This is a genomic window from Pseudomonas sp. SDO5271_S396 (assembly GCF_054071795.1).
The window spans coordinates 1-55,247 of the sequence record NZ_JBSVWB010000030.1 but is presented as its reverse complement, the minus strand read 5'-3'; the positions used below and the strand labels follow the sequence as shown (position 1 = coordinate 55,247).

63 protein-coding genes and 4 tRNA genes (1 of these 67 running past the window's edge) are annotated in these 55,247 nt (G+C 57.4%); 7 read left to right on the top strand and 60 right to left on the bottom strand.

Annotated features, from left to right (window positions below; genetic code table 11):
* Both ACW9IN_RS19745 and ACW9IN_RS19740 read right to left on the bottom strand, forming a co-directional pair.
* Positions 1-61: the 5' end (the start) of a hypothetical protein gene (locus ACW9IN_RS19745; protein ID WP_457367445.1), read on the bottom strand. It extends 1,136 nt beyond the left edge of the window; 61 of the gene's 1,197 nt are visible here — the first part of the coding sequence; it begins with the start codon at positions 59-61; the stop codon falls past the left edge of the window.
* Positions 58-321 carry a hypothetical protein gene (locus ACW9IN_RS19740; protein WP_457367444.1) on the bottom strand — a complete coding sequence of 88 codons (264 nt, stop codon included), beginning with the start codon at positions 319-321 and terminating at the stop codon, positions 58-60. Before ACW9IN_RS19740 ends, ACW9IN_RS19745 begins: the two co-directional genes overlap by 4 nt.
* Positions 322-736: 415 nt before the next feature.
* On the opposite strand from ACW9IN_RS19740, the gene ACW9IN_RS19735 reads away from it, so the two are divergent.
* A complete protein-coding gene (locus tag ACW9IN_RS19735; protein ID WP_457367443.1) occupies positions 737-1,708 on the top strand; it encodes a LysR substrate-binding domain-containing protein in 972 nt (323 codons plus the stop codon).
* A 2-nt stretch (positions 1,709-1,710) separates the two neighbouring features.
* Here ACW9IN_RS19735 and ACW9IN_RS19730 read toward each other — a convergent pair whose 3' ends face one another.
* From ACW9IN_RS19730 to ACW9IN_RS19720, 3 genes are all read right to left on the bottom strand, one after another.
* Positions 1,711-2,346 carry a DUF6671 family protein gene (locus ACW9IN_RS19730; protein ID WP_457367442.1) on the bottom strand — a complete coding sequence of 212 codons (636 nt, stop codon included), beginning with the start codon at positions 2,344-2,346 and terminating at the stop codon, positions 1,711-1,713.
* A 371-nt stretch (positions 2,347-2,717) separates the two neighbouring features.
* A complete protein-coding gene (locus ACW9IN_RS19725; protein WP_457367441.1) occupies positions 2,718-3,602 on the bottom strand; it encodes a sugar nucleotide-binding protein in 885 nt (294 codons plus the stop codon).
* Positions 3,603-3,814: 212 nt separating this feature from the next.
* A complete protein-coding gene (locus ACW9IN_RS19720; RefSeq protein ID WP_457367440.1) occupies positions 3,815-5,920 on the bottom strand; it encodes a mechanosensitive ion channel family protein in 2,106 nt (701 codons plus the stop codon).
* Between the two features lie 216 nt (positions 5,921-6,136).
* Between ACW9IN_RS19720 and ACW9IN_RS19715 the strand changes: the two genes are divergently transcribed.
* Genes ACW9IN_RS19715 through ACW9IN_RS19705 form a run of 3 tightly spaced genes read left to right on the top strand, consistent with a single transcriptional unit; the run spans position 6,137 to position 9,112 of the window.
* The gene (locus ACW9IN_RS19715) at positions 6,137-6,916 is read left to right on the top strand and encodes an endonuclease/exonuclease/phosphatase family protein (RefSeq protein ID WP_457367439.1); all 780 of its coding nucleotides are present in this window, start codon (positions 6,137-6,139) and stop codon (positions 6,914-6,916) included.
* Entirely contained in the window at positions 6,913-8,175 is a 1,263-nt protein-coding gene (clsB, locus tag ACW9IN_RS19710; protein WP_457367438.1) for a cardiolipin synthase ClsB, read from the top strand. The genes ACW9IN_RS19715 and clsB overlap by 4 nt, the downstream gene beginning before the upstream one ends.
* The gene (locus ACW9IN_RS19705; RefSeq protein ID WP_457367437.1) at positions 8,165-9,112 is read left to right on the top strand and encodes a lysylphosphatidylglycerol synthase domain-containing protein; all 948 of its coding nucleotides are present in this window, start codon (positions 8,165-8,167) and stop codon (positions 9,110-9,112) included. The genes clsB and ACW9IN_RS19705 overlap by 11 nt, the downstream gene beginning before the upstream one ends.
* Before the next feature lie 51 nt (positions 9,113-9,163).
* On the opposite strand, the gene ACW9IN_RS19700 is transcribed toward ACW9IN_RS19705, so the two are convergent.
* From ACW9IN_RS19700 to ACW9IN_RS19690, 3 genes are all read right to left on the bottom strand, one after another.
* Positions 9,164-9,919: an alpha/beta hydrolase family protein gene (locus ACW9IN_RS19700; RefSeq protein ID WP_457367436.1), complete on the bottom strand. Its 756-nt coding sequence runs from the start codon at positions 9,917-9,919 to the stop codon at positions 9,164-9,166.
* On the bottom strand, positions 9,909-11,018 hold the full coding sequence (locus ACW9IN_RS19695; RefSeq protein WP_457367435.1) for a DUF3182 family protein: 1,110 nt from the start codon (positions 11,016-11,018) through the stop codon (positions 9,909-9,911). Before ACW9IN_RS19695 ends, ACW9IN_RS19700 begins: the two co-directional genes overlap by 11 nt.
* Before the next feature lie 171 nt (positions 11,019-11,189).
* Positions 11,190-12,149, bottom strand: coding sequence for a GlxA family transcriptional regulator (locus ACW9IN_RS19690; RefSeq protein ID WP_457367434.1), 960 nt, complete (start codon positions 12,147-12,149; stop codon positions 11,190-11,192).
* Between the two features lie 96 nt (positions 12,150-12,245).
* On the opposite strand from ACW9IN_RS19690, the gene ACW9IN_RS19685 reads away from it, so the two are divergent.
* Positions 12,246-12,809, top strand: a complete 564-nt coding sequence (locus ACW9IN_RS19685; protein ID WP_457367433.1) for a cysteine hydrolase family protein — start codon at positions 12,246-12,248, stop codon at positions 12,807-12,809.
* A 21-nt stretch (positions 12,810-12,830) separates the two neighbouring features.
* Here the strand turns inward: ACW9IN_RS19685 and tam are convergent, their stop codons facing one another.
* Positions 12,831-13,592 carry a trans-aconitate 2-methyltransferase gene (gene tam / locus ACW9IN_RS19680; protein WP_457367432.1) on the bottom strand — a complete coding sequence of 254 codons (762 nt, stop codon included), beginning with the start codon at positions 13,590-13,592 and terminating at the stop codon, positions 12,831-12,833.
* A gap of 100 nt (positions 13,593-13,692) precedes the next feature.
* Here tam and ACW9IN_RS19675 point away from each other — a divergent pair, with 100 nt between their 5' ends.
* Positions 13,693-14,598, top strand: a complete 906-nt coding sequence (locus ACW9IN_RS19675) for a LysR family transcriptional regulator (RefSeq protein WP_457367431.1) — start codon at positions 13,693-13,695, stop codon at positions 14,596-14,598.
* A 58-nt stretch (positions 14,599-14,656) separates the two neighbouring features.
* On the opposite strand, the gene ACW9IN_RS19670 is transcribed toward ACW9IN_RS19675, so the two are convergent.
* Positions 14,657-15,160 (bottom strand): single-stranded DNA-binding protein, encoded by a 504-nt coding sequence (locus ACW9IN_RS19670; protein ID WP_457367430.1) that lies wholly within the window; start codon positions 15,158-15,160, stop codon positions 14,657-14,659.
* A 9-nt stretch (positions 15,161-15,169) separates the two neighbouring features.
* Positions 15,170-16,564, bottom strand: coding sequence for an MFS transporter (locus ACW9IN_RS19665; RefSeq protein ID WP_457367429.1), 1,395 nt, complete (start codon positions 16,562-16,564; stop codon positions 15,170-15,172).
* 178 nt (positions 16,565-16,742) lie between these two features.
* Between ACW9IN_RS19665 and uvrA the strand changes: the two genes are divergently transcribed.
* Complete coding sequence (gene uvrA, locus ACW9IN_RS19660; RefSeq protein ID WP_457367428.1) at positions 16,743-19,577, top strand: excinuclease ABC subunit UvrA; 2,835 nt, start codon at positions 16,743-16,745, stop codon at positions 19,575-19,577.
* 66 nt (positions 19,578-19,643) lie between these two features.
* Here uvrA and bfr read toward each other — a convergent pair whose 3' ends face one another.
* From bfr to birA, 49 genes are all read right to left on the bottom strand, one after another.
* Positions 19,644-20,108, bottom strand: a complete 465-nt coding sequence (gene bfr, locus ACW9IN_RS19655; protein ID WP_457367427.1) for a bacterioferritin — start codon at positions 20,106-20,108, stop codon at positions 19,644-19,646.
* 155 nt (positions 20,109-20,263) lie between these two features.
* Positions 20,264-21,712: a catalase gene (locus ACW9IN_RS19650; protein ID WP_457367426.1), complete on the bottom strand. Its 1,449-nt coding sequence runs from the start codon at positions 21,710-21,712 to the stop codon at positions 20,264-20,266.
* A 223-nt stretch (positions 21,713-21,935) separates the two neighbouring features.
* Positions 21,936-22,322, bottom strand: a complete 387-nt coding sequence (gene rplQ / locus ACW9IN_RS19645) for a 50S ribosomal protein L17 (protein ID WP_003176402.1) — start codon at positions 22,320-22,322, stop codon at positions 21,936-21,938.
* Between the two features lie 42 nt (positions 22,323-22,364).
* Positions 22,365-23,366, bottom strand: a complete 1,002-nt coding sequence (locus ACW9IN_RS19640; protein WP_003176403.1) for a DNA-directed RNA polymerase subunit alpha — start codon at positions 23,364-23,366, stop codon at positions 22,365-22,367.
* A 26-nt stretch (positions 23,367-23,392) separates the two neighbouring features.
* The gene (rpsD, locus tag ACW9IN_RS19635) at positions 23,393-24,013 is read right to left on the bottom strand and encodes a 30S ribosomal protein S4 (protein ID WP_457367425.1); all 621 of its coding nucleotides are present in this window, start codon (positions 24,011-24,013) and stop codon (positions 23,393-23,395) included.
* 18 nt (positions 24,014-24,031) lie between these two features.
* Entirely contained in the window at positions 24,032-24,421 is a 390-nt protein-coding gene (gene rpsK, locus ACW9IN_RS19630; protein WP_002555466.1) for a 30S ribosomal protein S11, read from the bottom strand.
* Positions 24,422-24,451: 30 nt separating this feature from the next.
* Positions 24,452-24,808 carry a 30S ribosomal protein S13 gene (gene rpsM, locus ACW9IN_RS19625; RefSeq protein ID WP_003194635.1) on the bottom strand — a complete coding sequence of 119 codons (357 nt, stop codon included), beginning with the start codon at positions 24,806-24,808 and terminating at the stop codon, positions 24,452-24,454.
* A 128-nt stretch (positions 24,809-24,936) separates the two neighbouring features.
* Entirely contained in the window at positions 24,937-25,053 is a 117-nt protein-coding gene (gene rpmJ, locus ACW9IN_RS19620) for a 50S ribosomal protein L36 (RefSeq protein ID WP_002555468.1), read from the bottom strand.
* A gap of 27 nt (positions 25,054-25,080) precedes the next feature.
* Entirely contained in the window at positions 25,081-26,409 is a 1,329-nt protein-coding gene (secY, locus tag ACW9IN_RS19615) for a preprotein translocase subunit SecY (RefSeq protein ID WP_071485371.1), read from the bottom strand.
* Positions 26,410-26,847, bottom strand: a complete 438-nt coding sequence (gene rplO / locus ACW9IN_RS19610; protein ID WP_003176407.1) for a 50S ribosomal protein L15 — start codon at positions 26,845-26,847, stop codon at positions 26,410-26,412. It lies immediately after the preceding gene.
* 3 nt (positions 26,848-26,850) lie between these two features.
* Positions 26,851-27,027 (bottom strand): 50S ribosomal protein L30, encoded by a 177-nt coding sequence (gene rpmD, locus ACW9IN_RS19605; protein ID WP_003176408.1) that lies wholly within the window; start codon positions 27,025-27,027, stop codon positions 26,851-26,853.
* Positions 27,028-27,029: 2 nt separating this feature from the next.
* Complete coding sequence (gene rpsE, locus ACW9IN_RS19600) at positions 27,030-27,530, bottom strand: 30S ribosomal protein S5 (protein ID WP_010566852.1); 501 nt, start codon at positions 27,528-27,530, stop codon at positions 27,030-27,032.
* 3 nt (positions 27,531-27,533) lie between these two features.
* A complete protein-coding gene (rplR, locus tag ACW9IN_RS19595; protein WP_003186037.1) occupies positions 27,534-27,884 on the bottom strand; it encodes a 50S ribosomal protein L18 in 351 nt (116 codons plus the stop codon).
* A gap of 10 nt (positions 27,885-27,894) precedes the next feature.
* Complete coding sequence (rplF, locus tag ACW9IN_RS19590; protein ID WP_024077677.1) at positions 27,895-28,428, bottom strand: 50S ribosomal protein L6; 534 nt, start codon at positions 28,426-28,428, stop codon at positions 27,895-27,897.
* A gap of 12 nt (positions 28,429-28,440) precedes the next feature.
* Positions 28,441-28,833 carry a 30S ribosomal protein S8 gene (gene rpsH / locus ACW9IN_RS19585; RefSeq protein ID WP_457367424.1) on the bottom strand — a complete coding sequence of 131 codons (393 nt, stop codon included), beginning with the start codon at positions 28,831-28,833 and terminating at the stop codon, positions 28,441-28,443.
* A 208-nt stretch (positions 28,834-29,041) separates the two neighbouring features.
* The gene (gene rpsN / locus ACW9IN_RS19580) at positions 29,042-29,347 is read right to left on the bottom strand and encodes a 30S ribosomal protein S14 (protein WP_457367423.1); all 306 of its coding nucleotides are present in this window, start codon (positions 29,345-29,347) and stop codon (positions 29,042-29,044) included.
* Positions 29,348-29,360: 13 nt separating this feature from the next.
* Positions 29,361-29,900: a 50S ribosomal protein L5 gene (gene rplE, locus ACW9IN_RS19575; protein WP_003194642.1), complete on the bottom strand. Its 540-nt coding sequence runs from the start codon at positions 29,898-29,900 to the stop codon at positions 29,361-29,363.
* 22 nt (positions 29,901-29,922) lie between these two features.
* Positions 29,923-30,237 carry a 50S ribosomal protein L24 gene (gene rplX, locus ACW9IN_RS19570; protein ID WP_003186046.1) on the bottom strand — a complete coding sequence of 105 codons (315 nt, stop codon included), beginning with the start codon at positions 30,235-30,237 and terminating at the stop codon, positions 29,923-29,925.
* 11 nt (positions 30,238-30,248) lie between these two features.
* Positions 30,249-30,617 (bottom strand): 50S ribosomal protein L14, encoded by a 369-nt coding sequence (gene rplN, locus ACW9IN_RS19565; protein ID WP_011063774.1) that lies wholly within the window; start codon positions 30,615-30,617, stop codon positions 30,249-30,251.
* 23 nt (positions 30,618-30,640) lie between these two features.
* On the bottom strand, positions 30,641-30,907 hold the full coding sequence (gene rpsQ / locus ACW9IN_RS19560; RefSeq protein ID WP_003176419.1) for a 30S ribosomal protein S17: 267 nt from the start codon (positions 30,905-30,907) through the stop codon (positions 30,641-30,643).
* A gap of 2 nt (positions 30,908-30,909) precedes the next feature.
* Positions 30,910-31,101 (bottom strand): 50S ribosomal protein L29, encoded by a 192-nt coding sequence (rpmC, locus tag ACW9IN_RS19555; protein WP_002555481.1) that lies wholly within the window; start codon positions 31,099-31,101, stop codon positions 30,910-30,912.
* A complete protein-coding gene (gene rplP / locus ACW9IN_RS19550) occupies positions 31,101-31,514 on the bottom strand; it encodes a 50S ribosomal protein L16 (RefSeq protein ID WP_003176421.1) in 414 nt (137 codons plus the stop codon). Before rplP ends, rpmC begins: the two co-directional genes overlap by 1 nt.
* A gap of 12 nt (positions 31,515-31,526) precedes the next feature.
* Positions 31,527-32,213: a 30S ribosomal protein S3 gene (gene rpsC, locus ACW9IN_RS19545; RefSeq protein ID WP_027982006.1), complete on the bottom strand. Its 687-nt coding sequence runs from the start codon at positions 32,211-32,213 to the stop codon at positions 31,527-31,529.
* A 13-nt stretch (positions 32,214-32,226) separates the two neighbouring features.
* A complete protein-coding gene (gene rplV / locus ACW9IN_RS19540) occupies positions 32,227-32,559 on the bottom strand; it encodes a 50S ribosomal protein L22 (protein WP_003103908.1) in 333 nt (110 codons plus the stop codon).
* 11 nt (positions 32,560-32,570) lie between these two features.
* Positions 32,571-32,846, bottom strand: coding sequence for a 30S ribosomal protein S19 (rpsS, locus tag ACW9IN_RS19535; RefSeq protein ID WP_085585806.1), 276 nt, complete (start codon positions 32,844-32,846; stop codon positions 32,571-32,573).
* Between the two features lie 16 nt (positions 32,847-32,862).
* The gene (gene rplB, locus ACW9IN_RS19530) at positions 32,863-33,687 is read right to left on the bottom strand and encodes a 50S ribosomal protein L2 (protein ID WP_007924198.1); all 825 of its coding nucleotides are present in this window, start codon (positions 33,685-33,687) and stop codon (positions 32,863-32,865) included.
* 14 nt (positions 33,688-33,701) lie between these two features.
* Positions 33,702-34,001: a 50S ribosomal protein L23 gene (gene rplW, locus ACW9IN_RS19525; RefSeq protein ID WP_457367422.1), complete on the bottom strand. Its 300-nt coding sequence runs from the start codon at positions 33,999-34,001 to the stop codon at positions 33,702-33,704.
* Positions 33,998-34,600: a 50S ribosomal protein L4 gene (gene rplD / locus ACW9IN_RS19520; protein WP_457367421.1), complete on the bottom strand. Its 603-nt coding sequence runs from the start codon at positions 34,598-34,600 to the stop codon at positions 33,998-34,000. The genes rplW and rplD overlap by 4 nt, the downstream gene beginning before the upstream one ends.
* Positions 34,601-34,612: 12 nt before the next feature.
* Entirely contained in the window at positions 34,613-35,248 is a 636-nt protein-coding gene (gene rplC / locus ACW9IN_RS19515; protein WP_457367420.1) for a 50S ribosomal protein L3, read from the bottom strand.
* Between the two features lie 80 nt (positions 35,249-35,328).
* A complete protein-coding gene (gene rpsJ / locus ACW9IN_RS19510; RefSeq protein WP_003186070.1) occupies positions 35,329-35,640 on the bottom strand; it encodes a 30S ribosomal protein S10 in 312 nt (103 codons plus the stop codon).
* A 155-nt stretch (positions 35,641-35,795) separates the two neighbouring features.
* Entirely contained in the window at positions 35,796-36,989 is a 1,194-nt protein-coding gene (tuf, locus tag ACW9IN_RS19505) for an elongation factor Tu (RefSeq protein WP_401057898.1), read from the bottom strand.
* Between the two features lie 27 nt (positions 36,990-37,016).
* Positions 37,017-39,164 (bottom strand): elongation factor G, encoded by a 2,148-nt coding sequence (gene fusA, locus ACW9IN_RS19500; protein WP_457367419.1) that lies wholly within the window; start codon positions 39,162-39,164, stop codon positions 37,017-37,019.
* 30 nt (positions 39,165-39,194) lie between these two features.
* Positions 39,195-39,668 carry a 30S ribosomal protein S7 gene (gene rpsG, locus ACW9IN_RS19495; protein ID WP_007916467.1) on the bottom strand — a complete coding sequence of 158 codons (474 nt, stop codon included), beginning with the start codon at positions 39,666-39,668 and terminating at the stop codon, positions 39,195-39,197.
* Positions 39,669-39,777: 109 nt separating this feature from the next.
* Complete coding sequence (rpsL, locus tag ACW9IN_RS19490) at positions 39,778-40,149, bottom strand: 30S ribosomal protein S12 (RefSeq protein WP_003186084.1); 372 nt, start codon at positions 40,147-40,149, stop codon at positions 39,778-39,780.
* 217 nt (positions 40,150-40,366) lie between these two features.
* Positions 40,367-44,566 (bottom strand): DNA-directed RNA polymerase subunit beta', encoded by a 4,200-nt coding sequence (gene rpoC / locus ACW9IN_RS19485; RefSeq protein ID WP_457367418.1) that lies wholly within the window; start codon positions 44,564-44,566, stop codon positions 40,367-40,369.
* Between the two features lie 65 nt (positions 44,567-44,631).
* Positions 44,632-48,705: a DNA-directed RNA polymerase subunit beta gene (gene rpoB / locus ACW9IN_RS19480; RefSeq protein WP_457367417.1), complete on the bottom strand. Its 4,074-nt coding sequence runs from the start codon at positions 48,703-48,705 to the stop codon at positions 44,632-44,634.
* Positions 48,706-48,925: 220 nt separating this feature from the next.
* Positions 48,926-49,291 (bottom strand): 50S ribosomal protein L7/L12, encoded by a 366-nt coding sequence (gene rplL / locus ACW9IN_RS19475; RefSeq protein WP_007957596.1) that lies wholly within the window; start codon positions 49,289-49,291, stop codon positions 48,926-48,928.
* Between the two features lie 78 nt (positions 49,292-49,369).
* On the bottom strand, positions 49,370-49,870 hold the full coding sequence (rplJ, locus tag ACW9IN_RS19470) for a 50S ribosomal protein L10 (protein ID WP_457367416.1): 501 nt from the start codon (positions 49,868-49,870) through the stop codon (positions 49,370-49,372).
* A 200-nt stretch (positions 49,871-50,070) separates the two neighbouring features.
* Positions 50,071-50,766, bottom strand: coding sequence for a 50S ribosomal protein L1 (gene rplA, locus ACW9IN_RS19465; RefSeq protein ID WP_457367415.1), 696 nt, complete (start codon positions 50,764-50,766; stop codon positions 50,071-50,073).
* Complete coding sequence (gene rplK / locus ACW9IN_RS19460; RefSeq protein WP_003176435.1) at positions 50,766-51,197, bottom strand: 50S ribosomal protein L11; 432 nt, start codon at positions 51,195-51,197, stop codon at positions 50,766-50,768. Before rplK ends, rplA begins: the two co-directional genes overlap by 1 nt.
* 117 nt (positions 51,198-51,314) lie before the next feature.
* Positions 51,315-51,848: a transcription termination/antitermination protein NusG gene (gene nusG, locus ACW9IN_RS19455; protein WP_003176436.1), complete on the bottom strand. Its 534-nt coding sequence runs from the start codon at positions 51,846-51,848 to the stop codon at positions 51,315-51,317.
* Between the two features lie 9 nt (positions 51,849-51,857).
* Positions 51,858-52,226: a preprotein translocase subunit SecE gene (secE, locus tag ACW9IN_RS19450; RefSeq protein WP_025857211.1), complete on the bottom strand. Its 369-nt coding sequence runs from the start codon at positions 52,224-52,226 to the stop codon at positions 51,858-51,860.
* A gap of 45 nt (positions 52,227-52,271) precedes the next feature.
* A tRNA-Trp gene (locus tag ACW9IN_RS19445) sits at positions 52,272-52,347 on the bottom strand.
* Between the two features lie 160 nt (positions 52,348-52,507).
* A tRNA-Thr gene (locus ACW9IN_RS19440) sits at positions 52,508-52,583 on the bottom strand.
* A 26-nt stretch (positions 52,584-52,609) separates the two neighbouring features.
* Positions 52,610-52,683: transfer RNA gene (locus ACW9IN_RS19435), tRNA-Gly, on the bottom strand.
* A 23-nt stretch (positions 52,684-52,706) separates the two neighbouring features.
* Positions 52,707-52,791, bottom strand: a tRNA-Tyr gene (locus tag ACW9IN_RS19430).
* A 143-nt stretch (positions 52,792-52,934) separates the two neighbouring features.
* On the bottom strand, positions 52,935-53,378 hold the full coding sequence (locus tag ACW9IN_RS19425) for a hypothetical protein (RefSeq protein ID WP_457367414.1): 444 nt from the start codon (positions 53,376-53,378) through the stop codon (positions 52,935-52,937).
* Between the two features lie 7 nt (positions 53,379-53,385).
* Positions 53,386-54,135, bottom strand: coding sequence for a pantothenate kinase (locus ACW9IN_RS19420; protein WP_457367413.1), 750 nt, complete (start codon positions 54,133-54,135; stop codon positions 53,386-53,388).
* Positions 54,125-55,084, bottom strand: coding sequence for a bifunctional biotin--[acetyl-CoA-carboxylase] ligase/biotin operon repressor BirA (birA, locus tag ACW9IN_RS19415; protein WP_457367412.1), 960 nt, complete (start codon positions 55,082-55,084; stop codon positions 54,125-54,127). Before birA ends, ACW9IN_RS19420 begins: the two co-directional genes overlap by 11 nt.
* Positions 55,085-55,247: the final 163 nt, after the last annotated feature.

Genomic DNA, 55,247 nt, shown 5'->3' with positions numbered 1-55,247 from the left:
GGATGCCGATACTGATGCCCAGTTGTACCGAGGGGCTCGTCAAGTGGCTGGGTACTTTCATGCCTTGCACTCCTGCATCTGCCGCGAATAGGTTGACTCCGTCACCGACACAAAGGCATGGCTCATGGCCTTGATGGTCAACGCGCAGGGAATGCCCACGCTAGACACTTCTCCGGCGCTCAATACCAAGTTGTCCAGTTGGTCTTCGCGGGTGATTTGAAGTTGCCCAATGATGGTTTTAAGGGTGTAACCCGCAGGACAATTCAGACTTATAACTTCGCCCTGGCTCATCAAAAATCTGGAACTGCATTGAAAGTTCACATCGTCACTCCTGTGCGTAAACACGACGGGGAAACAATAGTGAGCGGCGAGCGCAGGCGGCTCAAACAATCTTTCGGCAGGTGTTGCATGCAGCCACGGAATACGTAGATAACCGACAGGAGGCTCAGAGTTCACAGCAATTCACATTACTTTTCACGCTGGAAGTTTTAGAGTAACGCGGTGAAAACTTTAGCTCCCGCGCCCTCTTGCTTTCTATGAAGTGAAACTTTCCAAGCCTATGATTTGTGGTAAAACGGCCGGCGTTGTCGCGACCGTAAAACGACTTAAAACACTATTATTGGATCCACTTTAGTTGCACTTCTGACCAGGCACGGTCTGTCGGCGGAACTTGCGCGCCGGCAGAAAACGCTATTGGACTCAACAACCAACTTGAGCTGTGAAGGGATGACGTCAGATGTCTAGACCGCTACCACCGTTGGACTTGTTGATTGGATTCGAGGCTGCCGCACGGCAACTGAGTTTTTCCAAGGCTGGCAATGAGGTTTTCGTGACTCAGTCGGCCATCAGCCGACAGGTCAAGAAACTCGAAGAGTTTGTCGGCAGCGCGCTGTTCGAGCGCAGGCACCGTTCGCTGGAACTGACGGACACGGGCCGTGAGCTGTTCGAGGTGGTCAGTGACACCCTTGCGCGCCTGTCCAAGACCGTGGACAACCTGCGCCGGGAACCCGCTCACCTGAGCCTCAAGATCTCCACCACCACCTCGTTCGCCTCCTTGTGGCTGGTGCCGCGCCTGGCACGCTTTCGGGACCTGCACCCGGAAATCGCCATTCACCTGGAGGCCGATAACCGGGTGGTGGACCTCAAGCAAGGCCTCGTCGACCTCGCCATTCGTTACTGCACCCCCGATCAGGTCAACCCGCAAACCGATGTCTGCCTGTCGAGCGAAGAGATATTTCCGGTGTGCAGCCCCCAGTTGCTGCGTCGCAGCGGTCGGGCGATCCGTTGCATCGAAGACTTGCAGCACCACACCCTGCTGCACTTGAGCGACCCGCAGAACGCCTGGCCCTGGTTGCAGTGGCCCCACTGGCTGGCGGCCTCCAAACCCGCCGTGCCGGTGGGCGACGTCGGGCTGCGCTTCAGCCACTTCGACCAGATGATTCACGCCGCCAGCATGGGACACGGCGTGGCGTTGGGCAGCTCGCCTCTGGTCAATCATTTGCTGGACGAAGGCTCGCTGGTCGCCCCGCTGGGAACACGCCTGAAAAGCCCGCGCGCGTTCTATATCTGCCAGGCCTCGCGCGACAACGAAGCCGTGGACTTGCTGGTGCAGTGGATGCTCAGCTCGGTTGCCGAGCGCCCAACGCGGCCGAGCGCCCTACCCTGTCAGCTGGTGACGAATCTGCACACTTTTGCACCCGCGGTGTAAGGCTAGGCCACCGCGAACCGATATCCCTCTTTCGCCAGGCGCGCGCTCAGGCGCTCGCCGACCTGGGCGATGGAGGTCATGCGCGACGGGTTCATGTGGGCGCGCAGGTCGGTCTCCAGGTGAACCCAGCCATCGGCGGTGTGCCGGGCGCAGGTTTCGAAGGCTTCGGCCAAGGCTTGCTCGTCACCGATGCCCTTGAATACCCACTCCGGCATGACCACGCTCTCACCCGGATCGTTGGGCACCACCAGCACCTTGGTCTGCGGCCAGCCGATCAATGACAACAGGCGGCGGACCTCAGGCGCTGCAACGTCTGGCGGTACGCGGCCCTTGTCAAAACGAGTGGGTGTATCGGTCACGTATTCCACGCATTCAAAGCCGCTTTCACGGTCGACAAAGGCCAGCAGTTCCGCATTCCGGGCACCCGGGAACAAGGTTTGCGAAGGCCGGTAGGTGCCTTCGCTGGAGACTGCCCGAGCGACACCGGTGGCGTCGCAGGCACGACGGGCTTTTTCAAGGGCGGCATCAAAGGCGGTACCGGGCCGGCGAATATCACCGGAAAAAGTACCGAGGGCATCGGTGTCATAACCGATGGGCAGCAATACTTGAAAACCCAGGGCGGCTAATACCGGACCCAACACCACTTCTTTACCGTGCATAGTGGCAATTAAAATCTCGGGGCCCGTTTCACCGCCGGCAACTCGCTGAGTCAATACAGCAGGTGAGGGTGTTGTGCGTACAGCAGTCGATGATGACAGATGAGTATTTGTAAGTGCCATTGCAGTGTCCGCCAATAAACAGGTTTATGTAGGCCGAAAATCTATTGAGCGCAGACGTTAAGTGCAAATGACATTTAAGAGGCGTTGGCATGTCGTGGTGGAATACCAGCGAAGTACTTGTCGGTAAAAGGACCGTTAGTGGCTCATGGCAGGAATAGGCAAGTACTCGATATTAATTAAAATGTTGTGCCAGGCATAAAAAAGGCGCCTGTTGCAGGCGCCCTGTTTATTCAACCGTGTCGATAGAACCGGTCGAGCAACGCCGGCAAACCGGCCCGCCAGGCCCGCGGCTTGATGCCGAAGGTATGCAGGATTTTCTTGCAGGCGAGCACCGCATGCTGCGGCTCATCACTGGCATCCGGGCGGGCCGCATGGGCCTGGGCGGTAGGCGACTCGATGGCGAGCGGGTGGTAACTGCGGGCTTCGCTGAGGATCGCCTGGCCCAGCGCCAGCGGCGTGGTCGCTTCATGGCCGGCGTAGTGATAGGTGCCCCACAACGGCGCGGCGCAGTCGAGTTGCTTGAGCACCGAAATGATCACCCGCGCGGCGTCGTCCACCGGCGTCGGATTGCCGCGTCGATCATCGGCCATCAGCAATTCGTCGGGACGTTCGGCCCGGGCCAGGAAACGCCCGAGGGTGCCGTCGACGCTGTCATCCAGCAACCAGCCAAACCGCAGCAGCACGTGTTGCGGGCACGTGGCACGTACGCTCTGTTCGATGCGCCACAACGCCTGGCCACGCAGGCCCAGGGGCACAGGCTCGTCCTTTTCGCTGTAGGCGGTGGCGCGGGCGCCATCGAACACACGGTAGCTGGACGGTTGCAGCAGGATGATGTTGTGGTGCTGGCACAGTTCGGCCAGACGCTCGATGGCGAACTCTTGCCCGGCCAAGCGGGTTTCGTTGACCGCCTCTGCCTGGAACCAGTCGAAATAGTAGGCGAGGTTGATCAACGCATCGGGACGGGTGTCGTCGAGCAATTGGGTGAGGCTTGCGGCATCCCAGCCGTCTTGGGGCGGTTTGGGGGCGAGGAAACCGATGTCTTCCTCTGCACCGAGGCGAATCAGCGCCTGCCCGAGGGCATTCCCGCCGCCCAGTAACATAAGGCGCATTCGCATAGATTGAGCAGGCCCGGTCTGTTTGGAACGATGGCTATTGTCGGCAGGCGTAGGTGCACTGCCGTGGTATTTGCCAGAATCGTTGCATTTTGCGGGTTTGTCGCGCAACCGTCACGGATAAAGTGTGTGGTTGCAACTTGTTGTAGCCGGCGCAATGACAGAGGTGATAGTGAGGGCTTGCTCGCGAAGGCGTCGGCCTGGCCACCCAGGCGTCATTGAGTACGCGGCTGCTCGGTCAGTACCACCGGCGCCGGCACCTCTTCATCCGGCTCATCCACGTGCTGCGCACGCTTTGGCAGCAAAACCTGCTGTGGATAAGTTTGCGCGAAGTGCACCTCGGCACAGTTATCCACAAGCTTTTTCAGGCGCTGGTTGAACGCCCGGCTCACCGCGTATTGCCCGCCCGACACCGTGCGGAACTGCGCCGTCAGCACTACGCCGTTGAGGTCCATCTTATCGACGCCAAACACTTCCAGCGGGCCTTGCAGGTTGTACTTGAGAAACACGTCGTCGCGGATCGACTGGCCAGCCTCGCGAATCAGCTCCACCGCCTTGTCCACGTCGGTGTCGTAGGTGAACTGCACCGAAAAGAATGCGTAGGCGAATTGACGTGACTGGTTGGTGACGGCCTTGATCTGGCCGAACGGCACCGAATGCACGAACCCTTTGCCATCGCGCAGGCGCAGAGTACGAATGGTCAGGCCTTCGACGGTACCCGCATGGCCGGAATCAAGCACCACCCAGTCGCCGATGGACAGGGTGTCTTCGATGATGATGAACAAGCCCGTGATCACATCCTGCACCAACTGTTGCGAGCCGAAACCGATGGCCAGTCCCACCACCCCGGCACCCGCCAGCAGCGGCGCGACGTTGATGCCCAGGTTGGCCATGGTGGTGATCGCGCAGATCACCACCAGGATGATTTTCACCGCGTTGCGCAGCAGCGGCAGGATGGTTTTCACCCGCGTGCTGGGCTGGCGGCTGGAGCGTTTGTTCACCGGCGGCTTGAGCGCTTCCTGGATCGCAGTGTCGAGCACCACCCAGAACAGCCAGGTCATCAGCAGGATCAGGCCGATGCTGCTGAGGGAGTCGCTGATCGCCCGCCCGACCGAATTGCGCTGGGCAAATTCGAACAGGGAAACACCCCAGATGCGCCCGAGGATTTCGATGAACGCGATGGCCATGGCAATGCGCAGGATCGCGTGCAACAAACTGAGAAAACGTTCCTTGTAAGCGCTGCTGCGCTGGATCGCCACCTGGCTGCGGGACTTGAACAGGTGTTGCAGCACGGTGCTGAGGAACACCGTGCCGATCAGCAGGATGGTGGTGAACAGCGCACAACGCAGCGCCTTCTGGTTATCGTCGCCGGCGCCGATCAGGTTGATCGCCGAGACCAGCACCATCAACAGAATCGGCCAGTACCAGAGCCCGGAAAACACCCGCAAAGATTGCTGCAACGCCGGGTGCTTGAGGCGCTGGGTCAGTGGCCGGTTGCGAATCAGATGGGCGACAGGCCGACGCAGGCGCACCACCAGCACGCCAAAGATCACCGCCGCAAACAGGCCGGTGAACACTGCGATGCTGCTGGTGATATTGCCGCCCAACTGGCGGGCGATCTGCGGACTGGTCAAGGCGTCGCTGAGGGCCGCGAGAAAGCCGATGAGGAACAGCGGTTTGGGGCAGTAACCGCGAATAATCTGTACGGCGGGACGCTTGTGTCCGACGTTGAACATCACGATCACGCACAGCAGCATCGAGGTGGAGAAGATGCCGCTGCTGGTGGCATAGGCAAAACACAGCGCCAGCGCCCGCCCTACCGATGTCTGGAGAAAGTGGCTGACATACAGGGTCAAGGGCAGGCAGATCAGCGCAGGAATCGTATAGGGGACTACGTACCCAAGCACCGCTTGCAGACGTTCGCGCTGCCCGACAAACGCGCGCCGGCTCAAACGCTGCACGATAAAGCGTGCGAACAGCGTCAGTACGCCGAACGCGCCGATCCACACCCCGGACAGCAACAGGAAATCCCCGGCCACGCTCCAGGGCGAACGCTCGGCGGTCTGGTCGACCAGGCGCCCCACTTCATCGGCGGCGCGGTCGGCACGCAGGCGCCAGGCATCCACGAGGTTCTGGTTGAGGTCGAGCTTGTCCTGCACATCATCGATGCTGGAACTGATGGCCCCGAGCAGTCCGCCCTCCACCAGCAATTCCGGCTTGGCCGGCGCCTCGGAGGGTGGCGCTACGGCCGCCGCGTGAAGGGCGCCGCTGCCGCAGAACAACAGCACACCGAGCAGTAATGCAGCCTTTGAATTCAGCAAAACACGGGCTCCTGACAGAAAGGTCTGTAAGGAACTGACGGGCTTTCACTCCGATCGTTCCCACGCTCTGCGTAAGGAATGCCGCTCTGGACGCTCCGCGTCCGCCGTTGGTGGGTGAGTGGCAGTGTGCCGCCTGTAGGCCCGTAGAAACTTTCAACCAAAAATTGCAGTCAGCCATAAACGCGGGCCAATCCCCCGATCTTTCCAGGAGCAACCATGGCTGCAATTCCCGACTGGGTACCGATGACCCCCAGCGCCGCCATCACGCGCTTCAAGGTGCTGACGGTCAATATCCACAAGGGCTTCACCGCCCTGAATCGACGCTTCATCCTGCCCGAGCTACGCGAAGCGGTGAGCAGTGTGGGCGCGGACATGGTGTTCCTGCAGGAAATCCACGGTACCCACGAGCGCCACCCCCAGCGCTACAGCGATTGGCCGAACATGCCGCAGTACGAGTTCCTTGCCGACAGCATCTGGCCGCAGTTCGCCTACGGGCGCAACGCGGTCTACCCCCATGGCGATCACGGCAATGCGCTGCTGTCGAAATTCCAGATCGTGCGTTACGACAACCTCGATATTTCCCAGAGCGGCCATGAAAGCCGCGGGCTGCTGCACTGCGTGTTGCGCCTGCCCGGCAGCGGGCAAGAGGTGCATGCGATCTGCATCCACCTTGGCCTGCGCGAGGTGCATCGCCAGCAGCAATTGCGCCTGCTGGAGCGGCGAATTGGCGAGATTCCGGCGGACGCCCCCCTGGTGGTCGCCGGCGATTTCAACGACTGGCGCCAGCGTGCCGACCTGACCCGGAGCGGCCTCGAGGAAGTGTTCATCCAGACCCAGGGCAAACCGGCGCGCACCTTTCCCGCGCGCTTGCCACTGCTGGCGCTGGACCGCATTTATGTGCGCAACCTTAAAGTGCACAACCCTCGGGTGCTGACCACGCGGCCCTGGTCCCACCTGTCCGATCATGTGCCGCTGTCGGTGGAGGTGGAGCTATGAACGTCGCGGTCGAACATATTTCCACCGATCAGCCGCCGGACGCCGCCAAGGCTCGCGACCTCGATTATGGTTGGCAGAGCGGCAACCAGATCGAGCTGCTGGAAAACGGCGAGGCTTACTTTCCCAGGGTGTTCGATGCCCTGCGCGCGGCGCAACGGGAGATTCTGCTGGAGACCTTTATCCTCTTCGAAGACAAGGTCGGCCATGAACTGCAAGGCATTCTGATCGAAGCGGCGCAGCGCGGTGTGAAGGTGCTGCTCAATCTGGATGGTTTCGGGTGCGGCGAACTGAGCCCGACGTTTCTGGGGGAACTGGTGGAGGCTGGCGTGACGGTGCAGATGTTCGACCCTGCCGCCAAGACCCTGGGCTTTCGCACCAACTGGTTTCGCCGCCTGCACCGCAAGATCGTGGTGGTGGACGCCAGCGTGGGGTTTATCGGCGGGATCAACTTTTCGGCTGACCATCTGGGGGATTTCGGCCCCGAAGCCAAACAGGATTACGCCGTCCAGGTGACAGGCCCGGCGGTGGCCGACCTGCATCATTTCACCCTCGCCCAGAGTGGCCGCCAGGTGCGCACGCGACGCGGTTGGCGGCGGCGCGAGCAACGCCCGGCGCCGTGGCCCACCGAACGGGGCGACGGTCTGGTGCGGCTGATTTACCGCGACAACGTCCAGCACCGTGACGACATCGAAGAAGCGTATATCCAGGCTTTGAGCAAGGCCCGCACACGGGTGGTGATCGCCAACGCCTACTTCTTCCCGGGCTACCGTCTGCTGCGGGAAATCCGCAACGCCGCGCGCCGTGGCGTGCACGTGCAGTTGATCATGCAAGGCCAGCCCGATGTGCTTATGGCCAAGTTGGCCGCACGCATGCTCTATGACTACCTGCTCAAGGATGGCGTGGTGATTCATGAGTATTGCCAGCGCCCGCTGCACGGCAAGGTTGCGTTGGTGGATGACGACTGGAGCACCGTGGGCTCGAGCAACCTGGACCCTCTGAGCCTGTCGTTGAACCTGGAAGCCAACGTGCTGGTGCGCGACCGCGCGTTCAACCAACAGCTCTACGAACGCCTGGAAACCCTCGCCCATCAGCACTGCCAGACGATGCCGGAGAACCGCAAGCCGCGCCTGTGGTTGTGGCGATTGACCGTGGGTTTCCTGGTGTTTCATGTGATGCGCCATTTCCCGGCGTTGACGGGTTGGCTGCCAGCACACAAGCCCCGTTTGAAACCTATTGAGAGCCCGGCCAATGACCTCTGAATCCAGGTTCAAGCGCTGGAAGAAACCGCTGACCATCGCCTTCTTCCTGCTGCTGATCGTACTGTTCACCCTGCTCGCCCGCCGTATCGATTGGAGCGAAGTGGTGCAGACCCTCGGCGACTTCAAGGTGCGCACGCTGGTGATCGCGGGCGCACTGACGCTGTGCAGTTTTCTGGTGTACGCCAGCTTCGACTTGATCGGCCGCACCTATATCCGCCAGAACCTGATATGGAAGCAGATTTTGCCGGTGGGCATCATCAGCTATGCCTTCAACCTCAACCTGAGCGCCTGGGTCGGCGGCATCGCCATGCGTTACCGGCTGTACTCGCGGCTCGGGGTGAGCACCAGCAATATCGCCAAGATCCTCGGCCTGAGCCTGGCCACCAACTGGTTTGGCTACATGGCCATCGCCGGGGTGGTGTTCAGCAGTGGGCTGGTCAGCATGCCGCCGGGGTGGAAAGTCAGCAGCACGGCATTGCAATGTATCGGCGTGGTGTTGGTACTGGTCAGCCTGGGTTATCTGGTGGCCTGCCAGTTCTCGAAGAAGCGCGCGTGGACGATTCGCGGCATGGAAATCAACCTGCCATCACCGCGCATGGCCTGCGTGCAGCTGATGCTCGGCGCGCTGAACTGGTCGCTGATGGCGGCGGTGATCTTTACCCTGCTACCGGCCAAGCTGGATTATCCGCTGGTGCTGGGGGTGTTGCTGATCAGCGCGATCGCCGGCGTGCTCACCCATATTCCGGCGGGGCTGGGTGTGCTGGAAGCCGTGTTCATTGCCCTGTTGCAGCATGAAGCGTCGAGGGGCAGTTTGCTGGCCGGGTTGATCGCGTACCGGGCGATCTACTTTATTCTGCCCCTGCTGATCGCGCTGGCGATGTACCTCGGCGTAGAGGCCAAGGCGAAGGCGTTGCGCGTGAAGAAGTCGCCGGCCTGAACCGATATCGCGGGCAAGCCCGCTCCCACAGTTGAGATGAAAAGCACCCAGTCACCGGGACTGGATGATGCTCAACCGCTCGCCCACCACCATCTCGGTAATCCAGTCCACCAGGATCGAGGTGTAGGCCTGTTGAGACACCGGGTCACTCAACGAATGGTCCGCCCCGTCGATGATGCGATGCGTCAGGGAATGGGTCTGCTGACACGCCGCGCGGTAACTCATGATGGTGGCGTGGGGCACGTGGTCATCGGTTTCCGACTCGACGATCAGCACATCCCCGGTAAATTGCGCGCAGGCATGCAGGGCGCGATTGGTTTCGGCGTGGACCTGGGTACTGCGGTAATCCAGCAAGTCGGCCTTGTCCAGGTCCCGCTTGGGCTTGAGCCACTCCTGGTCGCGGTACAACGCCGGGACCCGCAGCGCCAGCCAGCGTACCTGACGCAATGAAGTCAGAATTGCCGCGAGATAGCCGCCATAACTGGTCCCCACCACCGCCACAGCCGAGGTGTCGATGGCCGGGTGCGAGAGCAGGCGATCATAGGCCGCCAACAGGTCGCGCAGGTTGTCTTCACGGGTCACCCGGGACAGTGGAATGCCGCTGCCGGTATGGCCGCGCAGGTCGAACGTCAGGCACACGCAGCCCAGGCCCGCGATGCCTTTGGCACGTTCAAGGTCGCGCTCCTGGCTACCGCCCCAGCCGTGCACAAACAACACGCCTGGCACTTTGGACTTGGGGCTCAGAAAGGTGCCGCTCATCTGTTCGTCGTCGATGTCGATCGTGATGCTTTCGCTTCTAGCCGTCATAAGGTTCAACCGTCACGTACTTGAGAAGAAAGTCGCTGTTTTGCGCCGGCCCTCGGTACACCTCGACGGCATCCGCCGGCAATGCCTGGTCCACATAGGTCTCCACCGAAGACACGCGGATGGCGCGCAGGTCCGGATCGTCGACAAAGCTCTGCAACGCCGCGACTTCCGCGCTGCTGGCCCCGCCCATGCGCCAGGATTGTTCGAGCACGCCGCTGCGTCGCTGACCTGCGTTGTCCAGGCCTTGAGCGATGTCGTAGTTGCGTCGGGAGGCGTAGAAGCCAGGGTAGGCTTCATCGGCAGCGGTATCGAAGTCTTGGGCCTGTTCGATGGCCTGGCGAACGTCATCCGCCAGGTCGAGCTCGAGCAAGTCCTCGTAATAGCCCGGGACCACCAACAGAGTGGAACCGCCGTAAACGTCTTCACCCTGCCCGTCCTGCGTGAGGTATTGCTCACCGCAGTAGCTGATCACGTGATCGCCGATAAAACTCTGGCCGACACTGTGGGTGATCACATTGTGCAGGTCCTGCTCCAATACCACGCCTTGTGCAAATGAGTGCGCCATGTCGGGACGCGCCAGCAGCGCGTCGAACGCATCGAGGCTGTGGATAACTTCCTGGCCGCGCCCGGCACAGGCATGCACCGGTTTCACCCGCAATGGACCACTGTGCAACAGGCGCGTGGCCGCTGGCCGGGCATCTTCCAGGGCAAACACGCTGAAGCCATCCAGTACGACGTTTCGTACACGCTCGCAAAACAAGGACGACCAGCCTTCGGGCGCTTTCGCGGTTGGGCCCAGCAGCCCATGGCTGATGGCTTTGGTGCCGATGAAGTCGTGTTCGACATAACCGCCCCACAGGTCTTCAGGGCCCTTGATGTTCAGCGCGTGGGCCTGGGCGGCACCGACCAGGGTTTGCGTCGGTACCAGGTACAGCTCACGGCCTGAATGCAGCGCCGGATCGTAGCTGCCGCCAAAGCGCAGCCCGAGAATTTGCGCCAGCCAACGTGCCAGGGCACGGTTGGTTTCGACTTCATGCAGGGGCGCACCCTCTCGGGTGGAGTGCGCAACGACGAGTTTGTTGCGTTGAGTCGGGGTCATGCGTCCCCCTTGGCCAGCCGGCCTTGTGTGTAGCAGGACGGTTGCAGGGATCAGGCCAGGCCAGGTTTGCTGCGTGGGGCTGTGAAATCAGACAGTTGCGAACCAAGCGATGGCAGTTGGCCTGTTTGATTCTGCACGACACCGCTTGAACACGGTGGCGTTCTGCACGATTCACACCCCGAAACGGCTGCGGTAATCGCTGGGGGTCATGCCGGTGATTTTCTTGAAGAGGGCGCGAAACGTGCTGGGGTCCTGGTAACCCACGGTCCAGGCGATGTGATCGAGGGTGTCGTTGGTGAATTCGAGCATCTGCCGGGCCTTGCCCACGCGCAGGTGCTGGCAGTATTCGGTGGGTTTAAGGCCGGTGGCATTGCGAAAGCGCCGCAGGAAGGTGCGCTCTTCCAACCCCGCTTCCTGCGCCATTGCCGCGATGGAGACATCCACCGCGCCACGGGCCTGCAACCCGTGCTGGACCTTGAGGATTGCAGCGTCGCCATGGCCGAGAATCGGCGCGAAATTGCTGCCGCACTGGCTCATGCTGGCGCTGTGTTCGATCACCAGAAAGCGCGCCGTTTCGGCCGCGATGCTCGGCCCCATCAGACGATCCACCAGGCGCAGGCCCAGCTCTGACCAGGCCATCAGGCCGGCGGTGGTGATCAGGTCGCCGTCATCGACGATGGGTTTATCCGCCTCCAGGCGCACCTGCGGATAACGAGCAGCAAAGGACTGTGCCGACGACCAATGGGTGGTGGCGCTGCGCCCGTCGAGCAAGCCGCTGCGCGCCAGCATGATCGAGCCGATGCACACGCCGCCCAACACCGTGCCCGCCGCATGTTGCTGACGCAGCCACGCCAACAGCGCGGGCGGTGCCTGGTCGTCGGTGAACTCGCCAATGGCCGGGGGCACCAACACGGCCATCATCGGTTGGTCGGGCCCGGGATGGCTGTCGAAGGTTCGCGCCGGCGTGCCTTGGTCATCCACCAACCAATGGCTGACCCGCAGCAAGGGCCGCTGTGCGCTCGGATGCTCGGCGGCAATGCGGTTGGCCACGCCGAATAAATCGGTCAGGCCATGCACAGCGGCCAGTTGCGCGCCCCGGTAGATCAGCACGCCCACTTCAACAACGAGCATTGTCAGTTTTCCCCCTGTTATTGTCGGTGCAGCCAATTCTCGCTACTGGCGCCAGCTAAGATACTGAGCCCATCAACCCATCACGAGGCAACACACATGGCCAAGCAAGCGCTCATCCTAATCGATATCCAGAACGACTACTTCCCCCAGGGCAAGTGGCCGCTCGCCGGCGTGGAAGCCGCTGCGGACAAGGCCGCCCAGGTGCTGAAGGCGTTTCGTCAGGCCGGCAACGCGGTGATTCACGTGCGTCATGAGTCGACGTCGCAAGACGCGCCCTTCTTCGTTCCGGGCTCGGAAGGCGCGCACTTGCATCCCAAAGTGCTGAACGAAGGCAATGAGCCAGTGGTGGTGAAACACTTCATCAATGCGTTCCGTGACACGAACCTGCGCACCCTGCTGGAACAGCGCAGCATTACCGAGGTGGTAGTGGTCGGCAGCATGAGCCACATGTGCATCGACGGCGTGGCGCGGGCGGCGGCGGACCTGGGCTACAAAGTGACGGTGATTCACGACGCCTGTGCCACGCGGGCCCTGGAGTTCAACGGGCAAGTGATCCCGGCTGAGCAGGTGCACGGGGCTTATATGACGTCGCTGGCGTTCGGCTATGCGAGCGTGGTGTCAGCGGATGAGTACCTGAAGGTGCAAGCGGCGGCGGCCTGACCGCCCCTTGCGTGCGCGACCTCAGCGGGTCGCGATGATGAACAGGCGCGGGAAGGGCAGCAGCACGGTGCCATCAGCCAGGGCCGGATAGGCCTGGGTGATCCGCGCCTTGTAGTCCTGCAGGAAGGCGGCTTTTTCAGCGTCGGTCAACGGTGCCAAAAATGGCCGCAGGGCCGATGCCTTGAACCACTCCACCACCGCTGCGTGATCCGCCAGCGGGTGCAGGTAGGTGGTGCGCCATACATCGACGGTGCTGCAATGCGGGCTCAGCAGCTCGTAGTAGTAGCTCGCGGAGTGGCGCTCATTGTGTTTGACCGCCCCGATCCTCGCAGCCCATGGGCCGTCGGCGGCGACTTCGCGCGCCAGCCGGTGCGCGGGCTCGTCGAGGTTGTCCGGGGTCTGCACCGCCAGCGTGCCGCCAAGCGCCAACTGGTTGACCAGGTGCGGGTAGAGTGTGGCGTGATTCGGCAGCCATTGCAGCGAAGCGTTGGCCAGGATCACATCGAAGGATTGCGCCGGGTGCCAGTCGCCGATGTCCGCCAACTCGAAGCTCAGCGCCGGCAGGCGCTTGCGCGCGTCGGACAGCATGTCATCGGAGCTGTCCATGCCGGTGACCTGCGCCTGGGGGAAACGCTCGGCCAGGACTTCGGTGGAGTTGCCGGGGCCGCAGCCCAGGTCGACCGCTGTGCGCACATCACTGTCAGGAATGGCCGCGACCAAGTCACGGACGGGACGGGTGCGCTGTTGTTCAAACAGCGTGTATTGCTTGGCGGACCAGGTCATCACGGCTTCCTTCTTGTTGAGGTGATCTACAGCCTAAATCTTGTGAGCCATGAGAACAAATGCCAGGATTGGAGCCCTCCCATACCTGAAAAGTATTCCCATGTTGGAACTTCGCCAGCTCAGAGCCTTTGTCGCCATTGCCGAAGAAGGCTATATCACCCGCGCCGCCGAGCGCCTGGGGATGCAACAACCGCCGCTGACCCGACTGCTGCAAAGCCTTGAAGCCGAACTGGGCGTGGCGTTGATGGAGCGTCTGCCCCGTGGCGTGCGGCCAACCCCGGCCGGGCTGGCCTTGCTGGAGGAGGCGCGGGATATCCTGGCGCGCACCGAAGGGGTTGTCGACGTGGTGCAACGCGCTGCCCGCGGGGAACACGGACGACTGGCCATCGGCTTTACCAGCTCGGCGGCACTGCACCCTTTTGTGCCCAGCGTATTGAGGCGGTTTCGCGAAACCTTTGTCGGCGTCTCGGTGGTGCTGGAAGAGGCCGGCACCGGCGAACTGCTGGACGCGCTGGTGCACGAGAAACTGGACGCGGCGTTTATCCGCTCGCCGCTCAGCGGCACGCAGTCGTTGCAGGACGAACCTATCCTGGTGGAGCCCATGCTGCTGGCGCTGCCCACCGACCATCCCCTGGCCACCACGTCAGGCCCTCCCCTGCCCTTGGCCGCATTGGCGAACGAATCCTTCGTACTCTACCGACGCCGCGTCGGGCTGGGGTTGTATGACGCGATCCTGGTGGCGTGCCGTGAAGCCGGGTTCAGCCCTCAAGTGGTGCAGGAAGCACCGCGCATGACCGCAACGCTAAGCCTGGTGGCGGCGGGGCTTGGCGTGTCCATCGTACCGGCGTCGATGCAACGGCTGCGCGGGGACGGCATTGTGTACCGGGAACTGACCGAATGCCGGAGCCTGGTGGCGCCGCTGCACCTGGCAACGCGGGTTGGGGAAGGTTCGGCGGTATTGCGCCGGTTCAAGGAGATGGTGGTGAGGGCGGCGACGGATGCCTGATCCCGGACAATAAAAAACCCCCGAGGCCTGGGCCTGCGGGGGTTCTGGGGCGTGGGCCTTAGAACGGAATATCGTCATCAAAGCTGTCAAAGTCAGCTGCCGGCTGCGGTGCCGGCTGCTGAGGGGCCGGACGCGATTGTTGCTGCGGTGCCGGGCGCGACTGCTGTGGACGTGGTGCCGAGTTGGACATGCCGCCCTGGCCTTGCTGGTCGCCCTGTGGACGGCCACCCAGCAACTGCATGGTGCCTTGCATGTCGACGATGATTTCGGTGGTGTAGCGCTTGATACCGTCTTTTTCCCACTCGCGGGTTTGCAGCTTGCCTTCGATGTAGACCTGCGAGCCTTTGCGCAGGTACTCACCGGCGATCTCGGCGACTTTGCCGAACATCGACACGCGGTGCCACTCGGTTTTCTCGACCTTCTGACCGGTCTGCTTGTCGGTCCACTGCTCGCTGGTTGCCAGACTCAGGTTGGTCACGGCGTTACCGTTCGGCAGGTAGCGAACCTCGGGATCCTGGCCGCACGTACCGACCAAAATGACTTTGTTAACCCCACGGGCCATAACGTTCTCCTAGGCTGGGCGCGCGTCCGGCACTGGGTTGACCAGTTGCTCGAGGGTCGCGCGGTCCAATAATTCGGTGTCCAATTTGATGTAGATGGCCGCTTCTTCCGCAACCACTACGGCGTCTGTTACCCCAACAACGGCCTTCAGGCGCTCGACCAAGCCAGCTTCGCGGATCGCTTCGGGCGATAACGGCAAGCGCAGGCTCGTCACATAGGGAGGTTCGCGCATGGTAACAGCAAAGGCCAACCAAAGTGCAGCCAGCCCGGCGCATCCCAGGAACACAACCGACAAACCGCCATGCTGGAACATCCAGCCGCCCATGATGCCGCCCAGTGCAGAACCGAGGAACTGGCTGGTGGAATACACCCCCATCGCCGTGCCCTTGCCACCGGCAGGTGAAACCTTGCTGATCAGCGACGGCAACGATGCTTCCAGCAGGTTGAAGGCGGTGAAGAACACCACCGTCCCCACCACCAGCGCGCGCAGGCTGTCGCCGAACTGCCAGAAGAATAGCTCAGTGAGCATCAATGTCCCGACGGCGCCCAGGAGAACTCGTTTCATTTTGCGTTTCTTCTCGCCATAGATGATGAACGGGATCATGGCGAAGAACGAAATCAGCAGTGCAGTCAGGTAGACCCACCAGTGCTGCTCCTTGGGCAGCCCGGCTTTTTCGACCAAGGCCAGGGGCAGCGCAACGAAGCTGCACATGAGCATGGCGTGCAATACGAAGATACCCAAATCCAGGCGTAGCAGGTCCGGATGCTTGAGTGTCGGCAACAAGGCCTTGCGTGCCACACCCGATTCGCGGTGCTGCAAGGTACCCGTGGAGCGCGGCACCATGAAGGCCACGATGACGATGCCGAACAGCGCCATGCCGCCGGTGGCGAGGAACAGCCCGTGCAGGCCGAAGGCACGGGTGAGCAGCGGCCCGACCACCATGGCCACGGCGAACGACAGGCCGATGGTCATACCGATCATGGCCATGGCTTTGGTGCGATGTTGTTCGCGGGTCAGGTCGGAGAGCAAAGCCATGACGGCGGCGGAAATCGCCCCGGCACCCTGCAGGATACGTCCGGCGATCACGCCCCAGATCGAGTCGGCCTGTGCGGCCAGCACACTGCCCAGGGCAAAGACGATCAAGCCCAGATAAATGACGGGGCGACGGCCAATGCGGTCGGAAATGATCCCGAAGGGAATCTGGAAAATCGCCTGGGTCAGGCCATAGGCGCCAATGGCCAGGCCGATCAGTGCGGGGGTCGCTCCTGCGAGATCCATTCCATAGGTGGCCAGTACCGGCAACACCATAAACATGCCAAGCATACGGAATGCGAACACCAGTGCCAGACCGCTTGCCGCGCGGGTCTCGCCGCCACTCATGCGTTCGCTGTGGGGATCGTGCATGGAAAAACCTCGTGTGAACCGGCGGCGATTCTATCAGTCCCACCGATAGAGAGGGTATATGCGGCGCTTTGCCGCGCAGGTTTCATGCAAGGCGCCGAGCGGCATTCGGGCAGTGTATATTCATCCAGTCTTTCGACGTATACTCCGGCATCATTTTCGCCCGCCGTGCGAGGCCATCTTGGACAAGATCCTGATTCGTGGGGCTAGAACCCACAACCTGAAGAACATCGACCTGACCCTGCCCCGGGACAAACTGATCGTCATCACCGGCTTGTCCGGGTCGGGCAAATCGTCCCTGGCGTTCGACACGCTGTATGCCGAAGGTCAGCGCCGCTACGTGGAATCCCTGTCGGCGTACGCCCGGCAGTTTCTGTCGATGATGGAAAAGCCTGACGTCGACACCATCGAAGGCCTGTCGCCGGCGATCTCCATCGAGCAGAAGTCGACCTCCCACAACCCCCGCTCCACCGTGGGCACCATCACCGAAATCTACGACTACCTGCGCCTACTGTACGCCCGTGTCGGCACGCCGCGCTGCCCGGACCACGATATTCCGCTGGAGGCCCAGACCGTCAGCCAGATGGTCGACCTGGTACTGGCCCAGCCCGAAGGCGCCAAGCTGATGCTGCTGGCTCCGGTGATTCGCGAGCGCAAGGGCGAACACCTGTCGGTCTTTGAAGAACTGCGCGCGCAAGGCTTCGTCCGTGCACGCATCAACGGCAAGCTGTACGAACTGGACGAAGCGCCCAAGCTCGATAAACAGAAGAAGCACTCGATCGATGTAGTGGTCGACCGTTTCAAGGTGCGTGCAGACCTGCAACAGCGCCTGGCGGAATCGTTCGAGACGGCCCTGAAGCTGGCGGACGGCATCGCGCTGGTCGCTCCGATGGACGACGAGCCCGGCGAAGAAATCATCTTCTCGGCGCGCTTTGCCTGCCCGGTGTGCGGGCACGCCATCAGCGAGCTGGAACCCAAGCTGTTTTCCTTCAATAACCCGGCGGGGGCCTGCCCGACCTGCGATGGCCTCGGGGTGAAACAGTTCTTCGATATCAAGCGCCTGGTCAACGGTGACCTGACGCTGGCAGAAGGCGCGATACGCGGCTGGGACCGACGTAACGTCTACTACTTCCAAATGCTGGGTTCACTGGCATCGCATTACAAGTTCAGCCTCGAGGTGCCGTTCAACGAACTGCCGGCGGAACAGCAGAAAGTGATTCTGCACGGTAGCGGCTCGCAGAATGTCGACTTCAAGTACCTCAATGACCGGGGTGACATCGTCAAGCGCTCCCACCCGTTCGAAGGCATCGTACCGAACCTGGAGCGTCGCTACCGCGAGACCGAATCGGCCAGTGTGCGTGAAGAACTCGCCAAGTTCCTCAGCACACAGCCGTGCCCGGATTGCCGTGGAACCCGCCTGCGTCGCGAAGCGCGCCATGTCTGGGTGGGCGAGAAGACGTTGCCGGCGGTAACCAGCCTGCCGATTGGCGATGCCAGCGATTATTTCGGCGGTCTGAAGCTGACGGGACGTCGTGGGGAAATTGCCGACAAAATCCTCAAGGAAATTCGCGAGCGCCTGCAGTTTCTGGTCAATGTGGGCCTGGATTATCTCTCGCTCGACCGCAGCGCCGACACACTCTCGGGTGGCGAGGCACAACGTATTCGCTTGGCCAGTCAGATTGGTGCCGGCCTGGTGGGCGTGCTGTACATCCTTGATGAACCGTCCATCGGCTTGCATCAACGCGATAACGATCGACTGCTGGAAACCCTGAAACACCTGCGTGATATCGGTAATACGGTGATCGTGGTCGAGCACGACGAAGATGCGATTCGCTTGGCCGATTATGTCGTCGACATTGGCCCGGGCGCAGGCGTACACGGTGGCGCCATCGTGGCCGAAGGCACGCCGGCCGAGGTCATGGCCCATCCCGACTCATTGACCGGCAAGTATCTGTCCGGTCGCGTCAAGATCCAGGTGCCGGCCAAGCGCACACCACGCAACAAGAAGCTGGCGATTCACCTCAAGGGCGCACGCGGCAACAACTTGCGCAATGTCGACCTCGAAATCCCGATTGGCTTGCTGACATGCGTGACCGGTGTGTCGGGCTCGGGCAAATCGACGCTGATCAACAACACACTGTTCCCCCTCAGCGCGACGGCCCTGAACGGCGCAACCACCCTGGAAGCGGCCGCGCACGACAGCATCAAGGGGCTGGAACATCTGGACAAGGTGGTCGATATCGACCAAAGCCCGATCGGACGTACACCCCGCTCCAATCCGGCGACCTACACGGGGCTGTTCACGCCGATCCGTGAACTGTTTGCCGGTGTCCCGGAGTCACGCTCCCGTGGCTACGGGCCGGGCAGGTTCTCGTTCAACGTCAAGGGCGGGCGCTGTGAAGCTTGCCAGGGCGACGGCTTGATCAAGGTGGAAATGCACTTCCTGCCGGACATCTATGTGCCGTGCGACGTATGCAAGAGCAAGCGTTACAACCGCGAAACCCTGGAGATCAAGTACAAGGGCAAGAGCATCCACGAAACGCTGGAGATGACCATCGAGGAAGCGCGAGAGTTCTTCGATGCCGTCCCGGCTCTGGCGCGCAAACTCCAGACATTGATGGATGTGGGCCTGTCGTACATCAAGCTGGGGCAATCGGCGACCACACTGTCTGGTGGCGAGGCGCAACGGGTGAAGCTGTCCCGTGAGCTGTCCAAGCGCGATACCGGCAAGACCCTGTACATCCTCGATGAGCCGACTACAGGCCTGCACTTTGCAGACATCCAACAGTTGCTGGACGTGCTGCATCGCCTGAGGGACCACGGCAACACTGTGGTGGTGATCGAACACAACCTCGATGTGATCAAGACGGCTGACTGGCTGGTGGATCTCGGACCGGAAGGCGGCTCCAAGGGCGGCCAGATCATTGCGACGGGCACGCCGGAGCAGGTCAGCGAAATGCAGCAGTCTCACACAGGGTACTACTTGAAACCCTTGCTGGAACGCGACCGGGCCTGATGGTGTTGGTCCAATAAGAAAGCCCCTGTCACTTTTCGGTGACAGGGGCTTTTTTGTAGGTGGGAATCAGAACTGCGATTGCAGGTAATTCTCCAGACCAATCAGTTTGATCAAACCCAACTGTTTTTCCAGCCAGTAGGTGTGATCTTCTTCGGTGTCGTTCAACTGCACACGCAGGATTTCGCGAGTGACAAAGTCATTGTGCTGCTCGCAAAGCTCGATGCCCTTGCAGAGTGCAGCACGTACCTTGTATTCGAGACGAAGATCCGCCGCCAGCATATCAGGCACAGTGGTGCCCACATCCAAGTCGTCGGGACGCATGCGCGGCGTACCTTCAAGCATCAGGATACGACGCATCAGCGCGTCGGCGTGCTGTGCCTCTTCTTCCATTTCGTGGTTGATACGCTCATAGAGCTCGGTAAAGCCCCAATCTTCGTACATGCGCGAATGGATGAAATATTGGTCACGTGCTGCCAGTTCGCCCGTCAGCAACGTGTTGAGGTAATCGATTACGTCGGGGTGACCTTGCATCGCCCTACATCTCCCTGCTTGAAAGTCTGTAGTTTGAACCATGATGACTTGAAGGTCACGGGACCAACGGCAGAAAAGTGAAGTATTTCAGAGAAAAGTGGGTGAAATAACGCAAAAACCGCCCAATTGAGGGCGGTTCTGCTTCTCGTTTAGAGTCAGTTAATCGATACGCCCAACGCTTTTGCGATTCCTTCTCCATAAGCACGATCGGCCTTGAGGAAGTGCTGCAACTGACGCTGGACCACATCGCTGGAAACACCACCCATCGCACCGGCGATGTTGTTGATCAGCAGTGCCTTCTGGTCATCGTTCATCAGGCGGAACAACGCTCCGGCGTGGCTGTAGTAGTCAGTGTCCTCACGATGATCGTAACGATCTGCCGCGCCGCTAAGGGCCAACGCAGGCTCAGCGTATTGCGGTGCTTGCTTCGATGCATCGGCGTAGCTGTTTGGCTCGTAGTTAGGCGCTGCACCACCGTTACTGCCGAAGGCCATCGAACCATCGCGCTGATAGCTATTCACCGGGCTGCGTGGAGCGTTCACCGGCAGTTGCTGGTGGTTGGTGCCGACACGGTAGCGGTGAGCATCCGCATAGGCGAACACACGACCTTGCAGCATACGGTCCGGGGACAAGCCAACGCCCGGCACCATATTGCTTGGACCAAATGCCGCCTGCTCAACTTCAGCGAAGTAATTCAGCGGGTTGCGGTTCAACTCGAGCTCACCGACTTCGATCAACGGAAACTCTTTCTGCGACCAAGTCTTGGTCACGTCGAACGGGTTCTCATGGTGTGCGTTAGCTTGGGCCTCGGTCATGATCTGGATGCATACGCGCCATTTCGGGAAATCACCACGCTCAATGGCACCAAACAGGTCGCGTTGGGCATAGTCAGGATCTGTACCGGCCAGGCGTGCTGCGTCGGCAGGCGTCAGGTTCTTGATGCCTTGCTTGGTCTTGTAGTGCCACTTCACCCAGTGACGTTCGCCCTTGGCGTTGATCAGGCTGTAGGTATGGCTGCCAAAGCCGTGCATGTGGCGATAGCCATCAGGAATGCCGCGATCCGAAAACAGGATGGTGACTTGGTGCAACGCCTCAGGGGAGTGCGACCAGAAATCCCACATCATCTGCGCGCTTTTCAGGTTGCTTTGCGGCAAGCGCTTTTGGGTGTGGATGAAGTCTGGGAATTTCAGAGGGTCGCGAATAAAGAATACAGGCGTGTTGTTGCCTACGATGTCCCAGTTACCTTCCTCGGTGTAGAACTTCAGTGCGAAGCCACGTGGATCGCGCTCGGTGTCAGCCGAGCCACGCTCGCCGCCCACGGTCGAAAACCGCAGGAATGTCGGCGTCTGCTTACCTACAGAGGAGAACAGTTTGGCGCTGGTGTACTGGGTGATGTCTTTGGTCACCGTGAACGTGCCATAAGCGCCCGAGCCCTTGGCGTGTACGCGGCGTTCTGGAATGTTTTCACGGTTGAAGTGAGCAAGCTTCTCGATCAGGTGAAAGTCGTCGAGGAGCAGCGGGCCACGCGGGCCAGCGGAACGGGAATTCTGGTTGTCAGCGACCGGAGCGCCGCTGGCGGTAGTAAGGGTTTTGTTCTGGCTCATGCTGAATCTTCCTCAGGTCGGTCTTGGAACTGCCGGCTAATCGGCGTGGGGAGAGTATTGACCAGGAAGATGACACCATCAAATTCATTAAATTGTGCGCACTGATAGAAAATAACTAAGACGTAATCAGAACAAATAGCCTGTTCCTTTATGTCGCATAACTTTTTGAACGCGCACAAAAAACCGGGCACGAGGCCCGGTTCTTCGCTTGCAGACTGTCGTCTTACTCGGCGCTTACAGCTTCGCCGGCAGTAGCACGATCAACCAACTCGACGTACGCCATTGGCGCGTTGTCGCCAGCGCGGAAGCCGCACTTGAGGATGCGCAGGTAGCCACCCTCACGGGTAGCGTAACGCTTGCCCAGGTCGTTGAAGAGCTTACCAACGATAGCTTTCGAACGAGTACGGTCGAAAGCCAGGCGGCGGTTAGCCAGGCTGTCTGTCTTGGCCAGAGTGATCAGCGGCTCGGCTACGCGGCGCAGTTCTTTGGCTTTCGGCAGTGTAGTTTTGATCAGCTCGTGCTCGAACAGCGACACCGCCATGTTTTGGAACATGGCCTTGCGGTGCGAGCTGGTACGGCTCAGGTGACGCCCACTTTTACGATGACGCATGGTTCATTCCTTACCAAACTGAACGTTCGGTGATTACGACGATCAGGCAGTCGCCTTGTCGTCCTTCTTAAGACTTGCAGGCGGCCAGTTGTCGAGGCGCATGCCGAGGGACAGACCGCGGGAGGCCAGAACGTCCTTGATTTCAGTCAAGGATTTCTTGCCCAGGTTCGGAGTCTTCAACAGTTCTACTTCGGTACGCTGAATCAGGTCGCCGATGTAGTAAATGTTTTCCGCCTTAAGGCAGTTAGCCGAACGTACAGTCAGTTCCAGATCGTCAACCGGGCGAAGCAGGATCGGATCGATCTCGTCTTCCTGCTCGATTACCACTGGCTCACTGTCACCTTTGAGGTCGACGAACGCAGCCAACTGCTGTTGCAGGATGGTTGCAGCACGACGGATTGCCTCTTCAGGATCCAGAGTACCGTTGGTTTCCAGATCAATAACCAGCTTGTCCAGGTTAGTACGCTGCTCGACACGGGCGTTTTCCACCACGTATGCGATACGGCGAACCGGGCTGAACGAAGAGTCAAGCTGCAAGCGACCAATGCTGCGGCTTTCGTCTTCATCGCTTTGACGCGAGTCGGCCGGTTCATAACCACGACCACGAGCTACGGTGAGCTTCATGTTCAGGGCGCCGTTAGACGCCAGGTTAGCGATTACGTGATCGGGGTTAACGATCTCGACATCATGATCCAGCTGAATATCGGCAGCGGTAACCACCCCCGAACCCTTCTTCGACAAGGTCAGCGTAACTTCGTCACGGCCGTGCAGCTTGATAGCCAGACCTTTAAGGTTCAACAGGATTTCAATTACGTCTTCCTGTACACCTTCGATGGCGCTGTACTCGTGGAGCACACCGTCAATCTCGGCCTCGACTACTGCACAGCCGGGCATTGAGGACAACAGGATGCGGCGCAGCGCGTTGCCCAGGGTGTGGCCAAAGCCACGCTCGAGAGGCTCGAGCGTGATCTTGGCGCGGGTTGGACTGACAACCTGCACGTCAATGTGACGGGGTGTCAGGAACTCATTTACCGAAATCTGCATGGATGCACCTATTTTCTAGCCCTTACTTACTTGGAGTAGAGCTCGACAATCAGGCTTTCGTTGATGTCGGCGGACAGATCACTGCGAGCTGGAACGTTCTTGAAAACGCCCGACTTCTTCTCAGCATCTACCTCTACCCATTCTACGCGGCCACGTTGGGCGCACAGCTCGAGAGCTTGGACAATGCGAAGTTGGTTCTTTGCTTTCTCGCGAACAGCAACCACGTCACCAGCACGAACCTGGTAGGACGGAACGTTTACGGTCTGACCGTTAACGCTGATCGACTTGTGCGATACCAGCTGACGGGATTCGGCACGAGTCGAACCGAAGCCCATACGGTATACAACGTTGTCCAGGCGGCATTCGAGCAGTTGCAGCAGGTTTTCACCGGTTGCACCTTTCTTGCCAGCAGCTTCTTTGTAGTAGCCGCTGAACTGACGCTCGAGAACGCCGTAGATACGACGGACCTTTTGCTTTTCACGCAGCTGGGTGCCGTAGTCGGACTGGCGACCGCGGCGTTGGCCGTGGATGCCTGGTGCTGCTTCGATGTTGCACTTCGATTCGATCGCGCGCACGCCGCTCTTCAGGAAGAGATCGGTGCCTTCGCGACGAGCGAGTTTGCATTTTGGACCAATGTAACGAGCCATTCTTTACAATCTCCTGGATTACACGCGGCGCTTCTTCGGCGGACGGCACCCGTTGTGCGGGATTGGCGTCACGTCGGTGATGCTGGCGATCTTATAGCCACAGCCGTTCAAAGCACGGACAGCAGACTCACGACCTGGACCTGGACCCTTGACGTTAACGTCGAGGTTTTTCAGGCCGTATTCCAGCGCAGCTTGACCAGCACGTTCAGCAGCTACTTGAGCAGCAAACGGGGTGGACTTGCGGGAACCGCGGAAACCCGAACCACCGGAGGTAGCCCAAGACAGCGCGTTACCTTGACGGTCGGTGATGGTCACGATGGTGTTGTTAAAAGAAGCATGGATGTGGGCGATGCCATCAACCACTGTCTTTTTAACTTTTTTACGAGGACGAGCAGCAGGTTTTGCCATGATAATTTTCCTGTCGATTCGCTGGGGCGATTACTTGCGGATCGGCTTACGCGGACCTTTACGGGTACGCGCGTTAGTCTTGGTACGCTGACCGCGTACTGGCAGACCACGACGATGACGCAGACCGCGATAGCAACCGAGGTCCATCAAACGCTTGATTTTCATGTTGATTTCGCGACGCAGGTCACCTTCAGTGGTGAACTTCGCCACTTCGCCACGCAGCTGTTCAATCTGCTCGTCGCTCAGATCCTTGATCTTAGCGGCTGGGTTTACCCCAGCAACTGCGCAAATTTTCTGCGCAGTAGTGCGACCAACACCATAGATGTAGGTCAGCGAGATAACAGTGTGCTTGTTATCTGGAATGTTAACGCCTGCAATACGGGCCATTCAGTGGGACTCCAATTGACAGCTACCTACGCCCCGGAAGCCAAGAAATAGGGCGCGAGATAATATCGCTGTAATAACAAATAATCAACCCGGCAGCGCACTAGCTGCCGGGCTTCAAGCAGATCACATCAGCCTTGGCGCTGTTTGTGACGCGGTTCCGCGCTGCAAATTACTCGAACAACACCTTCGCGGCGAATAATCTTGCAGTTACGGCACAGCTTTTTCACCGATGCACGAACTTTCATCACCAACTCCTCGAACCTTATGGGTACTCAGCGCAACATGCCGCTGCCGTAACCCTTCAGGTTGGCTTTCTTCATCAGGGATTCGTACTGGTGCGAAACGAGGTGCGATTGTACTTGGGACATGAAGTCCATCACAACCACGACCACGATCAGCAACGAGGTCCCGCCAAGGTAGAACGGAACGTTTGCTGCAACCACCAGGAACTGGGGCAGCAGACACACGGCCGTCATATAGAGAGCACCGAACAGGGTCAAACGAGTCAGAACGCCATCAATGTAGCGCGCAGACTGCTCACCTGGACGGATGCCCGGAATAAAGGCACCGGACTTCTTCAGGTTTTCCGCTACGTCTTTCGGATTGAACATCAACGCCGTATAGAAGAAGCAGAAGAAAATAATCCCTGCACTAAACAGCAGAATATTCAACGGCTGACCAGGAGCGATCGACTGAGAAAGGTCCTGCAGCCAGCCCATATTTTCAGACTGACCAAACCAGGTACCCAACGAAGCCGGAAACAGCAAAATGCTGCTCGCGAAGATTGCCGGAATAACGCCGGCCATATTCACTTTCAGCGGCAAGTGGCTGGTCTGCGCAGCAAAAACCTTGCGGCCCTGCTGACGCTTGGCGTAGTGAACAGCGATACGACGCTGACCACGCTCAATGAACACCACAAAACCGATAATCGCTACTGCCAGCAAACCGATGGCAACCAGGGCGAAGATGTTGATATCACCCTGACGTGCAGACTCGAAAGACTGCCCAATCGCTCTCGGAAGACCGGCGACGATACCTGCGAAAATCAACATCGAGATACCGTTGCCAACACCACGCTCAGTAATCTGCTCACCCAGCCACATCATGAACATCGCGCCAGCCACAAACGTGGATACCGCGACGAAATAGAAGCCAAAGTCACCAGTGAACGCAACACCCTGCCCAGCCAGACCAACGGACATGCCGATAGCCTGGACCAGAGCGAGGATGACAGTGCCGTAGCGGGTGTACTGGCTAATCTTGCGACGGCCAGCTTCACCTTCCTTCTTCAACTGCTCCAGTTGCGGGCTGACGGCGGTCATCAGTTGCATGATGATCGATGCCGAAATGTACGGCATGATCCCCAGTGCAAAGATGCTCATCCGTTCCAGCGCGCCACCGGAAAACATGTTGAACAAGCTAAGAATGGTCCCCTCATTCTGTCGAAACAGGTCTGCGAGTCGGTCCGGATTGATACCTGGAACCGGGATGTGTGCGCCTATTCGGTAGACGATAATCGCCAGGAACAGAAAACGCAGACGAGCCCAAAGTTCAGACATACCGCCTTTGCCGAGCGCAGAGAGAGCACCTTGCTTAGCCATTTATTCCTCGAACTTGCCGCCAGCTGCTTCGATAGCCGAACGCGCACCTTTGGTGGCGCCGATTCCCTTGCCGATAGTGACAGCGCGAGTCACTTCACCGGACAGCATGATTTTCACACGCTGTACGTTGACGTTGATCACGTTGGCATCTTTCAGGGTCTGCACAGTAACGATGTCGCCTTCCACTTTAGCCAGCTCGGACAAACGCACTTCTGCGCGATCCATGGCTTTCAGGGATACGAAACCGAACTTGGGCAGGCGACGATGCAGCGGCTGTTGACCGCCTTCAAAGCCTGGAGCGATGGTGCCACCGGAACGGGAGGTCTGACCTTTGTGACCACGGCCACCAGTCTTACCCAAACCGCTACCGATACCACGGCCCGGACGATGCTTTTCGCGACGGGAACCCGGCGCTGGACTCAGATCATTGAGTTTCATCGATTAACCCTCGACACGCAGCATGTAGTAAGCCTTGTTGATCATCCCGCGATTCTCGGGAGTATCCTGGACTTCTACAGTGTGACCGATGCGACGCAGACCCAGACCCTTAACGCACAGTTTGTGGTTAGGGATGCGGCCGGTCATGCTTTTGATCAGCGTAACTTTTACGGTAGCCATGATCAGAAGATCTCCTGGACGCTTTTGCCACGCTTGGCGGCAATGGATTCAGGGGATTGCATAGCTTTCAAACCTTTGAAAGTGGCGTGAACCACGTTTACCGGGTTAGTCGAGCCGTAGCATTTGGCCAGAACGTTCTGAACGCCAGCAACTTCGAGGACAGCACGCATAGCGCCGCCAGCGATGATACCGGTACCTTCAGAAGCAGGCTGCATGTACACCTTCGAAGCGCCGTGGGCGGACTTCATTGCGTACTGCAGAGTGGTGCCGTTCAGATCAACCTGGATCATGTTGCGACGAGCAGCTTCCATTGCCTTCTGGATCGCAGCAGGCACTTCACGCGACTTGCCACGGCCGAAGCCAACGCGCCCCTTACCATCACCTACCACGGTCAACGCGGTGAAAGTGAAGATACGGCCGCCTTTAACGGTTTTGGCTACGCGGTTAACTTGAACCAGCTTCTCGATGTAGCCTTCGTCGCGCTTTTGGTCGTTATTGGACATAACTTAGAACTCCAGCCCAGCTTCACGAGCAGCATCAGCCAGCGCCTTGACGCGGCCGTGGTACTTGAAGCCAGAGCGGTCGAAAGCCACCTGCGAGACGCCAGCGGCCTTAGCACGCGTAGCGACCAGCTGGCCAACCTTAGTGGCCGCGTCGATGTTGCCGGTGGCACCATCACGCAGTTCTTTATCCAAAGTCGAGGCACTTGCCAGGACTTTGTTGCCGTCGGCCGAAATGACCTGGGCGTAGATGTGCTGCGACGAGCGGAACACGCAGAGACGCACGACTTCGAGTTCGTGCATTTTCAGGCGTGCTTTGCGAGCGCGACGCAGACGAGTAACTTTTTTGTCGGTCATTTGCTATGCCCTACTTCTTCTTGGCTTCTTTACGACGGACGACTTCGTCCGCGTAGCGCACACCTTTGCCTTTGTACGGCTCTGGCGGACGGAAGTCGCGGATCTCGGCGGCCACTTGACCTACCAGCTGCTTGTCGATGCCCTTGATCAGGATATCGGTCTGGCTAGGAGTCTCAGCGGTGATGCCTTCCGGCAGTTCGTAATCCACTGGGTGCGAGAAGCCAAGGGCCAGGTTCAGAACCGAGCCTTTTGCTTGCGCTTTGTAACCAACACCGACCAGCTGGAGCTTGCGCTCGAAGCCTTGGCTTACGCCTTGGACCATGTTGTTCACCAACGCACGCGTGGTACCAGCCATTGCGCGAGTCTGTTGATCGCCATTGCGAGCAGCGAAACGCAGCTCACCAGCTTCTTCAACGATCTCAACGGACGAATGGATATTCAGTTCAAGAGTACCCTTGGCACCCTTCACCGAAAGCTGTTGGCCTGCGAATTTGACTTCGACACCGGCTGGCAGCTTAACGGGGTTCTTAGCGACGCGAGACATGCTTATCCCCCCTTAGAACACAGTGCAAAGAACTTCGCCGCCGACACCGGCAGCGCGCGCAGCACGATCAGTCATCACACCTTTGTTGGTGGAGACGATAGACACGCCCAGACCGCCACGTACTTTCGGCAGTTCTTCGGCGGACTTGTACTGACGCAGGCCTGGACGGCTAACGCGCTTCACTTCCTCGATGACCGAACGGCCTTCGAAGTACTTCAGCTCGATGGACAGCAGTGCTTTAACATCGCTGCTGATCTGATAACCCGCAATGTAACCTTCGTCTTTCAGGACTTTGGCAACAGCTACCTTCAACTTGGAAGATGGCATGCTTACGACGGACTTTTCAGCCATCTGGGCATTACGGATACGAGTTAGCATGTCCGCTAACGGGTCCTGCATACTCATGGGCTAGACGCTCCTAATACAAAAAAATTAGCCTTGCGGCTACATATGTCGCCGAGAATCTCCGAGCATAAAAAACCCGGGCTCAGGCGAGCCGGGTATTCTAGACACACTCCGGAAATGAAACAAGCCCCAAAAGGGGCTTGTTCCAGATTCAAGGCCACCGGCGGTCAGTCTCTTGCGAACCCGACCACCAGGACGTTGAAAGTACTTACCAGCTGGCTTTAACCAGACCCGGTACGTCACCACGCATTGCAGCTTCACGCAATTTGTTACGGCCCAGGCCGAACTTGCGGTAAACGCCGTGTGGACGACCGGTCAGGCGGCAGCGGTTACGCATGCGCGAAGCGCTTGCGTCACGTGGCTGCTTCTGCAGGGCAACTGTTGCTTCCCAACGCGCTTCTGGACTTGCGTTCAGATCAACGATGATAGCTTTCAGTGCTGCACGCTTCTGGGCGTACTTGGCAACCGTGAGCTGACGCTTCAGCTCGCGGTTCTTCATGCTCTTCTTGGCCATTTTCCTACTCCAATCAGTTGCGGAACGGGAATTTGAAAGCACGCAGCAAAGCGCGGCCTTCATCATCGTTCTTGGCAGTGGTGGTCAGGGTGATGTCCAGACCGCGGAGAGCATCGATCTTGTCGTAGTCGATTTCCGGGAAAATGATCTGCTCTTTCACGCCCATGCTGTAGTTGCCACGACCATCGAAGGACTTGGCATTCAGGCCGCGGAAGTCGCGAACCCGAGGCAGGGAGATCGACAGCAGACGATCCAGGAACTCATACATACGCTCACGGCGCAGGGTCACTTTGACGCCGATCGGCCAGCCTTCGCGGACTTTGAAGCCTGCGATGGACTTGCGAGCGTAGGTCACAACGACTTTCTGGCCGGTGATCTTTTCCAGGTCAGCAACAGCGTGCTCGATGACTTTTTTGTCGCCGATCGCTTCGCCCAAACCCATGTTCAGGGTGATTTTGGTGACGCGCGGAACTTCCATCACGTTCCCGAGCTTAAGTTCTTCCTTAAGCTTGGGGGCGATTTCCTTCCGGTAAATCTCTTGTAGTCGTGCCATGGTCTTATCTACCTAGCAGTGTTCAAGCATCAACCGCTTTTTGGGTCGACTTGAAGACACGAATTTTCTTACCGTCTTCTACTTTGAAACCAACGCGGTCAGCCTTGTTGGTTTCGCCGTTGAAGATGGCGACATTGGAAGCGTGCAGTGGCGCTTCTTTCTCGACGATACCGCCCTGTACGCCCGACATCGGGTTAGGCTTGGTATGACGCTTGACCAGGTTCAGACCACCAACAACCAGACGGTTGTCAGCGAGAACCTTCAGCACCTTACCGCGCTTACCTTTGTCTTTGCCGGCGATCACGATGATCTCGTCGTCACGACGAATCTTTTGCATGTCGGATCTCCTTACAGCACTTCTGGGGCGAGCGAGACGATCTTCATGAACTTCTCGTTGCGAAGTTCACGGGTCACTGGCCCAAAGATACGGGTGCCGATCGGCTCTTGCTTGTTGTTCAACAGAACAGCAGCGTTGCCATCAAAGCGGATAATGGAGCCATCAGCACGGCGAACGCCGTGACGAGTGCGGACTACAACAGCAGTCATCACCTGGCCTTTTTTCACCTTACCGCGAGGAATTGCTTCCTTGACGGTAACTTTGATGATGTCACCGATACCAGCGTAACGACGATGGGAGCCACCCAGCACCTTGATGCACATAACGCGGCGAGCGCCGCTGTTATCGGCCACATCGAGCATGGATTGAGTCTGAATCATATAATTTCTCCGACCCTTAGCCCTTAGACTTCCACAGCGCGTTCGAGAACATCAACCAGCGCCCAAGACTTGGTCTTGGCCAACGGACGAGTTTCACGAATAGTGACTTTGTCGCCGATGTGGCACTGATTGGTTTCGTCGTGCGCGTGCAGCTTAGTCGAACGCTTAACGTATTTACCGTAGATCGGGTGCTTAACGCGACGCTCGATCAGAACGGTGATGGTTTTGTCCATCTTGTCGCTGACAACACGGCCAGTCAGCGTACGGACAGTTTTTTCGGCTTCAGCCATGATCACTTACCTGCCTGCTGGTTGAGCACAGTTTTCACGCGAGCGATGTCACGCTTAACTTGCGAGAGCAGATGAGACTGCCCCAACTGGCCAGTTGCTTTCTGCATACGCAGATTGAACTGGTCGCGCAGCAGGCCGAGCAGTTGCTCGTTCAGCTGCTGTGCGGATTTTTCACGAAGTTCATTCGCTTTCATCACATCACCGTCCGTTTAACAAAGGAGGTGGCGAGCGGCAGCTTTGCAGCAGCCAGGGCGAAAGCCTCACGCGCCAGCTCTTCAGAAACACCCTCGATTTCATACAGGACTTTGCCTGGCTGAATCTGGGCAACCCAGTATTCGACGTTACCCTTACCTTTACCCATCCGCACTTCGAGAGGCTTCTTGGAGATCGGCTTGTCCGGGAATACACGGATCCAGATCTTGCCGCCACGTTTAACGTGACGGGTCAGAGCACGACGCGCTGACTCGATCTGACGAGCGGTGAGACGACCACGAGCAACAGACTTCAGCGCGAACTCGCCGAAGCTGACTTTGCTACCGCGCTGAGCCAGACCACGGTTGTGGCCGGTCATCTGCTTGCGGAACTTCGTACGCTTTGGTTGCAACATTTTGCGTACCCCTTACTTAGCAGCTTTTTTACGAGGCGCTGGTGCTTGTGGTTTCAGTTCTTCTTGGCGACCACCAATTACTTCGCCTTTGAAGATCCAAACCTTCACACCGATCACACCGTAAGTGGTGTGAGCTTCGTAGGTGGCATAGTCGATATCGGCACGCAGGGTGTGCAGTGGCACACGACCTTCGCGATACCATTCAGTACGTGCGATTTCAGCACCGCCGAGACGACCGCTCACTTGGATTTTGATGCCCTTGGCACCAATGCGCATGGCGTTCTGTACGGCGCGCTTCATGGCGCGACGGAACATCACACGACGCTCCAGCTGCTGAGCTACGCTCTGGGCAACCAGCATACCGTCGAGCTCCGGCTTGCGGATCTCTTCGATATTGATGTGCACAGGCACACCCATTTGCTTGGTCAGGTCCTGACGCAGTTTTTCAACATCTTCACCTTTCTTCCCGATAACGATACCTGGACGAGCGGTGTGGATGGTGATGCGTGCAGTTTGAGCCGGACGATGGATATCGATACGGCTTACGGACGCGCTTTTTAGTTTGTCTTGGAGATACTCACGCACCTTCAGATCTGCGAACAAGTAGTCCGCATAAGTCCGACCGTCTGCGTACCAGACGGAGGTGTGCTCCTTGACGATTCCCAGGCGAATGCCAATGGGATGTACTTTCTGACCCATCTCTTCGACTCCGTTACTTGTCAGCAACCTTGACAGTGATATGGCAAGACCGCTTGACGATGCGATCAGCACGGCCTTTGGCACGTGGCATGATGCGCTTCAGCGAACGCCCTTCGTTGACGAAAACGGTGCTGACCTTCAGGTCATCAACGTCAGCGCCTTCGTTATGCTCGGCGTTGGCTACGGCCGACTCCAGCACTTTTTTCATGATCTCGGCGGCTTTCTTACTGCTGAAAGCCAACAGGTTGAGCGCTTCGCCCACCTTCTTCCCGCGGATCTGGTCGGCGACCAAGCGGGCTTTCTGGGCGGAGATTCGAGCGCCCGACAACTTAGCGGCTACTTCCATTTCCTTACCCCTTAACGCTTGGCTTTCTTGTCTGCCACGTGCCCACGATAGTTGCGGGTACCGGCGAACTCGCCCAGTTTGTGGCCGACCATGTCTTCGTTCACGAGAACTGGGACGTGCTGACGACCGTTGTGTACAGCGATGGTCAGACCGACCATTTGTGGCAGGATCATCGAACGACGCGACCAGGTCTTAACTGGTTTGCGATCGTTCTTTTCCGCCGCCACTTCGATCTTCTTCAGTAGGTGAAGATCAATAAAAGGACCTTTTTTCAGAGAACGTGGCACTGTCGTATCCCTCTATTTACTTGCGACGACGGACGATCATTTTGTCGGTACGCTTATTACCACGAGTCTTCGCGCCCTTAGTCGGGAAGCCCCATGGCGATACCGGATGACGACCACCAGAGGTACGACCTTCACCACCACCGTGTGGGTGGTCAACCGGGTTCATGGCAACACCACGAACGGTTGGGCGAACGCCACGCCAGCGTTTGGCACCAGCTTTACCCAGCGAACGCAGGCTGTGCTCGGAGTTCGAGACTTCACCCAGGGTCGCGCGGCATTCAGCCAGCACTTTACGCATCTCACCAGAACGCAGACGCAGGGTCACGTAGACACCTTCACGAGCGATCAGCTGAGCCGAAGCACCAGCGGAACGAGCGATTTGCGCGCCTTTACCTGGCTTCAATTCGATGCCGTGTACGGTGCTACCAACTGGAATGTTGCGCAGTTGCAGAGCGTTGCCCGGCTTGATCGGCGCCAAGGCACCTGCGATCAGCTGGTCGCCAGCACTCACGCCTTTAGGGGCGATGATGTAGCGACGCTCGCCATCTGCGTACAGCAGCAGAGCGATGTGAGCAGTACGGTTTGGATCGTATTCGATACGCTCGACAGTGGCAGCGATGCCATCTTTGTCGTTGCGACGGAAGTCGACCAGACGATAATGCTGCTTATGGCCACCACCAACGTGACGCGTGGTAATACGACCATTGTTGTTACGACCACCAGACTTCGATTTTTTCTCGAGCAGCGGTGCGTGAGGAGCGCCTTTATGCAGCTCCTGGTTGACCACCTTGACCACAAAACGGCGGCCAGGGGAAGTCGGTTTGCATTTAACGATTGCCATGATGCACCCCTTCCTTACTCAGCACTGCTGCTGAAATCGAGATCTTGGCCTGGCTGAAGGGAGATAACTGCCTTCTTCCAGTCATTACGCTTGCCCAGACCGCGAGCAGTGCGCTTGCTCTTACCCAGAACATTCAGGGTAGTTACGCGCTCTACTTTCACGCTGAACAGGCTTTCGACGGCCGTCTTGATTTCCAGCTTGGTTGCGTCGGTAGCAACCTTGAAAACGAACTGGCCTTTCTTGTCTGCCAGAACCGTAGCCTTTTCGGAAACGTGCGGGCCAAGCAGAACTTTAAATACGCGTTCCTGGTTCATCCCAGCAGCTCCTCGAATTTCTTCACGGCCGACACGGTGATCAACACCTTGTCGTATGCGATCAGACTAACTGGATCGGAACCTTGCACGTCACGTACATCAACGTGAGGCAGGTTGCGAGCAGCCAGGTACAGGTTCTGATCAACAGCTTCAGACACGATCAGGACGTCAGTCAGGCCCATGCCGTTTAGCTTGTTCAGCAGATCTTTGGTTTTCGGCGCTTCTACAGCGAAGTCCTGAACCACGACCAGACGATCAGTACGCACCAGCTCAGCGAGGATGGAGCGCAGAGCTGCGCGATACATCTTCTTGTTGAGCTTTTGGGAGTGATCCTGTGGACGAGCCGCGAAAGTGGTACCGCCGCCGCGCCAGATTGGGCTACGGATAGTACCGGCACGAGCACGGCCAGTACCTTTCTGACGCCATGGGCGCTTACCGCCACCAGAAACGTCGGAACGGGTCTTTTGCTGCTTGCTACCTTGACGGCCGCCGGCCATGTAGGCCACGACTGCTTGGTGAACGAGCGTCTCGTTGAATTCGCCGCCAAATGTCAGTTCGGAAACTTCGATCGCTTGAGCGTCATTTACGTTTAATTGCATGTCAGCTTCCCCTTAACCGCGAGCCTTGGCCGCTGGACGTACAACCAGGTTGCCGCCAGTAGCGCCAGGAACAGCACCCTTGACCAGCAACAGATTGCGTTCAGCGTCGACGCGCACTACTTCGAGGGACTGCACGGTCACGCGCTCAGCGCCCATATGACCGGACATTTTTTTGCCCTTGAATACACGACCAGGAGTCTGGCACTGGCCAATAGAGCCCGGGACGCGGTGGGAAACGGAGTTACCGTGAGTGTTGTCTTGGCCACGGAAATTCCAACGCTTGATCGTACCCTGGAAGCCTTTACCTTTGGACTGACCGGTCACATCGACCAGTTGACCAGCGGCGAAGATTTCAGCGTTGATCAGATCGCCAGCCTGGTACTCGCCTTCTTCAAGACGGAATTCCAGAACGGTACGACCAGCTGCAACGTTTGCTTTAGCGAAGTGGCCTGCTTGAGCAGCAGTCACACGCGAAGCACGACGCTCGCCGACAGTGACTTGCACTGCACGGTAGCCATCGGTTTCTTCAGTTTTGAACTGGGTGACGCGATTCGGCTCGATCTCAATGACCGTGACCGGAATGGAGACACCTTCTTCGGTGAAAATACGGGTCATACCCGCTTTACGACCGACTACACCAATAGTCATGTTGTAAACCTCATGAGTGTACGGGGCTTTCACCCGCTATGGCCGCCCATTTCAGAGCGTTACACGACTAAGACCGAGTCTTAGCCGAGGCTGATCTGCACTTCCACACCGGCCGCAAGATCAAGCTTCATAAGTGCGTCAACGGTTTTATCCGTTGGCTGGACGATGTCCAGAACGCGCTTATGAGTACGGATCTCGTACTGGTCACGCGCGTCTTTGTTGACGTGCGGGGAGACCAGAACGGTGAACCGCTCTTTACGGGTAGGCAGTGGAATTGGACCACGCACTTGAGCACCAGTACGTTTCGCGGTTTCCACGATTTCCTGGGTGGATTGGTCGATCAGGCGATGGTCAAAAGCCTTCAACCTGATACGGATTTGCTGATTTTGCATTGGATTTCAGACTCCGGCTGCTATTCCCACCGGGCGCAATACGCCCGTTAAAAGGAGGCGCAATTCTATAGACGCCCCAGATAGGTGTCAACCCAATAAAAAAGCCCCCGCTAAGCGGGGGCTTTTTCAAAATATCAAGCAGACTCTAAAGAGGCTTACTCGATGATTTTAGCTACAACACCAGCACCAACGGTACGGCCGCCTTCACGGATAGCGAAGCGCAGACCGTCTTCCATTGCGATGGTCTTGATCAGGGTAACTTCCATTTGGATGTTATCGCCTGGCATTACCATTTCAACGCCTTCTGGCAGCTGGCAGTTACCAGTCACGTCAGTAGTACGGAAGTAGAACTGTGGACGGTAGCCTTTGAAGAACGGAGTGTGACGACCGCCTTCTTCCTTGCTCAGAACGTAAACTTCTGCGGTGAACTTGGTGTGCGGCTTAACCGAACCCGGCTTAACCAGAACCTGACCACGCTCAACGTCGTCACGCTTGGTACCACGCAGCAGAACACCGCAGTTCTCGCCAGCACGACCTTCGTCGAGCAGTTTACGGAACATTTCAACACCGGTGCAGGTGGTGGTGGTGGTGTCACGCAGACCAACGATTTCCAGCGGGTCTTGTACCTTGACGATACCACGCTCGATACGGCCAGTTACCACAGTACCGCGACCGGAGATCGAGAATACGTCTTCGATTGGCATCAGGAACGGCTTGTCGATAGCACGCTCTGGCTCTGGAATGTAGCTGTCCAGAGTTTCTACCAGCTTCTTGACAGCGGTAGTGCCCATTTCGTTGTCGTCTTTACCTTCCAGCGCCATACGAGCGGAACCGATGATGATTGGAGTGTCATCACCTGGGAAGTCGTAAGTGCTCAGCAGGTCGCGCACTTCCATCTCAACCAGTTCCAGCAGCTCAGCGTCGTCTACCAGGTCAGCCTTGTTCAGGAAAACCACGATGTACGGAACGCCTACCTGACGGGACAGCAAGATGTGCTCACGAGTTTGTGGCATCGGACCATCGGCAGCCGAGCAAACCAGGATCGCGCCGTCCATCTGGGCAGCACCAGTGATCATGTTCTTCACGTAGTCAGCGTGACCTGGGCAGTCAACGTGAGCGTAGTGACGAATGTTCGAGTTGTACTCAACGTGCGCGGTGTTGATGGTGATACCGCGAGCTTTCTCTTCTGGAGCGCTGTCGATCTTGTCGAATTCAACAACTGCAGAACCGAAAACTTCGGAGCAGACGCGAGTCAGAGCTGCAGTCAGAGTGGTTTTACCGTGGTCAACGTGACCGATAGTGCCAACGTTGACGTGCGGAAGGGAACGATCAAATTTTTCTTTAGCCACGACAATTAACTCCTTGCCTAAAGGGGATTAGCCTTGTTTTTTAACGAGTGCTTCGACGATATTCGACGGAGCTTCAGCGTATTTGGAGAACTCCATAGAGTAGCTCGCGCGACCCTGGGACATGGAACGAACGTCGGTCGCATAACCGAACATTTCACCCAGCGGAACTTCGGCACGAATTACTTTGCCGGAGACCGAGTCTTCCATACCCTGGATCAGACCACGACGACGGTTCAGGTCACCCATCACGTCACCCATGTAGTCTTCAGGGGTTACCACTTCAACCTTCATGATCGGCTCAAGCACAACACCGCCGCCTTTGGAGGCCAGCTGCTTGGTCGCCATGGAAGCTGCCACCTTGAACGCCATCTCGTTGGAGTCGACGTCGTGGTAGGAACCATCAAACACGGTAGCCTTCAGGCCGATCAGCGGATAGCCGGCAACAACGCCGTTCTTCATCTGCTCTTCGATACCCTTCTGGATTGCCGGGATGTATTCCTTAGGAACCACACCACCTACGACCTCGTTTGTGAACTCCAGGCCTTCGGTAATGTTGCCTTTATCGTCCACTGCAGGCTGCGAGAAGCGAATCCAGCAGTGACCGAACTGACCGCGACCACCGGACTGACGAACGAACTTACCTTCGATTTCGACGTTGTCCTTGGTGATCTTCTCACGGTACGAAACCTGAGGCTTACCAATGTTGGCTTCCACGTTGAACTCGCGCTTCATGCGGTCAACAAGGATATCCAGGTGAAGCTCGCCCATACCGGAAATGATGGTCTGGCCGGTTTCTTCATCGGTCTTGACGCGGAACGACGGGTCTTCTTGAGCAAGCTTGCCCAGTGCGATACCCATCTTTTCCTGGTCCTGCTTGGTTTTCGGCTCTACGGAGAGCGAAATCACAGGCTCAGGGAAGTCCATACGCTCAAGGATAATCGGCTTGTCGGCATTGCACAGGGTGTCACCAGTGGTGACGTCCTTCATACCGATCAGAGCAGCGATGTCGCCTGCACGTACTTCCTTGATCTCTTCACGTTGGTTGGCGTGCATCTGAACCATACGGCCAACGCGCTCTTTCTTGCCTTTGACCGAGTTGATGACAGAGTCACCGGAACTCAGGAAGCCCGAGTAAACGCGAACGAAAGTCAGAGTACCAACGAACGGGTCGGTGGCAATCTTGAAGGCCAGAGCCGAGAACGGCTCATTGTCGTCAGCATGACGCTCGTCGTATTCCTCTGGAGTGACTTCCTCCTTCGGTTTATCGATCAGATCCGGGTGAATACCCTTGATCGCCGGGATCTCGGTCGGAGCAGGCAGATAGTCGATAACGGCATCGAGAACCAGAGGAACACCCTTGTTCTTGAAGGAAGAGCCGCAGACAGCCGGAACGATCTCGCTGGCCAGGGTGCGCGCACGCAGGCCTGCCTTGATCTCTTCGACGGACAGCTCACCTTCTTCAAGGTACTTGTTCATCAGCTCTTCGTTGGCTTCCGCAGCAGCTTCCACCATATTGGCGCGCCACTCTTCAGCCAGACTCAGCATATCAGCAGGAATTTCTTCCTCGCGATAAGTGGTGCCCTTGTCGTCATCGTTCCAGTAGATGGCTTTCATCTTGATCAGGTCGACCTGACCCTGGAAGTTTTCTTCCGAGCCGATAGCCAACTGAACAGGAACCGGGGTATGACCCAGACGGTTTTTGATCTGACCTACTACGCGCAGGAAATCGGCACCCGCACGGTCCATCTTGTTCACGTAAACAACACGTGGAACGCCGTACTTGTTGGCTTGACGCCATACGGTTTCGGACTGCGGCTCAACACCGGAAGTACCACAGAACACAACGACCGCGCCGTCGAGTACGCGCAGGGAGCGCTCTACTTCAATGGTGAAGTCTACGTGGCCCGGCGTGTCGATCACGTTCACACGATAGTTATCGTATTGACCGACCGAACCCTTCCAGAACGTGGTAACGGCAGCGGAAGTAATGGTGATACCACGCTCCTGCTCCTGCACCATCCAGTCGGTGGTAGCAGCGCCGTCATGAACCTCACCCATTTTGTGGCTGAGACCTGTGTAGAACAGGATCCGCTCGGTAGTGGTGGTCTTGCCCGCGTCAACGTGGGCACAGATACCAATGTTACGGTAGCGGTTGATTGCAGTAGTACGAGCCATAAAGCCCTCGCAAATTGAGTAACGCTGAATTTAGAAGCGGTAGTGCGAGAAAGCTTTGTTAGCTTCAGCCATACGGTGCACGTCTTCACGCTTCTTAACAGCAGCACCTTTACCTTCAGCAGCATCCAGCAGTTCGCCAGCCAAACGCAGAGCCATGGACTTCTCGCCACGCTTGCGGGCGAAGTCTACCAGCCAGCGCATTGCCAGAGCGTTACGACGGGAAGGACGAACTTCAACCGGAACCTGGTAAGTAGCACCACCAACGCGGCGCGACTTCACTTCGACCAGCGGAGCGATGGCGTCGAGTGCTTTTTCGAAGAGTTCCAGGGGATCGGTACCGGCCTTACGGGTCGCTACAGTTTCCAGGGCACCATAAACGATACGCTCGGCAACGGCTTTCTTGCCGCTTTCCATAACGTGGTTCATGAATTTGGCGAGGATTTGGCTTCCGTATTTCGGATCGTCCAGAATCTCACGCTTTGCTGCTACGCGACGTCTTGGCATTGATAAGCCCTCAAACGGTCTTCAGGTTAGTTCGGAACAGATCCCTGCGGATGCGTGCCCGACCTTACTCTTATCGACTCAATAAAATGAAAATCTGCAAAGCAGCCGATTACTTCGGACGCTTGGTACCGTACTTCGAACGACCCTGGTTACGGCCTTTAACGCCGGAAGTATCCAAGGAGCCGCGAACGGTGTGGTAACGAACACCTGGCAAGTCTTTTACACGACCGCCACGAATCAGAACCACGCTGTGCTCTTGCAGGTTGTGGCCTTCACCACCGATGTACGAGGAAACCTCGAAACCGTTGGTCAGACGCACACGGCATACTTTACGCAGTGCCGAGTTAGGTTTTTTCGGCGTAGTGGTGTACACACGGGTGCACACGCCACGACGTTGCGGGCAGTTCTGCAGCGCAGGCACGTCGGATTTCTCGACGATACGCTTACGCGGCTGACGTACCAGCTGGTTGATAGTTGCCATCTACTAGCTCCACTGTTGTCTTGCGACGCTATTGTCTTACAAGAAAAGCAAAATGGCAGGAACGCATTCCCGCCAAATTTAGGGGTACAAGAGTCTAAAGAGGATCTTGCCCCCAGTCAAGACAAGGCCCCGACCTCCCCTCTCGCCAGATCAAAGTACGAATACTTTGTTCCGACGAGCGGGGGCTGTCAGGGCCCGATCTTATTTATCGCAGAACTCAGTTACCGCTCGAGTTCAGCGCTTCGGTCAGTGCAGCTTCCACTTCACTGGCGCTTACGCGCAACGGCTTGTCTGCATCACGGCGACGCTTGCGCTCGCTGTGGTAGGCCAAACCGGTACCAGCCGGGATCAAACGACCCACGACCACGTTTTCTTTCAGGCCACGCAGGTAGTCACGCTTACCGGTCACCGCCGCTTCGGTCAGTACGCGAGTGGTCTCCTGGAAGGAGGCCGCCGAGATGAACGATTCGGTCGACAACGACGCCTTGGTGATACCCAGCAGTACACGCGTGAACTTGGAGACGAACTTGTCTTCACCGCCCAGACGCTCGTTTTCTACCAGCACCTGAGTCAACTCCATCTGGTCGCCCTTGATGAAGCTGGAGTCGCCGGACTCGGAGATCTCAACTTTACGCAGCATCTGACGCAGGATGGTCTCGATGTGCTTGTCGTTGATCTTCACGCCTTGCAGACGGTAAACGTCCTGAATCTCGTTGACGATGTACTTGGCCAGCGCACTCACACCCAGCAAACGCAGGATGTCGTGTGGATCGCTCGGACCGTCGGAGATAACTTCGCCGCGGTTAACCTGCTCACCTTCGAACACGTTCAGGTGACGCCACTTCGGAATCAGCTCTTCGTACGGATCGCTACCGTCGTTCGGAGTGATGACCAGACGGCGCTTGCCCTTGGTCTCTTTACCGAACGCGATGGTGCCGCTGACTTCAGCCAGAATCGACGCTTCTTTCGGACGACGGGCTTCGAACAGGTCGGCAACACGCGGCAGACCACCGGTGATGTCACGGGTCTTCGAAGTTTCTTGCGGAATACGAGCGATAACATCACCGATCGCGATCTGCGCACCGTCCGCCACGCCGACCAGGGCGTTGGCTGGCAGGAAGTATTGAGCCGGCACGTCAGTACCTGGCAGCAACAGATCCTTGCCGTTGGCATCGACCATCTTCACGGCAGGACGGATGTCCTTACCGGCAGCTGGACGATCCTTCACGTCGAGCACTTCAATGTTGGTCATACCGGTCAATTCGTCAGTCTGACGCTTGATCGTGATGCCTTCTTCCATGCCCACGTAGGTCACGGTACCTTTCATTTCAGTAACGATCGGGTGAGTGTGCGGATCCCACTTGGCCACGATTGCGCCAGCGTCGACCTTGTCACCCTCTTTAACCGAAATCACAGCACCGTACGGCAGCTTGTAGCGCTCGCGCTCACGACCGAAGTCATCAGCGATGGCCAACTCACCGGAACGGGACACAGCTACCAGGTGACCATCCACTCGCTCAACGTGCTTCAGGTTATGCAGACGGACAGTACCGCCATTCTTCACCTGAACGCTGTCGGCCGCGGAGGTCCGGCTTGCCGCACCACCGATGTGGAACGTACGCATCGTCAGCTGGGTACCTGGCTCACCGATGGACTGAGCGGCGATAACGCCGACAGCTTCACCGATGTTCACCAGGTGACCACGTGCCAGATCACGGCCGTAGCACTTGGCGCAGATGCCATAGCGGGTTTCACAGCTGATCGGCGAGCGAACGATCACTTCGTCAATGCTGTTGAGCTCGATGAACTCGACCCACTTCTCGTCAACCAGAGTGCCGGCGGGAACGATGACGTCTTCGGTACCTGGCTTGAATACATCACGGGCAATAACACGACCCAGTACACGCTCACCCAGAGGCTCTACAACGTCGCCGCCTTCAATATGCGGAGTCATCAGCAGGCCGTGCTCGGTGCCGCAGTCGATCTCGGTTACAACCAGATCTTGTGCAACGTCTACCAGACGACGCGTCAGGTAACCGGAGTTCGCGGTTTTCAACGCGGTATCCGCCAGACCTTTACGAGCACCGTGAGTGGAGATGAAGTACTGGAGTACGCTCAAACCTTCACGGAAGTTCGCAGTAATCGGCGTTTCGATGATGGAGCCGTCCGGCTTGGCCATCAGGCCACGCATACCAGCCAGCTGGCGAATCTGTGCAGCAGAACCCCGCGCACCCGAGTCAGCCATCATGTACATCGAGTTGAAGGATTCCTGGTCAACGGTCTCGCCATGACGATCGACAACCTTTTCTTTCGAAAGGTTGGCCATCATCGCCTTGGACACTTCGTCGTTGGCCTTGGACCACAGGTCGATCACCTTGTTGTACTTCTCGCCCTGGGTTACCAGGCCGGAGGCATACTGACTCTCGATTTCCTTCACTTCGTCGGTAGCGGTACCGATGATGCGGGCTTTCTCGTCAGGGATAACGAAGTCGTTAACACCGATGGAAACACCGGAAATGGTCGAGTAGGCAAAACCGGTGTACATCAACTGGTCAGCGAAGATCACGGTCTCTTTCAAACCCACCACGCGGTAGCACTGGTTGATCAGCTTGGAGATCGCTTTTTTCTTCATCGGCAGGTTGACGACGTCGTACGACAGACCTTTTGGCACAACTTGATACAACAGCGCACGGCCGACAGTGGTGTCGACGATACGGGTGTTGGTCACGCTGCCACCATCACGGTCGTTGACGGTTTCGTTGATCCGCACTTTGACCTTGGCGTGCAGTGCGGCTTCGCCGGCACGGAACACACGGTCAACTTCTTGCAGGTCAGCGAAAACACGACCTTCGCCCTTGGCGTTGATCGCTTCACGAGTCATGTAGTACAGACCCAATACAACGTCCTGCGACGGAACGATGATTGGCTCACCGTTGGCTGGCGACAGAATGTTGTTGGTCGACATCATCAACGCACGCGCTTCCAGCTGGGCTTCCAGTGTCAGCGGTACGTGCACGGCCATTTGGTCGCCGTCGAAGTCGGCGTTGTACGCAGCACAGACCAGAGGGTGCAGCTGGATAGCCTTACCTTCGATCAGTACCGGCTCAAACGCCTGGATACCCAGACGGTGAAGGGTCGGTGCACGGTTGAGGAGAACCGGGTGTTCACGGATCACTTCAGCGAGAACGTCCCAAACCTCTGGCAGTTCGCGCTCGACCATTTTCTTGGCCGCTTTGATGGTGGTCGCCAGACCGCGCATTTCGAGCTTGCCGAAAATGAACGGTTTGAACAGTTCCAGAGCCATCTTCTTCGGCAGACCGCACTGATGCAGACGCAGGGTCGGGCCCACGGTAATTACCGAACGACCGGAGTAGTCAACACGCTTACCGAGCAAGTTCTGACGGAAACGGCCTTGCTTACCCTTGATCATGTCGGCCAGGGATTTCAGAGGACGCTTGTTGGAACCGGTGATAGCACGGCCACGACGACCGTTGTCGAGCAAGGCGTCGACCGCTTCCTGCAACATACGCTTTTCGTTGCGCACGATGATATCCGGAGCGGACAGGTCGAGCAGACGCTTCAAACGGTTGTTACGGTTGATCACGCGGCGGTACAGGTCGTTGAGGTCAGACGTCGCGAAACGACCACCATCCAACGGCACCAGCGGACGCAGGTCTGGCGGCAGAACCGGCAGAACGGTCAGCACCATCCACTCTGGCAGGTTGCCGGAACCCTGGAAGGCTTCCATCAACTTCAGACGCTTGGACAGTTTCTTGATCTTGGTTTCGGAGTTGGTTTGCGGAATTTCTTCACGCAGACGGCCAATCTCGTGCTCCAGATCGATCGCGTGCAGCAGTTCGCGGACAGCTTCGGCACCCATGCGGGCGTCGAAATCGTCACCGAATTCTTCCAGCGCTTCGAAGTACTGCTCGTCGTTCAGCAACTGACCTTTTTCAAGGGTGGTCATGCCTGGATCGATAACGACATAGCTCTCGAAGTAGAGAACGCGTTCGATATCACGCAGGGTCATGTCCATCAGCAAGCCGATACGGGACGGCAGCGATTTCAGGAACCAGATGTGGGCAACCGGCGAAGCCAGTTCGATGTGCGCCATGCGCTCACGACGAACCTTGGCCAGCGCGACTTCAACGCCGCACTTCTCGCAGATTACACCACGGTGTTTCAAGCGCTTGTACTTACCGCACAGGCACTCGTAGTCCTTGACCGGGCCAAAGATCTTGGCGCAGAACAGGCCGTCACGCTCAGGCTTGAACGTACGGTAGTTGATGGTTTCCGGCTTTTTAACTTCACCGAACGACCACGAACGGATCATCTCAGGCGATGCCAACCCAATACGGATGGCGTCGAACTCTTCGACTTGACCCTGGTTTTTCAGCAAATTCAGTAGGTCTTTCAAGGCCTTTCCTCCTGGCGGAGCAGAGAGCGGGCTTTATCAGCCACGCTCTCGATTCGCGTCACGTGTTATTCGGTTTCCAGATCGATATCGATGCCGAGGGAACGAATTTCCTTGATCAACACGTTGAAGGACTCGGGCATGCCCGGCTCCATACGGTGATCGCCGTCCACGATGTTTTTGTACATCTTGGTCCGGCCGTTCACATCGTCCGACTTCACTGTGAGCATTTCTTGCAGAGTGTAAGCAGCACCGTATGCTTCCAGTGCCCAGACCTCCATCTCCCCGAAACGCTGACCACCGAACTGAGCCTTACCACCCAGCGGCTGCTGGGTAACCAGGCTGTACGAACCGGTAGAACGAGCGTGCATCTTGTCGTCTACCAAGTGGTTCAGCTTCAGCATGTACATGTAGCCAACAGTAACCGGGCGCTCGAACTTGTTGCCGGTACGGCCGTCGAACAGCTGCATCTGGCCGCTTTCTGGCAGGTCTGCCAGTTTCAGCATGGCCTTGATTTCGACTTCCTTGGCACCGTCGAACACTGGGGTAGCCATTGGAACGCCGCCACGCAAGTTCTTCGCCAAGTCCAGGATTTCCTGGTCGGAGAAGTCTTCCAACTTCTCTTGGCGACCGCCGATCTCGTTATAGATCTCGGTCAGGAACTTACGCAGTTCTGCAACCTTGCGCTGCTCTTCGATCATACGGTTGATCTTCTCACCCAGACCTTTGGCCGCAAGGCCCAGGTGGGTTTCAAGGATCTGACCAACGTTCATACGCGAAGGTACGCCCAACGGGTTAAGGACCACGTCCACCGGTGTGCCATTGGCATCGTGCGGCATGTCTTCAACCGGCATGATCACAGAGACCACACCTTTGTTACCGTGACGACCGGCCATCTTGTCGCCCGGTTGGATGCGGCGACGGATTGCCAGGTAAACCTTGACGATTTTCAGCACGCCTGGAGCCAGGTCATCGCCCTGCTGCAGTTTGCGCTTCTTGTCTTCGAACTTGTCGTCCAGCAGGCGACGGCGATCAACGATGTAGGCCTGAGCCTTCTCGAGCTGCTCGTTCAGAGCATCTTCCGCCATGCGCAGCTTGAACCACTGACCGTGTTCCAGACCGTCGAGCACTTCGTCAGTGATGTCCTGACCTTTCTTCAGACCAGCGCCACCTTCGGCCTTGTGGCCTACCAGTGCGGAGCGCAGACGTTCGAAGGTTGCACCTTCGACGATGCGGAACTCTTCGTTCAAGTCCTTGCGGATCTCGTCCAGCTGGCTCTTCTCGATGGACAGGGCACGACTGTCGCGCTCAACGCCATCACGGGTGAAGACCTGCACGTCGATGACAGTACCTTTGGTACCGGTAGGTACGCGCAGGGAAGTGTCTTTAACGTCGCTGGCTTTCTCACCGAAGATTGCACGCAGCAGTTTTTCTTCCGGAGTCAGCTGGGTCTCACCTTTTGGAGTGACCTTGCCTACCAGAATGTCGCCCGGGCCAACTTCGGCGCCGACGTAAACGATACCGGCTTCGTCCAGCTTGTTCAGAGCAGCTTCACCCACGTTCGGGATGTCTGCAGTGATTTCCTCTGGGCCAAGCTTGGTGTCACGAGCCACACAGGTCAGTTCCTGAATGTGGATCGTGGTGAAACGGTCTTCCTGAACAACACGCTCGGACAGGCAGATGGAGTCTTCGAAGTTGAAGCCGTTCCATGCCATGAACGCGATGCGCATGTTCTGACCCAGTGCCAGTTCACCCATGTCGGTGGACGGGCCGTCGGCCATGATATCGCTACGCTGAACGCGATCACCTTTGCTCACCAGCGGACGCTGGTTGATGCAGGTGTTCTGGTTCGAACGGGTGTACTTGGTCAGGTTGTAGATGTCGACACCGGCTTCGCCAGTTTCAACTTCGTCATCGGCAACACGAACCACGATACGGCTTGCGTCAACGGAGTCGATCACGCCGCCACGACGAGCCACGACGCAAACGCCGGAGTCACGAGCGACGTTACGCTCCATGCCGGTACCGACCAGCGGCTTGTCAGCACGCAGGGTTGGTACAGCCTGACGCTGCATGTTGGAACCCATCAATGCCCGGTTGGCGTCGTCGTGCTCGAGAAACGGAATCAGCGACGCTGCAACCGATACTACCTGCTTCGGCGAAACGTCCATCAGGGTGACGTCTTCCGGCGCCTTGACGGTGAACTCGTTCAGGTGACGTACCGCCACCAGCTCGTCGATCAGGACTTTCTTGTCGTTCATCGTGGCCGAAGCCTGAGCGATCACGTGATCAGCTTCTTCGATGGCGGACAGGAACACGATGTCGTCGGTGACCACACCTTCTTTAACCACACGGTATGGACTTTCCAGGAAGCCATACTGGTTGGTACGCGCGTAGGCCGCCAGGGAGTTGATCAGGCCGATGTTCGGACCTTCCGGCGTTTCGATCGGGCATACACGACCATAGTGAGTCGGGTGTACGTCACGAACTTCGAAGCCTGCACGCTCACGGGTCAAACCGCCCGGGCCAAGTGCCGAAACACGGCGCTTGTGGGTGATCTCGGAGAGCGGGTTGTTCTGGTCCATGAACTGGGAAAGCTGGCTGGAACCGAAGAACTCTTTCACCGCAGCAGCGACTGGCTTGGCGTTGATCAGGTCCTGAGGCATCAGACCTTCGCTTTCGGCCATCGACAGACGCTCTTTGACCGCACGTTCAACACGTACCAGGCCAACGCGGAACTGGTTCTCGGCCATTTCACCTACGCAACGAACACGGCGGTTACCCAGGTGGTCGATGTCGTCGACGATGCCTTTGCCGTTACGGATGTCGACCAGGGTCTTCAGAACCTCGACGATATCTTCCTTGCTCAGCACGCCCGAACCTTCGATTTCGGTGCGACCGATACGACGGTTGAACTTCATCCGACCAACCGCAGACAGGTCATAACGCTCAGGGCTGAAGAACAGGTTGTTGAACAACGTCTCGGCCGCATCTTTGGTCGGTGGCTCACCAGGACGCATCATGCGATAGATCTCGACCAGCGCTTCCAATTGGTTGCTGGTGGAGTCGATCTTCAACGTGTCGGAAATGAACGGACCGCAGTCGATGTCGTTGGTGTACAGCGTTTCGATGCGAACAACCTGGGCCTTGGCGATTTTTGCCAGGATCTCGGTGTTCAGCTCGGTGTTGCATTCAGCCAGGATTTCACCGGTGGCCGGGTGAACGATGGCCTTGGCGGTCGTGCGACCCAAGACGTAGTCCAGAGGCACTTCCAGCTCTTTGATACCGGCCTTTTCGATCTGGTTGATGTGGCGTGCAGTGATACGACGACCAGCCTCAACAATGACCTTGCCTTTTTCGTCCTGGATGTCCAGAACGGCAATTTCACCACGCAGACGCGAAGCGATCAGCTCCAGCTTGAGGGTTTCATCCTTCAGGCTGAATACGTTGGTGGTGTAGAAAGCATCCAGCACTTGTTCGGTGGTGTAACCCAGCGCGCGCAGCAGTACCGAGGCCGGCAGTTTGCGGCGACGGTCGATACGTACGAATACGCAATCTTTCGGGTCGAACTCGAAGTCCAGCCACGAACCGCGGTATGGAATGATCCGCGCGGAGTACAGGAGTTTGCCGGAGCTGTGCGTCTTGCCGCGGTCGTGGTCGAAGAACACGCCCGGGGAACGGTGCAGTTGGGAAACGATAACGCGTTCGGTACCGTTGATAACGAAGGTACCGTTTTCAGTCATCAGGGGGATTTCACCCATGTAGACTTCTTGCTCTTTGATGTCCTTGATCGCTTTGTTCGACGATTCTTTGTCGAAAATGATCAGACGGACTTTTACCCGCAAAGGTACGGCGTACGTGACGCCGCGCAACACGCATTCTTTGACATCAAATGCCGGTTCGCCCAGACGATAACCGACGTACTCCAGCGCAGCATTGCCGGAGTAGCTGATGATCGGGAAAACGGATTTGAAGGCCGCATGCAGGCCCACGTCGCGGAACTGATCTTTGGTCGCTCCCGCCTGCAAGAATTCACGATACGAATCCAGCTGGATAGCCAGAAGGTACGGGACATCCATGACGTCCGGCAACTTGCTAAAGTCCTTGCGGATACGTTTTTTCTCAGTATATGAGTAAGCCATCAGCGTTCCCCAGCTTGGTCACCTGCTTGTTTGGCCCCTCCCGACGGGAGCAGCCAGAAAATCTTGCAAACCCCTTGGTTTGCACCACCGCATCGGGTGGCTACAACACGCTTTTGGCGGCGACCGAGTCGACAGCCAAGAACGGAAAAAGGCCGGTGGCAAGAGCCACCAGCCATCAGCCTTCAGCTTAACGCTTGGGCCGGAGACACAAGGTCGATGCTTATTTCAGCTCGACTTTAGCGCCTGCTTCTTCCAGCTTCTTCTTAGCGTCTTCAGCGGCTTCTTTCGAAACGCCTTCAGCTACAACCTGAGGAGCGCCGTCGACTTTCTCTTTGGCTTCTTTCAGGCCCAGACCAGTCAGTTCACGAACTGCCTTGATCACGTTTACTTTCTTCTCGCCGGCTTCAACCAGAACAACGTTGAACTCGGTTTGCTCTTCAACAACAGCAGCGGCAGCAGCAGGACCAGCAGCAGCGACAGCAGCGGTCACGCCGAAGGTTTCTTCCATTGCCTTGATCAGCTCAACAACTTCCAGAACGGTTTTCTGGCCGATTGCTTCGATGATTTGTTCGTTAGTCAGAGACATGACTCAATTCCTGAATTGGGGGACAGCCTAGTACGGCTATCGAAATAAACAAAAATACGCGAAAGGAAATCCAGGGCCTTAGGCCGCGGAAGCTTCCTTCTGGTCGCGAATAGCTGCCAGAGTACGAGCCAGCTTGCTGGTAGCGCCTTGAATCACGCTCATCAGTTTCGCGATAGCTTCGTCACGGGTCGGCAGGCTTGCCAGTACGTCGATTTCGTTTGCTGCGAGGAACTTGCCCTCGAACGCAGCTGCCTTGATCTCGAACTTGTCCTGACCCTTGGCGAACTCTTTGAAAATACGGGCAGCAGCGCCCGGATGTTCATTGGAGAACGCGATCAGGGTCGGGCCGGTGAACGCATCGTTGAGAACACTGTAGTCAGTGCCAGCAACAGCGCGCTTGAGCAGGGTGTTACGTACAACGCGTACGTAAACGCCAGCTTCACGAGCCTCTTTACGGAGTCCGGTCATTGCGCCTACTGTTACGCCACGGGCATCAGCCACGACAGCGGACAGAGCGACTTTGGCAGCCTCGTTGACTTCAGCGACGATGGCCTTCTTGTCTTCGAGATTAATTGCCACGGGTTTAACTCCTGCTTGTTACCGTTTCATCAGGCCTGAGCCGGATGTCGTTTTGGTGTCTGATTCGGTAAGGAACCGGGAGCACCATCTGCGTAGGCTGTAGGTTTAAGACTTTCGCCGCCTACGGTCTTGGATAGCCCCCGCCAGGCAGGGACCCCAATCTTTCAATTGGCGCATTTAAAGCTGCGCCAATTTGTGTCTTATACGTTCAGCGAACCCTGGTCGATGACCAGACCTGGGCCCATAGTGGTGCTCAGGGTAACGCGCTTGACGTAGATACCTTTCGAAGAGGCCGGCTTGATGCGCTTCAGGTCAGCGATCAGGGCTTCAACGTTTTCCTTCAGCTTGACGGCGTCGAAACCGACTTTGCCAACGGAGGTGTGAATGATGCCGTTTTTGTCGGTGCGGTAGCGAACCTGGCCAGCCTTGGCATTTTTAACTGCGTTGGCGACGTCTGGAGTTACGGTACCGACTTTCGGGTTAGGCATCAGACCACGTGGACCGAGGATCTGACCGAGCTGGCCCACAACGCGCATTGCATCCGGGGAAGCAATTACTACGTCATAGTTCAGGTCGCCGCCTTTCATTTCGGCGGCCAGGTCATCCATACCAACGCGATCAGCGCCAGCGGCCAGAGCAGCTTCAGCTGCCGGGCCTTGGGTGAAGACAGCAACACGTACAGTCTTGCCAGTGCCGTGCGGCAGCACAGTAGCGCTACGAACAACCTGGTCGGATTTACGTGGATCTACGCCCAGGTTCACAGCAACGTCAACAGACTCGCTGAACTTGACAGTCGACAGCTCGGTCAGCAGAGCAGCAGCGTCTTCGAAATTGTAAGACTTGCCTGCTTCGATTTTGCTGGCGATAGCCTTTTGGCGCTTGGTCAGCTTAGCCATTACACACCCTCCACGTTAAGGCCCATGCTACGAGCAGAACCGGCGATGGTACGCACGGCTGCATCCATATCAGCTGCAGTCAGATCCGCGTTTTTGGTTTTCGCGATTTCTTCCAGCTGAGCACGAGTTACGGTGCCAACCTTAACGGTGTTAGGACGAGCGGAACCGCTAGTCAAACCAGCAGCCTTCTTCAGCAGAACCGAAGCTGGGGTCGACTTGGTTTCGAAAGTGAAGCTACGGTCGCTGTATACAGTGATGATCACTGGAGTCGGCAGACCTGGCTCAAGACCCTGAGTACGGGCATTGAAGGCCTTGCAGAATTCCATGATGTTCACGCCGTGCTGACCCAGAGCTGGACCGACGGGTGGACTTGGGTTGGCCTGAGCGGCCTTCACTTGCAGCTTGATGTAAGCGGTAATCTTCTTGGCCATGAGGCACTCCAATTACGGGTTCAAACGCCTCGAAAGGCTCCCCGGTTACTTGCGCGTTTATCCCAGTGACGACAAAACCCCACAGCCTAGGACTGTGGGGTTGGGATGCTTGCTCAGCTAGACCTTCTCGACCTGACTGAATTCCAACTCTACCGGAGTAGAGCGACCGAAAATGAGCACAGCCACTTGGATCCGGCTCTTTTCGTAGTTAACCTCTTCGACAGTACCGTTAAAATCAGCAAACGGACCATCTGTAACACGAACAACCTCACCCGGCTCGAACAACGTCTTCGGCTTGGGCTTGTCGCTACCATCAGCAACACGACGCAGAATTGCTTCTGCCTCTTTGTCGGTGATTGGAGCAGGCTTATCAGCGGTACCGCCGATGAAACCCATGACACGAGGGGTATCCTTGACTAAGTGCCAAGTACCTTCGTTCATGTCCATTTGAACCAGCACATACCCTGGAAAGAACTTACGTTCGCTCTTGCGCTTCTGACCATTCCGCATTTCGACCACTTCTTCAGTGGGAACCAGAATTTCGCCGAAGCCATCTTCCATGCCTGCCAGCTTTACGCGCTCCAGCAAAGAGCGCATAACATGCTTCTCGTAACCCGAGTAAGCATGCACAACGTACCAACGCTTAGCCACGGGACACCCTTAGCCAACAATCAAGGAAACAAGCCAGCCGAGCAGGGAATCAAGACCCCACAACAGCAACGCCATAACCAGCACAACAGCCACCACAATCAGGGTGGTCTGCGTGGTTTCTTGGCGAGTCGGCCAAACGACTTTACGAATTTCGGTGCGCGCTTCCTTTACCAGGACCGCGAAAGACTTGCCTTTAGCAGTCTGCAGACCTACAAAGGCAGCTACAGCAGCAAGGACAAGCAATGCGAGCACACGGTACAGGATCGGCGAAGCAGAATAGTACTGATTGCCAACAACGCCTACGACCACCAACGCGACCACAGCGAGCCACTTGACCAGATCGAAACGAGAGCTTTGAGCTTCAGCCTTAGGAGTCATCTATGAAGATCCTGTGAAAAGAAAGCCAGACACACCACGTGAATCTGGCAGGTCAGGAGGGAATCGAACCCCCAACCTACGGTTTTGGAGACCGTCGCTCTGCCAATTGAGCTACTGACCTAAAACAAATCAGGCCGACCATTATGCAGGCCTGAAAAAGACTTTACAACAACCAACCCCAAGAGACTTGAAATCACCCGGCAACAAAGCCAGGCACAACACCATCAAGCCGAGGCAGCTGTTAAAACAAAGGCAGATATTTTCATATCTGCCTTGTTATATGGAGCTCTTGAGCGGATTTGAACCGCTGACCTCACCCTTACCAAGGGTGTGCTCTACCAACTGAGCTACAAGAGCGAAACACATTGCACAACCTGCAAACTTGGAGCGGGTAGCGGGAATCGAACCCGCATCATCAGCTTGGAAGGCTGAGGTTCTACCACTAAACTATACCCGCGGAGCTTGCAGCTCACGCTAAAATGGTGGAGGGGGAAGGATTCGAACCTTCGAAGTCGTAGACGTCAGATTTACAGTCTGATCCCTTTGGCCGCTCGGGAACCCCTCCTAAGCGAGCCGGCATTTTACATTACGCCGACCTTCTGTCAAGCATTTTCTCATTTAAAAATATGAGGTTAGCTGCATTGACCGTCGCTTCACACCGCTGACCGTAAAGGTCTTCACTGCGAAGCGGGCGCCATTCTATGCAAACTAATCGAGAGTTGCAACGCCTTCGCACAACATTATTTTATGTTTTAACTCATTGAATTCCTTAGCAAGGTTTTCAAAGGGCAGATCTTCAGCCAGGCGCCTGCTTTCGGGGGCAACACGGAGCCAGTAACCAGAGACCTCCTGCGTATTGAGCAATTGCATCTTGACCTTTATATCCAGACTGATCAGACGCTGCTCTAGTACCAACGCTTGTCGCTGATCCGCAAAACCACCCAGATACAAACAGGTATTCACCTCAGAAGCCTTGGCCTTGTCACGCTTTTGCACGGCATCGGATGATTCACTCAGAAGGCGGATATCTTGCTGCGAGCCCTTGTAGAGACTCAGAGGAGTGACATCCTTTGCCCGTAACGGCGCCTCTTGCTGATGCCAAATGTAGTAGAACGCATTGAGGACCAGCAAAAGCAAAAACAGCCAACGCATAAACACCTCAGGACAAAGGGCACGCCATCGCCAGGCCAACAAAGACCAGATCCGGAACAAGCCGAGCCTGAGGCACAGCCTCCGAAACGAGCTCGGCATCCCCGCCAGTGAGAAACACCACGAATTCATCACCCCAGTAACTTCGAGCAAGCTCCAGCTGAGTCAGCACGAAGCCTCTCAGCATGAGCGTACAGCCGCGCTCTACTGCCTCGACGGTGGTACGACCTGGCGATAAGCGCGCCAATGCCTGCTCGGCTGCGGCATCGTCATAACGTATCTTGCGGGTATGAGTTCGCAACTGGTTACGCATCAACGGCATCCCAGGACAAATGAAGCCTCCTAGGTGCTCACCATCCGCAGCAATAAAATCGGCCGTTGCCGCAGTACCGAAATCAAGTACCAGGCAGGCACCCGAGGCCAATTTGAACGCACCGAGCATTGCCAACCAGCGATCAAGCCCGAGGCGCTCGAACTCCTCATACCCGTTGCGTACGCCCGCCATGTCGCGCGCGGGCGCAGCGCAGGACACGACAACCCCAAAAGACGCCTCCAAGGCCGCCACCAACTTGCTCGTTTCTTCTGAAGCCCTAACACTCACCAAACGACAGCGTGTCAGCAAGACGCCGGGCAGCGCCAACAGGCTATCGATTAGGGCAACATCCGAACCGACAACGCCTTCTGCAAAAACGCCGATTGCTGTCAAATCAAGCACGCGCCATTTGATGAAGCTATTCCCACAGTCGAGCTCAAGAATCATCACGCAACCTCAGGCTTAACTCACCACCGCTGTACGTCTTTTCGACACCCTCTACACTCAATCGCAAAGCCCCCTGACGATCGACGCCCAAGACCACGCCCTCAATATGATTAACCCCTGCTATGAGGGAAACAGCTTTACCCTGCCACAAATGATTCTGCTCCCACTCCTCTTGGAGCGCCGCAAAACCGGAGGCCTTATGTCGATCCAGATAGTGCTGCAGTTGCAGGCCAAGTCTCGCAACAAGAAGGTTACGATCAAGAGGCAAACCAGTTTCCAGCTGCACCGAGGTCCACTGCTGATCAACGTCTGCAGTTCTTTGCATATTCACGTTAATCCCAACCCCCAGGACAACGTGACAGATATCCGCTGGATCCCCGACCAGCTCAAGCAAAATTCCGGCAATTTTTTTCCTGCCAACCAAAACGTCGTTTGGCCACTTCAGCGCTGCACCTTGCACCCCAGACTCACGCAGAGCCTGCATGACAGCCAATCCGACGACAAGGCTCAACCCTTCCAATTGCCTGAGTCCACCCTCGATGCGCAATACGAGGCTGTAATACACATTTTGTGCGAATGGACTGACCCACGCCCGACCCCGCCGCCCTCTCCCTGCCGTTTGCTGCTCTGCGAGCACCAGGAGCGGGGCGGCACAGCCAATCTCGACAAGGCGCAGCGCTTCAGCATTAGTGGAGTCAATGGAATCTGAAATATGAACGGGCCAGCTTAGGGTAGGCGCATTCGAGGTGATCTCCTCAACACTCAAGAAGACCAATGGCGATGCCAACTGATATCCCCGCCCTCGAACCTTATGGACAGACAGGTTCAATTCGGCCTCCAGGTGCTGCAGTTGCTTCCAGACAGCACTGCGACTGATGCCCAAGGCGACACCCAATGCCTCTCCAGAGTGGAATCGACCGTCTTTCAAGAGTTTCAACAACGTCAGCATGCAAGTATCGCCTCACAATGAGGCACGCATGATAGCCATGCGTAAGACCATTGCATAGAAAGGCGGGCGCTTAGCGTGAAAGGTCGGGCAACAAAAACGCTCAAATGCCTTTTCACCCGCCCAAAACAAAACCCCATCTGCTTTCGCAAATGGGGTTTCGGAA

Coding starts and splice junctions, on each gene's coding strand:
- ACW9IN_RS19735 (WP_457367443.1), top strand. CDS start 737: ATGTCTAGACCGCTACCACCGTTGGACTTGTTGATTGGATTCGAGGCT.
- ACW9IN_RS19725 (WP_457367441.1), bottom strand. CDS start 3,602: ATGCGAATGCGCCTTATGTTACTGGGCGGCGGGAATGCCCTCGGGCAG.
- ACW9IN_RS19715 (WP_457367439.1), top strand. CDS start 6,137: ATGGCTGCAATTCCCGACTGGGTACCGATGACCCCCAGCGCCGCCATC.
- clsB (WP_457367438.1), top strand. CDS start 6,913: ATGAACGTCGCGGTCGAACATATTTCCACCGATCAGCCGCCGGACGCC.
- ACW9IN_RS19705 (WP_457367437.1), top strand. CDS start 8,165: ATGACCTCTGAATCCAGGTTCAAGCGCTGGAAGAAACCGCTGACCATC.
- ACW9IN_RS19700 (WP_457367436.1), bottom strand. CDS start 9,919: ATGACGGCTAGAAGCGAAAGCATCACGATCGACATCGACGACGAACAG.
- ACW9IN_RS19695 (WP_457367435.1), bottom strand. CDS start 11,018: ATGACCCCGACTCAACGCAACAAACTCGTCGTTGCGCACTCCACCCGA.
- ACW9IN_RS19690 (WP_457367434.1), bottom strand. CDS start 12,149: ATGCTCGTTGTTGAAGTGGGCGTGCTGATCTACCGGGGCGCGCAACTG.
- ACW9IN_RS19685 (WP_457367433.1), top strand. CDS start 12,246: ATGGCCAAGCAAGCGCTCATCCTAATCGATATCCAGAACGACTACTTC.
- tam (WP_457367432.1), bottom strand. CDS start 13,592: ATGACCTGGTCCGCCAAGCAATACACGCTGTTTGAACAACAGCGCACC.
- ACW9IN_RS19675 (WP_457367431.1), top strand. CDS start 13,693: ATGTTGGAACTTCGCCAGCTCAGAGCCTTTGTCGCCATTGCCGAAGAA.
- ACW9IN_RS19670 (WP_457367430.1), bottom strand. CDS start 15,160: ATGGCCCGTGGGGTTAACAAAGTCATTTTGGTCGGTACGTGCGGCCAG.
- ACW9IN_RS19665 (WP_457367429.1), bottom strand. CDS start 16,564: ATGCACGATCCCCACAGCGAACGCATGAGTGGCGGCGAGACCCGCGCG.
- bfr (WP_457367427.1), bottom strand. CDS start 20,108: ATGCAAGGTCACCCCGACGTAATCGATTACCTCAACACGTTGCTGACG.
- ACW9IN_RS19650 (WP_457367426.1), bottom strand. CDS start 21,712: ATGAGCCAGAACAAAACCCTTACTACCGCCAGCGGCGCTCCGGTCGCT.
- rplQ (WP_003176402.1), bottom strand. CDS start 22,322: ATGCGTCATCGTAAAAGTGGGCGTCACCTGAGCCGTACCAGCTCGCAC.
- ACW9IN_RS19640 (WP_003176403.1), bottom strand. CDS start 23,366: ATGCAGATTTCGGTAAATGAGTTCCTGACACCCCGTCACATTGACGTG.
- rpsD (WP_457367425.1), bottom strand. CDS start 24,013: ATGGCTCGTTACATTGGTCCAAAATGCAAACTCGCTCGTCGCGAAGGC.
- rpsK (WP_002555466.1), bottom strand. CDS start 24,421: ATGGCAAAACCTGCTGCTCGTCCTCGTAAAAAAGTTAAAAAGACAGTG.
- rpsM (WP_003194635.1), bottom strand. CDS start 24,808: ATGGCCCGTATTGCAGGCGTTAACATTCCAGATAACAAGCACACTGTT.
- rpmJ (WP_002555468.1), bottom strand. CDS start 25,053: ATGAAAGTTCGTGCATCGGTGAAAAAGCTGTGCCGTAACTGCAAGATT.
- secY (WP_071485371.1), bottom strand. CDS start 26,409: ATGGCTAAGCAAGGTGCTCTCTCTGCGCTCGGCAAAGGCGGTATGTCT.
- rplO (WP_003176407.1), bottom strand. CDS start 26,847: ATGAAACTCAATGATCTGAGTCCAGCGCCGGGTTCCCGTCGCGAAAAG.
- rpmD (WP_003176408.1), bottom strand. CDS start 27,027: ATGGCTACCGTAAAAGTTACGCTGATCAAAAGCATGACCGGCCGCATC.
- rpsE (WP_010566852.1), bottom strand. CDS start 27,530: ATGTCCAATAACGACCAAAAGCGCGACGAAGGCTACATCGAGAAGCTG.
- rplR (WP_003186037.1), bottom strand. CDS start 27,884: ATGACCGACAAAAAAGTTACTCGTCTGCGTCGCGCTCGCAAAGCACGC.
- rplF (WP_024077677.1), bottom strand. CDS start 28,428: ATGTCTCGCGTCGCTAAGAACCCCGTTAAGCTGCCAGCCGGTGTCGAA.
- rpsH (WP_457367424.1), bottom strand. CDS start 28,833: ATGAGTATGCAGGACCCGTTAGCGGACATGCTAACTCGTATCCGTAAT.
- rpsN (WP_457367423.1), bottom strand. CDS start 29,347: ATGGCCAAGAAGAGCATGAAGAACCGCGAGCTGAAGCGTCAGCTCACG.
- rplE (WP_003194642.1), bottom strand. CDS start 29,900: ATGGCACGACTACAAGAGATTTACCGGAAGGAAATCGCCCCCAAGCTT.
- rplX (WP_003186046.1), bottom strand. CDS start 30,237: ATGCAAAAGATTCGTCGTGACGACGAGATCATCGTGATCGCCGGCAAA.
- rplN (WP_011063774.1), bottom strand. CDS start 30,617: ATGATTCAGACTCAATCCATGCTCGATGTGGCCGATAACAGCGGCGCT.
- rpsQ (WP_003176419.1), bottom strand. CDS start 30,907: ATGGCTGAAGCCGAAAAAACTGTCCGTACGCTGACTGGCCGTGTTGTC.
- rpmC (WP_002555481.1), bottom strand. CDS start 31,101: ATGAAAGCGAATGAACTTCGTGAAAAATCCGCACAGCAGCTGAACGAG.
- rplP (WP_003176421.1), bottom strand. CDS start 31,514: ATGTTGCAACCAAAGCGTACGAAGTTCCGCAAGCAGATGACCGGCCAC.
- rpsC (WP_027982006.1), bottom strand. CDS start 32,213: ATGGGTCAGAAAGTACATCCCATTGGCATTCGCCTGGGAATCGTCAAG.
- rplV (WP_003103908.1), bottom strand. CDS start 32,559: ATGGAAGTAGCCGCTAAGTTGTCGGGCGCTCGAATCTCCGCCCAGAAA.
- rplB (WP_007924198.1), bottom strand. CDS start 33,687: ATGGCAATCGTTAAATGCAAACCGACTTCCCCTGGCCGCCGTTTTGTG.
- rplW (WP_457367422.1), bottom strand. CDS start 34,001: ATGAACCAGGAACGCGTATTTAAAGTTCTGCTTGGCCCGCACGTTTCC.
- rplD (WP_457367421.1), bottom strand. CDS start 34,600: ATGCAATTAAACGTAAATGACGCTCAAGCGATCGAAGTTTCCGAACTG.
- rplC (WP_457367420.1), bottom strand. CDS start 35,248: ATGACTATTGGTGTAGTCGGTCGTAAAGCGGGTATGACCCGTATTTTC.
- rpsJ (WP_003186070.1), bottom strand. CDS start 35,640: ATGCAAAATCAGCAAATCCGTATCAGGTTGAAGGCTTTTGACCATCGC.
- fusA (WP_457367419.1), bottom strand. CDS start 39,164: ATGGCTCGTACTACTGCAATCAACCGCTACCGTAACATTGGTATCTGT.
- rpsG (WP_007916467.1), bottom strand. CDS start 39,668: ATGCCAAGACGTCGCGTAGCAGCAAAGCGTGAGATTCTGGACGATCCG.
- rpsL (WP_003186084.1), bottom strand. CDS start 40,149: ATGGCAACTATCAACCAGCTGGTACGTCAGCCGCGTAAGCGTATCGTC.
- rpoB (WP_457367417.1), bottom strand. CDS start 48,705: ATGGCTTACTCATATACTGAGAAAAAACGTATCCGCAAGGACTTTAGC.
- rplL (WP_007957596.1), bottom strand. CDS start 49,291: ATGTCTCTGACTAACGAACAAATCATCGAAGCAATCGGCCAGAAAACC.
- rplA (WP_457367415.1), bottom strand. CDS start 50,766: ATGGCTAAGCTGACCAAGCGCCAAAAGGCTATCGCCAGCAAAATCGAA.
- rplK (WP_003176435.1), bottom strand. CDS start 51,197: ATGGCCAAGAAGATTACCGCTTACATCAAGCTGCAAGTGAAGGCCGCT.
- secE (WP_025857211.1), bottom strand. CDS start 52,226: ATGACTCCTAAGGCTGAAGCTCAAAGCTCTCGTTTCGATCTGGTCAAG.
- ACW9IN_RS19425 (WP_457367414.1), bottom strand. CDS start 53,378: ATGCGTTGGCTGTTTTTGCTTTTGCTGGTCCTCAATGCGTTCTACTAC.
- ACW9IN_RS19420 (WP_457367413.1), bottom strand. CDS start 54,135: ATGATTCTTGAGCTCGACTGTGGGAATAGCTTCATCAAATGGCGCGTG.
- birA (WP_457367412.1), bottom strand. CDS start 55,084: ATGCTGACGTTGTTGAAACTCTTGAAAGACGGTCGATTCCACTCTGGA.